At 62.8% G+C, this 55624-nt stretch carries 55 protein-coding genes and 1 other RNA gene (2 of these 56 running past the window's edge); 17 read left to right on the forward strand and 39 right to left on the reverse strand.

The features are described 5' to 3' along the window. The 4 genes from SAZ10_RS02640 to SAZ10_RS02655 all read right to left on the reverse strand — a co-directional run. Positions 1 to 1945: the 5' portion of an ATP-binding protein gene (locus tag SAZ10_RS02640; RefSeq protein WP_318607599.1), read on the reverse strand. Its footprint begins 1526 nt before the window's first position; 1945 of the gene's 3471 nt are visible here — the first part of the coding sequence; it begins with the start codon at positions 1943 to 1945; its stop codon lies beyond the left edge, outside the window. Beyond that, positions 1942 to 3201, reverse strand: a complete 1260-nt coding sequence (locus SAZ10_RS02645; RefSeq protein ID WP_318607600.1) for a DNA repair exonuclease — start codon at positions 3199 to 3201, stop codon at positions 1942 to 1944. The genes SAZ10_RS02640 and SAZ10_RS02645 overlap by 4 nt, the downstream gene beginning before the upstream one ends. Positions 3202 to 3511: 310 nt before the next feature. Beyond that, entirely contained in the window at positions 3512 to 4273 is a 762-nt protein-coding gene (locus SAZ10_RS02650; protein ID WP_318607601.1) for a class I SAM-dependent methyltransferase, read from the reverse strand. A gap of 229 nt (positions 4274 to 4502) precedes the next feature. Then, positions 4503 to 5411: a PhzF family phenazine biosynthesis protein gene (locus SAZ10_RS02655; RefSeq protein WP_318607602.1), complete on the reverse strand. Its 909-nt coding sequence runs from the start codon at positions 5409 to 5411 to the stop codon at positions 4503 to 4505. Positions 5412 to 5551: 140 nt separating this feature from the next. Between SAZ10_RS02655 and SAZ10_RS02660 the strand changes: the two genes are divergently transcribed. Genes SAZ10_RS02660 through SAZ10_RS02670 form a run of 3 tightly spaced genes read left to right on the forward strand, consistent with a single transcriptional unit; the run spans position 5552 to position 8765 of the window. Further along, on the forward strand, positions 5552 to 6847 hold the full coding sequence (locus SAZ10_RS02660) for an efflux RND transporter periplasmic adaptor subunit (RefSeq protein ID WP_318607603.1): 1296 nt from the start codon (positions 5552 to 5554) through the stop codon (positions 6845 to 6847). Positions 6848 to 6849: 2 nt separating this feature from the next. Further along, complete coding sequence (locus tag SAZ10_RS02665; protein WP_318607604.1) at positions 6850 to 7554, forward strand: ABC transporter ATP-binding protein; 705 nt, start codon at positions 6850 to 6852, stop codon at positions 7552 to 7554. Then, positions 7554 to 8765, forward strand: coding sequence for an ABC transporter permease (locus SAZ10_RS02670; protein ID WP_318607605.1), 1212 nt, complete (start codon positions 7554 to 7556; stop codon positions 8763 to 8765). The genes SAZ10_RS02665 and SAZ10_RS02670 overlap by 1 nt, the downstream gene beginning before the upstream one ends. A 217-nt stretch (positions 8766 to 8982) precedes the next feature. Here SAZ10_RS02670 and SAZ10_RS02675 read toward each other — a convergent pair whose 3' ends face one another. The 3 genes from SAZ10_RS02675 to SAZ10_RS02685 all read right to left on the reverse strand — a co-directional run bounded on the left by SAZ10_RS02675 (position 8983) and on the right by SAZ10_RS02685 (position 12176). Beyond that, positions 8983 to 10245 (reverse strand): sodium:proton antiporter, encoded by a 1263-nt coding sequence (locus SAZ10_RS02675; protein WP_318607606.1) that lies wholly within the window; start codon positions 10243 to 10245, stop codon positions 8983 to 8985. A 78-nt stretch (positions 10246 to 10323) separates the two neighbouring features. After that, complete coding sequence (locus SAZ10_RS02680; protein WP_318607607.1) at positions 10324 to 11046, reverse strand: hypothetical protein; 723 nt, start codon at positions 11044 to 11046, stop codon at positions 10324 to 10326. A gap of 17 nt (positions 11047 to 11063) precedes the next feature. Then, positions 11064 to 12176: an endonuclease/exonuclease/phosphatase family protein gene (locus SAZ10_RS02685; RefSeq protein WP_318607608.1), complete on the reverse strand. Its 1113-nt coding sequence runs from the start codon at positions 12174 to 12176 to the stop codon at positions 11064 to 11066. Positions 12177 to 12357: 181 nt separating this feature from the next. Between SAZ10_RS02685 and SAZ10_RS02690 the strand changes: the two genes are divergently transcribed. Continuing rightward, a complete protein-coding gene (locus SAZ10_RS02690) occupies positions 12358 to 12984 on the forward strand; it encodes a BA14K family protein (RefSeq protein ID WP_318607609.1) in 627 nt (208 codons plus the stop codon). Between the two features lie 149 nt (positions 12985 to 13133). Continuing rightward, positions 13134 to 13427 carry a PilZ domain-containing protein gene (locus SAZ10_RS02695; protein ID WP_318607610.1) on the forward strand — a complete coding sequence of 98 codons (294 nt, stop codon included), beginning with the start codon at positions 13134 to 13136 and terminating at the stop codon, positions 13425 to 13427. A gap of 350 nt (positions 13428 to 13777) precedes the next feature. Here SAZ10_RS02695 and SAZ10_RS02700 read toward each other — a convergent pair whose 3' ends face one another. The 5 genes from SAZ10_RS02700 to SAZ10_RS02720 all read right to left on the reverse strand — a co-directional run bounded on the left by SAZ10_RS02700 (position 13778) and on the right by SAZ10_RS02720 (position 19012). Next, the gene (locus SAZ10_RS02700) at positions 13778 to 14074 is read right to left on the reverse strand and encodes a PilZ domain-containing protein (protein ID WP_318607611.1); all 297 of its coding nucleotides are present in this window, start codon (positions 14072 to 14074) and stop codon (positions 13778 to 13780) included. 226 nt (positions 14075 to 14300) lie between these two features. Beyond that, positions 14301 to 15320 carry a ketol-acid reductoisomerase gene (ilvC, locus tag SAZ10_RS02705; RefSeq protein ID WP_318607612.1) on the reverse strand — a complete coding sequence of 340 codons (1020 nt, stop codon included), beginning with the start codon at positions 15318 to 15320 and terminating at the stop codon, positions 14301 to 14303. 16 nt (positions 15321 to 15336) lie between these two features. Further along, the gene (locus SAZ10_RS02710; protein ID WP_318607613.1) at positions 15337 to 16023 is read right to left on the reverse strand and encodes a TetR/AcrR family transcriptional regulator C-terminal domain-containing protein; all 687 of its coding nucleotides are present in this window, start codon (positions 16021 to 16023) and stop codon (positions 15337 to 15339) included. Between the two features lie 197 nt (positions 16024 to 16220). After that, on the reverse strand, positions 16221 to 18161 hold the full coding sequence (locus tag SAZ10_RS02715; RefSeq protein WP_412535141.1) for a potassium transporter Kup: 1941 nt from the start codon (positions 18159 to 18161) through the stop codon (positions 16221 to 16223). Positions 18162 to 18274: 113 nt separating this feature from the next. Further along, positions 18275 to 19012 (reverse strand): pyridoxine 5'-phosphate synthase, encoded by a 738-nt coding sequence (locus SAZ10_RS02720; RefSeq protein WP_318607614.1) that lies wholly within the window; start codon positions 19010 to 19012, stop codon positions 18275 to 18277. Between the two features lie 106 nt (positions 19013 to 19118). Here SAZ10_RS02720 and SAZ10_RS02725 point away from each other — a divergent pair, with 106 nt between their 5' ends. Then, a complete protein-coding gene (locus tag SAZ10_RS02725) occupies positions 19119 to 19529 on the forward strand; it encodes an STAS/SEC14 domain-containing protein (RefSeq protein WP_318607615.1) in 411 nt (136 codons plus the stop codon). Here SAZ10_RS02725 and SAZ10_RS02730 read toward each other — a convergent pair whose 3' ends face one another. From SAZ10_RS02730 to SAZ10_RS02740, 3 genes are read right to left on the reverse strand one after another with little or no spacing between them, the layout of a single operon-like run. Beyond that, positions 19530 to 20408 (reverse strand): HlyD family secretion protein, encoded by an 879-nt coding sequence (locus tag SAZ10_RS02730; RefSeq protein ID WP_318607616.1) that lies wholly within the window; start codon positions 20406 to 20408, stop codon positions 19530 to 19532. Then, on the reverse strand, positions 20405 to 20614 hold the full coding sequence (locus SAZ10_RS02735; protein WP_318607617.1) for a DUF1656 domain-containing protein: 210 nt from the start codon (positions 20612 to 20614) through the stop codon (positions 20405 to 20407). Before SAZ10_RS02735 ends, SAZ10_RS02730 begins: the two co-directional genes overlap by 4 nt. A gap of 7 nt (positions 20615 to 20621) precedes the next feature. Next, positions 20622 to 22673 (reverse strand): FUSC family protein, encoded by a 2052-nt coding sequence (locus tag SAZ10_RS02740; protein WP_318607618.1) that lies wholly within the window; start codon positions 22671 to 22673, stop codon positions 20622 to 20624. 323 nt (positions 22674 to 22996) lie between these two features. Here SAZ10_RS02740 and SAZ10_RS02745 point away from each other — a divergent pair, with 323 nt between their 5' ends. Further along, entirely contained in the window at positions 22997 to 23452 is a 456-nt protein-coding gene (locus SAZ10_RS02745; RefSeq protein WP_318607619.1) for a MarR family winged helix-turn-helix transcriptional regulator, read from the forward strand. A gap of 51 nt (positions 23453 to 23503) precedes the next feature. Here SAZ10_RS02745 and SAZ10_RS02750 read toward each other — a convergent pair whose 3' ends face one another. Together SAZ10_RS02750 and SAZ10_RS02755 are read right to left on the reverse strand one after the other, a co-directional pair. Then, positions 23504 to 24631 (reverse strand): ATP-dependent RecD-like DNA helicase, encoded by a 1128-nt coding sequence (locus SAZ10_RS02750; protein WP_318607782.1) that lies wholly within the window; start codon positions 24629 to 24631, stop codon positions 23504 to 23506. 151 nt (positions 24632 to 24782) lie between these two features. Further along, entirely contained in the window at positions 24783 to 25673 is an 891-nt protein-coding gene (locus SAZ10_RS02755; protein ID WP_318607620.1) for a LysR family transcriptional regulator, read from the reverse strand. Between the two features lie 130 nt (positions 25674 to 25803). Here SAZ10_RS02755 and SAZ10_RS02760 point away from each other — a divergent pair, with 130 nt between their 5' ends. Then, positions 25804 to 26046, forward strand: coding sequence for a DUF1127 domain-containing protein (locus tag SAZ10_RS02760; protein ID WP_318607783.1), 243 nt, complete (start codon positions 25804 to 25806; stop codon positions 26044 to 26046). Here SAZ10_RS02760 and SAZ10_RS02765 read toward each other — a convergent pair. Beyond that, complete coding sequence (locus tag SAZ10_RS02765) at positions 25982 to 27265, reverse strand: MFS transporter (protein ID WP_318607621.1); 1284 nt, start codon at positions 27263 to 27265, stop codon at positions 25982 to 25984. The two genes, SAZ10_RS02760 and SAZ10_RS02765, sit on opposite strands and share 65 nt — an antisense overlap. Positions 27266 to 27355: 90 nt before the next feature. Here SAZ10_RS02765 and SAZ10_RS02770 point away from each other — a divergent pair, with 90 nt between their 5' ends. Beyond that, positions 27356 to 27937, forward strand: a complete 582-nt coding sequence (locus SAZ10_RS02770; protein ID WP_318607622.1) for a TetR/AcrR family transcriptional regulator — start codon at positions 27356 to 27358, stop codon at positions 27935 to 27937. On the opposite strand, the gene SAZ10_RS02775 is transcribed toward SAZ10_RS02770, so the two are convergent. Genes SAZ10_RS02775 through nthA form a run of 3 tightly spaced genes read right to left on the reverse strand, consistent with a single transcriptional unit; the run spans position 27930 to position 29546 of the window. Continuing rightward, positions 27930 to 28316 carry a nitrile hydratase accessory protein gene (locus SAZ10_RS02775; RefSeq protein WP_412535142.1) on the reverse strand — a complete coding sequence of 129 codons (387 nt, stop codon included), beginning with the start codon at positions 28314 to 28316 and terminating at the stop codon, positions 27930 to 27932. The genes SAZ10_RS02770 and SAZ10_RS02775 overlap by 8 nt on opposite strands. After that, positions 28285 to 28944, reverse strand: a complete 660-nt coding sequence (nthB, locus tag SAZ10_RS02780) for a nitrile hydratase subunit beta (RefSeq protein WP_318607624.1) — start codon at positions 28942 to 28944, stop codon at positions 28285 to 28287. Before nthB ends, SAZ10_RS02775 begins: the two co-directional genes overlap by 32 nt. Next, the gene (gene nthA, locus SAZ10_RS02785) at positions 28941 to 29546 is read right to left on the reverse strand and encodes a nitrile hydratase subunit alpha (protein ID WP_318607625.1); all 606 of its coding nucleotides are present in this window, start codon (positions 29544 to 29546) and stop codon (positions 28941 to 28943) included. Before nthA ends, nthB begins: the two co-directional genes overlap by 4 nt. Before the next feature lie 99 nt (positions 29547 to 29645). Between nthA and SAZ10_RS02790 the strand changes: the two genes are divergently transcribed. Both SAZ10_RS02790 and SAZ10_RS02795 read left to right on the forward strand, forming a co-directional pair. Further along, positions 29646 to 30935: an SDR family oxidoreductase gene (locus SAZ10_RS02790; RefSeq protein ID WP_318607626.1), complete on the forward strand. Its 1290-nt coding sequence runs from the start codon at positions 29646 to 29648 to the stop codon at positions 30933 to 30935. Positions 30936 to 30937: 2 nt separating this feature from the next. Next, positions 30938 to 31426, forward strand: coding sequence for a DUF2269 family protein (locus tag SAZ10_RS02795; RefSeq protein ID WP_412535143.1), 489 nt, complete (start codon positions 30938 to 30940; stop codon positions 31424 to 31426). A gap of 15 nt (positions 31427 to 31441) precedes the next feature. Here SAZ10_RS02795 and SAZ10_RS02800 read toward each other — a convergent pair whose 3' ends face one another. From SAZ10_RS02800 to SAZ10_RS02835, 8 genes are all read right to left on the reverse strand, one after another. Then, the gene (locus SAZ10_RS02800) at positions 31442 to 34633 is read right to left on the reverse strand and encodes an efflux RND transporter permease subunit (RefSeq protein ID WP_318607628.1); all 3192 of its coding nucleotides are present in this window, start codon (positions 34631 to 34633) and stop codon (positions 31442 to 31444) included. Next, positions 34630 to 35901 (reverse strand): efflux RND transporter periplasmic adaptor subunit, encoded by a 1272-nt coding sequence (locus SAZ10_RS02805; RefSeq protein WP_318607629.1) that lies wholly within the window; start codon positions 35899 to 35901, stop codon positions 34630 to 34632. Before SAZ10_RS02805 ends, SAZ10_RS02800 begins: the two co-directional genes overlap by 4 nt. Before the next feature lie 154 nt (positions 35902 to 36055). Next, entirely contained in the window at positions 36056 to 36649 is a 594-nt protein-coding gene (locus SAZ10_RS02810; RefSeq protein WP_318607630.1) for a LysE family translocator, read from the reverse strand. Between the two features lie 208 nt (positions 36650 to 36857). After that, positions 36858 to 37430, reverse strand: coding sequence for an acetolactate synthase small subunit (ilvN, locus tag SAZ10_RS02815; protein ID WP_318607631.1), 573 nt, complete (start codon positions 37428 to 37430; stop codon positions 36858 to 36860). Between the two features lie 58 nt (positions 37431 to 37488). Further along, positions 37489 to 39240, reverse strand: a complete 1752-nt coding sequence (locus tag SAZ10_RS02820) for an acetolactate synthase 3 large subunit (RefSeq protein ID WP_412535153.1) — start codon at positions 39238 to 39240, stop codon at positions 37489 to 37491. A gap of 275 nt (positions 39241 to 39515) precedes the next feature. After that, positions 39516 to 40067 (reverse strand): GNAT family N-acetyltransferase, encoded by a 552-nt coding sequence (locus SAZ10_RS02825; RefSeq protein WP_318607633.1) that lies wholly within the window; start codon positions 40065 to 40067, stop codon positions 39516 to 39518. A gap of 35 nt (positions 40068 to 40102) precedes the next feature. Then, positions 40103 to 40408: a hypothetical protein gene (locus SAZ10_RS02830; protein WP_318607634.1), complete on the reverse strand. Its 306-nt coding sequence runs from the start codon at positions 40406 to 40408 to the stop codon at positions 40103 to 40105. A gap of 5 nt (positions 40409 to 40413) precedes the next feature. Further along, complete coding sequence (locus tag SAZ10_RS02835; RefSeq protein WP_318607635.1) at positions 40414 to 40980, reverse strand: XRE family transcriptional regulator; 567 nt, start codon at positions 40978 to 40980, stop codon at positions 40414 to 40416. Positions 40981 to 41333: 353 nt separating this feature from the next. Between SAZ10_RS02835 and SAZ10_RS02840 the strand changes: the two genes are divergently transcribed. Further along, positions 41334 to 43163, forward strand: a complete 1830-nt coding sequence (locus tag SAZ10_RS02840; RefSeq protein ID WP_318607636.1) for an ATP-binding protein — start codon at positions 41334 to 41336, stop codon at positions 43161 to 43163. A gap of 1 nt (position 43164) precedes the next feature. On the opposite strand, the gene SAZ10_RS02845 is transcribed toward SAZ10_RS02840, so the two are convergent. Both SAZ10_RS02845 and miaA read right to left on the reverse strand, forming a co-directional pair. After that, positions 43165 to 43956, reverse strand: a complete 792-nt coding sequence (locus SAZ10_RS02845) for a GGDEF domain-containing protein (protein ID WP_318607637.1) — start codon at positions 43954 to 43956, stop codon at positions 43165 to 43167. 144 nt (positions 43957 to 44100) lie between these two features. Continuing rightward, positions 44101 to 45021 carry a tRNA (adenosine(37)-N6)-dimethylallyltransferase MiaA gene (gene miaA / locus SAZ10_RS02850; protein ID WP_318607784.1) on the reverse strand — a complete coding sequence of 307 codons (921 nt, stop codon included), beginning with the start codon at positions 45019 to 45021 and terminating at the stop codon, positions 44101 to 44103. On the opposite strand from miaA, the gene serB reads away from it, so the two are divergent. Beyond that, positions 45020 to 45907 carry a phosphoserine phosphatase SerB gene (gene serB / locus SAZ10_RS02855; RefSeq protein WP_318607638.1) on the forward strand — a complete coding sequence of 296 codons (888 nt, stop codon included), beginning with the start codon at positions 45020 to 45022 and terminating at the stop codon, positions 45905 to 45907. The two genes, miaA and serB, sit on opposite strands and share 2 nt — an antisense overlap. Then, a complete protein-coding gene (locus SAZ10_RS02860) occupies positions 45904 to 46479 on the forward strand; it encodes a GNAT family N-acetyltransferase (RefSeq protein ID WP_318607639.1) in 576 nt (191 codons plus the stop codon). Before serB ends, SAZ10_RS02860 begins: the two co-directional genes overlap by 4 nt. Before the next feature lie 41 nt (positions 46480 to 46520). On the opposite strand, the gene SAZ10_RS02865 is transcribed toward SAZ10_RS02860, so the two are convergent. The 8 genes from SAZ10_RS02865 to SAZ10_RS02900 form a co-directional block, all read right to left on the reverse strand. Continuing rightward, positions 46521 to 48152, reverse strand: a complete 1632-nt coding sequence (locus tag SAZ10_RS02865; protein ID WP_412535144.1) for a Do family serine endopeptidase — start codon at positions 48150 to 48152, stop codon at positions 46521 to 46523. 116 nt (positions 48153 to 48268) lie between these two features. Continuing rightward, a complete protein-coding gene (locus SAZ10_RS02870; RefSeq protein ID WP_318607640.1) occupies positions 48269 to 48454 on the reverse strand; it encodes a DUF2065 domain-containing protein in 186 nt (61 codons plus the stop codon). Between the two features lie 3 nt (positions 48455 to 48457). Next, positions 48458 to 49444, reverse strand: a complete 987-nt coding sequence (locus SAZ10_RS02875; RefSeq protein ID WP_318607641.1) for a protease modulator HflC — start codon at positions 49442 to 49444, stop codon at positions 48458 to 48460. Further along, a complete protein-coding gene (hflK, locus tag SAZ10_RS02880) occupies positions 49441 to 50532 on the reverse strand; it encodes an FtsH protease activity modulator HflK (RefSeq protein WP_318607642.1) in 1092 nt (363 codons plus the stop codon). Before hflK ends, SAZ10_RS02875 begins: the two co-directional genes overlap by 4 nt. Positions 50533 to 50701: 169 nt before the next feature. After that, positions 50702 to 51232: a dihydrofolate reductase gene (locus SAZ10_RS02885; protein WP_318607643.1), complete on the reverse strand. Its 531-nt coding sequence runs from the start codon at positions 51230 to 51232 to the stop codon at positions 50702 to 50704. Then, on the reverse strand, positions 51232 to 52284 hold the full coding sequence (locus SAZ10_RS02890) for a DUF4424 domain-containing protein (protein WP_318607644.1): 1053 nt from the start codon (positions 52282 to 52284) through the stop codon (positions 51232 to 51234). The genes SAZ10_RS02885 and SAZ10_RS02890 overlap by 1 nt, the downstream gene beginning before the upstream one ends. A gap of 110 nt (positions 52285 to 52394) precedes the next feature. After that, positions 52395 to 53189 (reverse strand): thymidylate synthase, encoded by a 795-nt coding sequence (locus tag SAZ10_RS02895; RefSeq protein WP_318607645.1) that lies wholly within the window; start codon positions 53187 to 53189, stop codon positions 52395 to 52397. Positions 53190 to 53298: 109 nt separating this feature from the next. Next, positions 53299 to 53610 (reverse strand): DUF2853 family protein, encoded by a 312-nt coding sequence (locus SAZ10_RS02900; protein ID WP_318607646.1) that lies wholly within the window; start codon positions 53608 to 53610, stop codon positions 53299 to 53301. Positions 53611 to 53978: 368 nt separating this feature from the next. Between SAZ10_RS02900 and SAZ10_RS02905 the strand changes: the two genes are divergently transcribed. The 3 genes from SAZ10_RS02905 to SAZ10_RS02915 all read left to right on the forward strand — a co-directional run. Next, complete coding sequence (locus SAZ10_RS02905) at positions 53979 to 54863, forward strand: NAD(P)-dependent oxidoreductase (RefSeq protein ID WP_318607647.1); 885 nt, start codon at positions 53979 to 53981, stop codon at positions 54861 to 54863. Between the two features lie 110 nt (positions 54864 to 54973). Continuing rightward, positions 54974 to 55343, forward strand: a transfer-messenger RNA (tmRNA) gene (gene ssrA / locus SAZ10_RS02910). Between the two features lie 122 nt (positions 55344 to 55465). After that, positions 55466 to 55624: the 5' portion of an AAA family ATPase gene (locus tag SAZ10_RS02915; protein WP_318607648.1), read on the forward strand. Its footprint extends 420 nt past the window's final position; 159 of the gene's 579 nt are visible here — the first part of the coding sequence; it begins with the start codon at positions 55466 to 55468; its stop codon lies beyond the right edge, outside the window.

Consider the following 55624-nt stretch of genomic DNA (forward strand, 5'->3'; position numbering starts at 1 on the left):
AAGCACGGATCTCGACAAGTTCGATCAGCCGTTCAGGCGAGGAGTCCTGACATTCTCCGAGCAGACCCGCTGCCGCCGCACGGATTTCCGACAGTTCCGCTTCAACTTCCGCATCAATTTGCGAAAGGTGGCTGCGCGCACGGGAGAGGGCAGCCGCTGTCTCTGCCAGGCTTCGAGTCCTCGTGCGGATATCTGCAAGTTCCCGCGTGTTGGCCAGGCGGATTGCCCCGACGCTGTCGTCCCGCGCCAACGCCACCGCGAAATCATCCGCTGTTTCAGGCTTGAGGTCGTTTCGATGTCTTGCCCAGGCCTCGTCGCGCGCCCGCCGGACCGCAGCGGCGGCTTCATCGTCGGCTACCGCGACCGAAGCGCGAAGCGCCTCCAGTTGCGCCGAAAGTGACGCGTGGGCATCCTCAAATTCGGAGAGACGCTGGGAAAGCACTGCCCTGTTCTTCGCGCGCTCCACGGAGCGTGCTTTCCACGCGCTGATCTGTTGGGCACCCGGGACCTGCATGCTGATCAGCGCTTGGGCATCTCCGAACCACGGATGCAGGCGGCTGATCGCGGCCTCCCATCGAACTCGATTCTCGTCCTCCGCCTCACGCGCGCTTCTGGCTTCCCGGAGGTGGCCGCTTGCGCGCCCTTTCGACAATGCCGAAGTCAGCCTCGCCCTGGCTGGCTCGGGCACAGCCCGCTCTTCGCTAACGCGCTCGCGTGCCGCCTGCAGAGCGTCCAGGGCTGCCGCGGCCTCGTCGCGGGCGACACGCACGCTCGTCGCGATTCCGGACCGCTGTTCCAGCATATTGCGTACAGCACCAACGACGGCCGCGGGCAAAAGCAGTGAGGCAGGCTCCGGCTCAGAGGACCTTCCCAGAGCGGCGAGGCAAGTCGCAACCGCCTTATCAAGTATCTGCAGCTCCGTACTGCGGCTGGGCAGGTCCAATCCCGCCGCAGTATATCGCGCTTTGCGGTCGGCCAGTCCGCGAACCCGCTCCGAGATCGCGATGATCGTCTGGTCCACCTCGACCGCCGCGATTTTCGTCGTCACTCGTTCGATTTCATCAACGCTCGCCGACAGCCGAGTCCTCAGACTGGCATCATCGTCGATCATCCCCGCGACAGAACCCGTCCAGGTCCGCTGCGGTGAAGCGATGTCAGGCAGTTCAGCCAGCCGGGATGCCTTACGTCGGATATCGGCAAGGATCGGCGCCGCGCGGAGGTACTTCGCGATAACATCGAGCCTCGCTGACAGCACCGATCGCTCGGCGATGCTGCGGTCATATCTGTCGGTCGCGTCAAGGCGTTCGGCCTCGAGGGTCTCGAAGGTCGAAGCCAATGTGTCGATCGAATCCCTTCTGGATTTGAGCTCCGCAAGTCGCTTCTTGAGAACCGCCAATTCCGTACCTTGCGCGTGCTTCCGGTGCAGCCTGTCGGCTTCCGCTTCGAGCGCGCTCAATGTGTCGCCAGCTTCCACGAGACCGGCGCTTGCGGCGAACAGTAGTTTGCCCAGGTCGCCGCGCGATTCCAAAATCGACTTTCCGCCTGCTTCCAGCGTCTCGTCGTCCAACGAGAACATCATTCGATACGCATCCCGGGTCAGACCCGCGAGATGGGCCGATATGGCTATTTCGCTGATCGGTTGGCCCGTTGAGTCCAAAAGCGAGTTGTTCCGCTGCTTCGTGCGCGAAAACGCCTGTTCCTCCCCCGCGAGTTCGAGCACGCCGCCGACGCGCATCGCGCTATACTCATGAAGAAAATTGTAGCGGCTGCGTTCTTCGATCCCGAACAGCAAGTCCAGGTAGCCGGAATGCGCAGTCGACTTGCCGGCTTCGTTCAGTCCGAACACGATATGCAGGTCTGGCCCGGAATCCTTTCTTGGCCCGAAGTCGATTGTCCTGTCGGTAAATTTTCCATAGCGAATGAGATCAAGGCGGCGGAGCCTCATTGCGATCCACCTGCCTTGAGGCGGGCCACCACGAGATCAGCGCCGCTGGCAAGAACGCTGTCGAGGAACAGTTCCCGTGCCGCCTCATCGCTTCCCGCAAAGTCGCGCGCGTCGGGCGGAAGATCGGCAATCGTTTTCAGGATCAATGCCCTGGCTTCGGCACGGAAGGCTTCCGATCTGATATCGGTGCGCATGGATTCAGCGAGCTCGAGAATCGGATCCATGACGCCTTCCGGCGTTTCCGTCCTGGGTTGAGAGAGCCCGAGTTCGAGCTTCTCAATCCAGGTTTCGCCCATCTGCTCGGCTGCTTGCTCAGCTTCGGCGAGGAGCAGGTCCCTGTCGCGAATTATTGCCCACGACAAGGGAGAGGCTCCGGTCAAGCCCAGGCGCGCGACGACGTGCCGGGACCTGACGGAAGCGCGTATGTCTTCAAGCGCGCTCCTGATTCGGCCGACGACTTCAGACCATTCCGTCGCCCCGTTCAGGTCGACGACCGCCCGTTCGAATTGCGCGACACTGGTTGGCCTTTCTCCAATCTCGACGGAATGGTCGTCACGTATCGTCACCAGAGTGACGGATTTCTCTCCTGCCTCGTTGATGTCCCGGCCCTGTGGCATTCCCGGCATTACCACCATGCGGGTCCCCGGGTGGACTTTGCGGACATGGATGTGCCCGAGCGCCCAATAATCGAAACCATGGGCGTGCAGTTCGGCGACGTTGCAGGGGGCGTAGACATCGTGACCGGGCGAACCAGCCAGACTGGTATGCATGATACCCACATTGGCTGCTCCTTCCGCAGCCGGCGCATACTTGGGAAGCAGGCTTTCGGGCGCTTTGGGATTGGCGAAGCTCAATCCATGAAACATGACGTCCAGCCCGCCGGACTTGAGCAGCACGGACTGGGGCCGGCCGCCGAAGATCGTCACCGTGTCTGGAAACACGAGCTGCTTCGATATCCGTGACATGGCATCGTGGTTTCCGCGAATCTTGAGAACCCTGATCCCTGCCTGATGGAGTCGCGTCATCTGCGAAGCCAGAAATCGCGCAGTTTTCATCGAAGTCTGTTCGCCATCATAAAGGTCACCGGCGATGACCAGCGCGTCGACACGTTCCGCAAGGCAGAGATCTATGATCGAGACAAATGCCTGCCGACTGGCGTCTCCCACGACTTCCGCAAGACTTTGATTTCGCATGGCGAGAGAGCGGAGCGGCGAGTCGAGGTGGATATCGGCAGTGTGTATGAAGCGAAATGCCATCGACCGTCTCCTGCCACGAAGTATTGGGGTGTTCAACCTAAAGGGCTGGGTCGAAAACTGCGCGAGGAGGAGGCAGTGATCGCGCCAGCTGCGGTCTTTTGCTCACGAGCTCTCAATGTCTTGTCTGGGCGGGAAGCGGACGGGCAGCTTCCGCTGCGGGAGACATTCAATCAAGCGGATCGCCAATTATCCAGGGCGACATCAATGGCGACGGGCCCCTCCCTATTGAATCGAACGCGAAAGATTACCCGTTGCCGATTTGGATGTCGTCGACGACCGGCGCCTGCTCTTCTAACGCTATGCCCTTCGCTCAAGACAGCCGAAACACACGCTGAAGGAACGTCGAATCCAGGGCGCGCAGGACGGCGGTCTCCTCCGCCAATTCTCCTGCCTTGATGATGTGGCGCATCTCGAAATAGCTGCCCCAATTCTTCCGGACGTAGTCCGTCGAATGATAGGTCTCGCCGTACCAGGAAGGGAACACATCTTTCCAGGTGTCGGTTGTCGTGAAGGCGATGCCGTCACGGGCAAGCGCGCTCGCGATGCGCTCGCGCATGGCAGCGTCGGCGATCCGCTCCATGTTGCAGTTGTGGCGGAACGTCAGAAGCAGGTAGCCGTCGGGCTTCAGGATACGCTGCAGTTCGACGAGCCATCGAAACTGATGCTCAGCGTCAAGATGGCTGAACACCGAGCAGGCATAGATGAGGTCCATCGATTTGTCGGTGAAGGGCAGCGGCGGCTCGCCATCGCCCAGGAAGAAGCTCGCGTCCGGAATATTCTCCTTGCACCATTTGATCGCAGCCGGATCGATGTCGGTGCCGTGGATCGTCGCCGACGGCGCGCAGGACGGCCTCAGCGAGCGAATCAGCCGGCCGCAGCCGCAACCGAAATCGAGGATCGACTGGAAGCTCCTGAAGGATTTGCCCTCCCTGCCGAGCGCCTGCTTGTCGAAGACCTCCAGGTCGTTGCGACTGGACTGGAGGAAGTCGTCGGCACTGCGCACGCCTGTCGAGCGCCAGCGAAGCTCTTCCGGCGGCACTGGGTAACGCTCTGCGATGACGGCCTGGTTCATTTCCGTCCCCGGATAGCGCCATTGTGTAACGTGCCTGTGCCGGCCGGATCAAGCAACGCTGGGTGGATCGTTACACCAGTGTCCCGGTTCTGAAATTCGCCCTAATTGGATATAGGGCTCACTGCGAATTTCAGAACCAAAGGGACACTGGCAACTTTTTAATTCCTAGTGTCGTTTTGATTTCGAAGTTCGCTCACAGCCCGATATCAAACTCAGGCGAACTTCGAAATCACGACACTAGCAAATTCCCCTCGCTCACCTTCACCGCATGGCCGCCGATGCGCGCGCCGACAAGCGCGCCGCCCTCGACGTCGAGCTCGAGACGGATGAGCGATGCCCGCCCCATCTCCACGCCCTGCTCGATCGGATAGGGCCAAACGCCGTCGCCCGGCTTCTCGAAGCGCATGATCGCACCGGCAAAGGCCGCTACGGCCGAGCCGGTCGCCGGATCCTCGGGGATGCCGACATGGCCAGCGAACATGCGGGCATGGAAGGCATTGCCGTGGTGGACGGTCTCGCGGCAATAGACGAAGGCGCCGGGCGACAGTGCCTCGGCGGGCCCGGTCAGCTCCATCCAGGCACGCGTGTCGAGGCTGGCCCGGCCCGCTGCACCGAGGCCCGCGACCGGCACTAGGACATAGGGCACGCCGCCGGAATACTGGGTGACGACGTGGTTCTCGAAACCGATCTCCTGCGGACCGAGCCCGAGCGCGGCGGCAATTGCAGCCGGATCAGCGGCGAAGGAAACCGGCTCCGGCAGGCGTGGCAGGTCAAATTCGGCAAACAGGCCTTTGTCGTCCTTCGAAACCGCGCAGCGCACCGGCCCGACCTTCTCCTCCAGCACGAAGATCGACGGCGCGTCGTCGCCCGAGCTTTCGGTGATCGCGATGGCCGATCCCACAGTTGGATGGCCTGCGAAGGGAAGCTCGTGCATCGGAGTGAATATCCGCACATGCGCGCGGTGCCTGGGATCCGTGGGAGGCAGGATGAAGGTGGTCTCCGACAGGTTGAACTCGCGGGCTATCGCCTGCATGCCGGCATCGTTCAGGCCCTCAGAGTCGAACACGACAGCCAGCGGGTTGCCGGCAAGCTTGTCGCTGGAAAACACGTCGTAGACGGCAAATCTGCGCTTGGTCATGAGCTCAGTTCATCCTCGGTTCATTTGGCGGCGGGCAAAATGCCCAAAAGATGGCGTAAATTTAATTTGAAATCCTGTGACCGACACATGATTTCTCCTGAGTAAACGGGACGCCGACGCGAGGAAAGACGCGCGCCGACATGGATCAAATTGTGGAGAGGCCGCTCGCTCAGGCCGATATCGGCGTCGGCGAGGCGTTAGGGCTTGATTCGAAAGGACGTCCCAGGAAGCGCCGACGGCGCCGTTGGTCCTACGCACTCGCCGCTCTCATTGCGATCGGCGGCGGCTATGCCGCCTGGTCGTGGTGGTCCGCGGATGCGGCTGCCATCGTTTACGATACCGTCCCCGCGACCAAGGATAACCTGACAGTCACGGTCTCTGCGACCGGGACCTTGCAGCCGCTCACTCAAGTAGACATTTCCAGCGAGCTGTCGGGCGTCATGCGCAACGTCCTGGTCGACGAAAATCATCTCGTGAAAAAGGGCGATGTGCTCGCCGAACTGGACACCACGCGGACCGTCGCACAGGTCGAAGGCGCAAAGGCCGCCGCGCTTGCGGCCGAAGCCAAGCTCGAGGATGCGCGCACCACGCTGAAGGAAAGCGAGCAGTCGTTCGAGCGCGCCAGGCAGCTTACGAGTCGCGGCATGGTGGCCACGCAGACGCTGGATACGGCGACCGCCACTCGCGACCGCGCGGCGGCGGCCGTCAAGATGTCCGAGGCCAACCTCGCCATGGCTCAGGCCGACCTGAAGCAGCGCGAGACCGATCTCGAGAAGAGCAAGATCTACGCGCCGATCGACGGGATCGTGCTCACCCGGTCCGTGGATCCCGGACAGACTGTCGCCTCGTCACTGCAGGCGCCCGTGCTCTTCGTGATCGCCGCCGACCTGAAGCAGATGGAACTCAAGGCGGCGATCGACGAGGCTGACATCGGCGGCGTCCGGCCGGGCCAGAAGGCGAGCTTCACGGTCGATGCTTTTCCCGACCGCGCCTTCAACGCGGAGATCCGCGACATAGCCTATGCCTCCGTCACGACCGACGGCGTCGTGACTTACAACGCCAGGCTCAATGTCGATAATCAGGATCTGCTGCTGCGGCCGGGCATGACAGCGACCGTGTCCGTGGTCACGCGCGAGGCCAATGACGTCGTCACCGTGCCGGCGGCGGCTTTCCGCTACCGTCCGCCAGTCGTCGAGAAGCGCGGCGGATGGAGCCTGCAAAACCTGTTCATGCCGAGAATGCGGTCAGGGCGCAACGCTGGCAACCAGCGCGCCACCTCGGCCGATGGCTCTCGCACCATCTACGTGCTGAAGGATGGCGCGCCGCTGCCGGTCAAGGTGAAGACGGGCTCGACGGACGGCGAGAAGACGGAAATCCTGTCGGGACTGAAGGAGGGCGATCAGGTCATCGTCGGCTCGACGCAGCGGCAGAATTGACCATGTCGCGCTCGCCACTGCTCTCCTTCGACAGGATATGGAAGATCTATGGCGAGGGCGAAGCTCGCGTCAACGCGCTCGCCGGCGTCAGCCTATCGATCGGTCGCGGCGATTTCGTCGCCATCATGGGCCCGTCGGGGTCCGGGAAATCGACCTCCATGAACATCATCGGCTGCCTCGATACACCGACGACCGGCCGCTACATGTTCGAGGGCATCGATGCCGGACGGCTCGACCGCAACAGCCGTGCGCTCCTGAGGAACCGCTATATCGGCTTCGTCTTCCAGGGCTACAATCTCCTGCCGCGTACCACGGCAGCCGAGAATGTGGAGTTGCCGCTGATCTATCGCGGCGTGCCGCGCGGCGAGCGGCGCGGGTTGGCCCTGGAGGCGCTGGCAGAGGTCGGGCTCGCCGGCCGTGAGCACCACACGCCGGCCGAACTCTCGGGCGGCCAGCAGCAGCGCGTTGCGATAGCCCGCGCCATCGTCACCCGCCCTGCCCTGCTGGTCGCCGACGAGCCAACCGGCAATCTCGACACCGCCCGCAGCCATGAGATCATGCAACTCCTCACGGCGCTCAATCGCGAGTTCGGGCTGACGATCCTCATGGTCACACATGAGCCGGACGTAGCAGCCTACGCCGAGCGCACGATCGGCTTCCTCGACGGACATATCGAGTCCGACACGCTGAAGGCGGAGGCCGCTTGATGCTCGTGGAGACGGTACGGCTCGCCCTGCTTTCCGTGCGCCGCAACGTGCTGCGTTCGTTCCTGACGCTGCTCGGCATCGTGATCGGGGTCGCTGCTGTCATCGCCATGATCACGATCGGCAACGGCACCACCGAGAAGGTGAAGAGCGACATCTCCAAGCTCGGCTCCAACCTGCTCGTCGTGCGTTCCGGCCGGCCGCCCGTGCCGGGCAGCGAGCCGAGCAGCGTGACGCGCCAGCTCAAGGACGAAGACGTAGCGGCGCTGGTGAAGCATCTTTCCGGGGCGCGCGCCATCGCCGCCGCCTCGCAGAAGCAGGTGCGCGTCGTGTTCGGTACGGAGAACATCACCGCAGGGATTACCGGCACCGACACCGGTTACTTCGTGGCGCGCGACTGGAAGGTCGTGTCGGGCCGCGAGTTCTCCGATTCCGAGGTGCGCAACGGCGCGGGCGTGTGCCTGCTTGGAGAGACGGTGCGCCAGCAATTCTTCGGCGCCGGCGATCCGGAAGGCGCTGCCGTGCGCGTCGGGAAGATGAGTTGCCGCGTCATCGGCGTGCTGGAGGGCAAGGGCTTCTCCGGCTTCGGCCAGGACCAGGACAACATCGTGCTGATGCCGCTCAAGGCCTACCAGCGGCGCATTGCCGGCAATCGCGACGTCGACAATATCTACGTCTCTGCCGAGGAGCGGACGCCGACCTCCGTGCTGCAGACGCGCATCGAAGATATCCTGCGCGACGCGCGCCATATCGCACCCGACCGCGAGAACGATTTCTCCGTGCGCGACATGACCCAGATAGCCGACGCCATGGCGAGCACGACGACAGTCATGACGGGCATGCTCGGCGCGCTCGCAAGCGTGAGCCTCCTCGTCGGCGGCATCGGCATCATGAACATCATGCTGGTCTCCGTGACCGAGCGCACGCGCGAGATCGGGATCAGGCTGGCGATCGGCGCACAGGAAAAGCACATCCTCACCCAGTTCCTCGTCGAAGCGACGGTGCTGTCGCTGTTCGGAGGACTTATCGGCATCGTGCTCGGGCTTGCGCTCGCAGGCGCCGCCACCTCGGCGCTTTCGATCCCCTTCAGCCCGAGCCTCACCGTCATCCTGCTCGCTGCCGGCTTCTCCGCCGCAATCGGCCTCGCCTTCGGCTTCTTCCCCGCCCTGCGCGGCGCGCGGCTCGATCCGATCGATGCACTACGGCATGAATAGGTGGGTGTCGCGTAGGCTCTCCAGGGCGAGCGCATGCGAGGTCGACCCCCGACTCCGGTTCGCTTCGCGAACCACCTCTCGCCCAGTCGACGGGGGAGAGGAAGCGCCGGCCGCAATGCCAGGCGCCCTTCCTCTCCCTTTTTGAGGGGGAGAGGTGCCGAGCGAAGCGAGGCGGAGTTGGGGTCCGCGCCGCCCTATGAGATTTGCCCTGGGAGCCCTACACCGCCGTTCGCTTGATCACGCGCTCCACCGTGAGGCCCTGAACCACGATCGAGAAGATCACCACGGCGAAGGTGGCCGTGAGGATGATCGACTTGTAATCGGTCGCCGGCAGCGACAACGCAAGCGCCACCGAGACTCCGCCGCGCAGCCCGCCCCATGTCAGGATCGGGATCGCTCCGGGCGAGATGGACTGTTTCAGCGACAGCACAAGGATGGGAACCGACACCGAGACCCACCGCGCAAAAAGCACGATCGGAATTGCAACCAGGATCATCCAGGAGTTCCGCGGATGCACGCCGAATACGAAGACTTCCAGCCCGATCAAAAGGAAGAGTATCGAGTTGAGGACTTCGTCGACCACCGCCCAGAAGGGGAAGAGATGGTCGCCCGCCCCGTCGCTCGTGGCGCGTTCGGCGCGATGGTTGCCGATCAGCAACCCGGTCATGACGACGGCGATAGGTCCGGAGATGTGCAATCGTAGCGCAAGGGCATAGGTCATCGCGCATATGCCGAGCGAGATCAGAATCTCGACCGTCGGGTCGTCGATTGAATCCATGGCGCGATAGGCAATCCAGCCGGTGAACAGGCCGAAGACAATGGCGCCCACCGCCTCAAACAGGAAAAGCGCGGCGATGCTGCCGGGCTGCCAGTGCGATTCGATGGGCTCTCCGGCCGGCACGCCGAGCGCGATGGTCAAGAGCGCGATGAAGATTACGACCGCCGCTCCGTCATTGAAGAGCGATTCGCCCGCGATCTGCGCCTTGATCGCTTCCGGCACCTTTATGACCTTGAGCAGCCCGAGCACTGCGACCGGGTCGGTAGGCGAGATCAGCGCGCCGAATACCAATGCCCAGATGAGCGGCATCTCGAAACCGACCAGCCTGCAAACGCCGAAGACACCGAGCCCGACGATGGCGGTCGAAATGACGACACCGAAGGTTGCCATCAAGCCGATGGCCCATTTCTGGCCTTTCAGGAGATGGATGTCGACGTGCAGCGCGCCGGCGAACAGAAGGAAGGCCAGCATGCCGTTGACGATGGCAGTGTAGAGATCGATCTGCTCGAGCGCGCGCTTGAGTTCCTCCGTGACTCCGAGCCCGGGAACAAGCTTTTCGAGGGCGATCAGGCCGATCGATGATCCAAACGCCATGACCAGCAGACCGATCATGTGCGGCATTTTCACGAAACGGACGTTGAGCCAGCCGAACATCGCCGACAGGCCGAGCAGCAAGGCGACAATCTCGAAAATCGAAAGCATCAATGCCGTCTACACGATGAATCGGTCTAGGTTGCGAACACGCTTAGAGAGCCCTCTGATGATACGGCAATGCCGGTTTCATGGGGAAGCGCCTCCGTCGAAATGCCAAGCGATCAGCGGCCGCATATGCGGCGAGATGCCCTCAGGAAGGTCGGCGGCAGAGCGGATGATGACCGGCTCTTCGATTTCCGGGTCTGTCTCGGCGGCTAGGAAGCCTCGGATCGCCCGGTCCGCTTCGTCGGCCGCCATCGGTACGCGATAGCGGCGGAATATTACGGTGCCGCTATCACTCGACCAGGCATGATAGTGCGGATCGCGGTCGAGGCGGGCGAGATCGAGCCCGATCTCCTCTGCGACTTCCCGCATCATGTTTCTCTCCACGTCGACCCTGCCATCGGTGAAATCCGCCATTTCGAACGAGCCGGCTGCGAAATAGACACGCCCGGGATTGGCGGTTTTCCGTCCCATTCGCGCGGCGATCAATGCGCCATCGCAGGTCACCGGCATTGCGTGCGCAAAGACATGCCGGACATCCGGCCGAGGTCGGACCCTGCGCCAGTAGAGAAATGTCGAATAACCAATCGCGTGGCAGGTGCCGGCGAGCCGTCCGTTCCGATAGGCGAGCCGCGACAGCAGCGCCATCCGGCCGTCAAACAGCGCCGGATTGGCGGCGACCTCCGACTGCCAGTTCGCTTCGATCTCAGGCCGATGCCGTGTCTCGAAAGGATGTGGGGCAGGATCGAGAGCGACATCGACATGCTCGACCGGAAAGACGACTTCGCGGGGAATATCTAAATCCATGGGACTCCATTCGGCTGCTAGAGAATGTCCAAAGTGACAGCTACCGGGCAATGATCCGAAGCCTTTGGCCGGTCCCAACCGGTGCGCGGGTAGCGCTCGACCTCTTGTCCCGGCGGGAAGACGGTCCGCCAGGGCTGTCCGCGCCGGACGATGTCTGGAACGGCAGTGCTGTTCTCGCTGGCAAGCGCTGGCGACAGCAGGATGTAGTCGAGCTGGCACAGATGCCGCTCTTTCGGCCCGCGCGTGTGGTAGAGCGTCCAGCGGTCGATCTCGGGCCGCCGCTCGACGATGTTGATCGCGAAGCCATCGGCGAGCAGCGCGTCAAGGCAGGAGACGGCCTCTTCGGCCGGCGTGAAGCTGTAGCCTGAAAGCGCGTCGCCGTCGATCAGGACGCGCTGCCGATAGTCGTTGCAGTCGCCGCAAATCAGCCACCGCTTGCTCGACGCGAAATCCTTGCCGAAGCGATTCTCGATGATGCGACGCGTCGCCCTCGCCTCGGCCATCCTGATGGGCATGGTCGAGTTGCGACCCGGACCATTGTCGCGCGCGCCCCCCATGGACTTGAAATGCACGGCATAGAGGGTGAGCGGCCTGCCGTCGACCGTGACGTCGATCTCCAGGCAGTCGCGCCGGAAGATGCGCTCGAATGGCTTAATACCAAGCGCTGCAAGTTCGGGCGTGTGGAGGCCGAATTCTTCGAAGGTCACGCTCGCGTGGCTGGTCATGCGCACGAATTCTATTGCCTGGCCGTGATGCGTCTCCTCGCGCATCATGACCGCGACGTCGATGCCGCGGCTGTCATTGCCTGTTGAGGTGTATTTCTGACGGTATCCCTCGCCCACCATCTTGAACAGATAGCCGTATTCGAACGCTTTCAGCGCCTCGATATTGTCGACCTCCTGCAGGCAGATGATGTCTGCACGGGTCTCCGCTATTGCCAGCGCCGTAAGCTGGCGCGTGTCGTCGGTATGAGCCACCGCCCGCGCCTGCTCGAGCAGCCTGTATTCGGCCTCGTCCTTGATACGATAGAGTGACAGTACCCGGTCCTGGTTGAGCTGGTTTCGGAAGCCGGAGAGATCGAACCTGTTCATCAGGTTCTCGACATTGAAGGTGGCGATTCTGAGCGACATGGCGGCGAGCTTTGCCGGTGCCGCCCTTGAAAGACAAGGTCGACGAATACAACTTTCTGTTGTTCCCTAGGAATGAAGGAACGGTGTCGTTCATTGGGCGTTCATATGCCGGAGGCCACTATTGCGCCACTGAGGAATAACTCGGGGCGCGCGGGGCCGGAAACTCGTCAGGAGAGCTGAAATGTTTTGCCATCTATCGTCTCTGGCGCGGTCAGGGGTGATTGCACTTGCTGGCCTTGCTTGTGTGCCGGCAGGTGTTTCCGCAGCGCCGATAGGCCCGACCGTCACGCCGGCCGTCGCCGACAGCACGGGCGCACCGATCATCCTCGCCCAGGGCGAAGGACGAGACCACTCCAACCCGGCCTATGATTGGCGACGCAATTCCGGGAATTGGGGTGGAGGTCGTAATTGGGGGGGCGGCCCCCGCTGGAATGGAGGCGGCCCGCGCTGGAATGGAGGCGGCCCGCACTGGAACAACGGCGGCTGGAACGGTCGCCACTGGCGTGGCGGCAATTGGGCGCACAACAACTACTACAGGCACAATCACGGCTGGTATGGCGGCTGGGGCGGATGGGGCCCGGGAGTTGCCCTGGGCATCGGGATCCCGCTCGGCTATGGCCTCTATAGCAACGGCTATTACGGCGAGCCCATCTACCGGCCGCGCTACTACCCGCGGGTCTATCGGAGCCAAGGCGGATCGGCGCATGTCGAGTGGTGCTATGCCCGTTACCGTTCATATCGAGCCTGGGACAACACCTTCCAGCCCTATAACGGGCCACGTCGGCAGTGCATATCGCCTTACGGTTGAGTGCGTCCGGCATTGACGAAACGGCGCCGCACAGAGCGGCGCCGTTTTCATTTGGGAACGCCGGATCAATGGCAAAATTGCGCCGCGCGTTAACGCAAAAATATGGTGCTCGCCCCCATACATCGACCTCAAAGCAGAGGTATTTCGAAATGACCGAACCGATCCGGTCAGAGCAGCAGCGCGAACATCGCCAGCGGGTGCTGAAAGGCGCGGCCATCCTAATCGACGTCAACACGTCCGAGATCAGGTGCACGGTTCGCAACATGCACAGCCACGGTGCGGAACTGCGCGTGCCGCTCGGGGTCCATATCCCTGCGGAATTCCTGCTCTACGTTCCGGTCGACGGCATCGGCTACAAGTCAGTCGTGCGCTGGCGCGAGCAGGATCGTGTGGGCGTCCTGTTCGTCGGAACTGCTCCGAAGCCATCCTGGCATTACGGCTGAGCCGTTCGAGGCGATCAGTTCAACGCGTTTTGCTCGCGAGAAACAGAGCGGCGAAGGCGATTTTGCGGTCTCGCCTTCGCCGATCCAGAACTGACAGCGGCGTGCGCCACCCCAGACCCTGTGCACACGCCGCTGCACCCCCTGCCCACCGTCAGCCTGTTTCAGGCTTACCCCGATCCAGTCCGGCCTGCGGTCAGCCCCATGGCCATGCACGCCCCGCTCCCCCCGAAGCCGAGCCCGCACTCCGCATTGTGCCAAGATGGGCGTCATCGCCCACCTCCTCCGGACTACGCGGGATGCGATGCGAGTTCCGTGCCAAGGAATTTTTGTCCCGAAATGGGACGAAATACTCAGGATTGATCCTGGAAGCGCACGCCTAGCTCATTGGGGCTGCGCCAGACCACCTGCGCGATGCGCATGCCTTCCGACCCCGCAATGGACAGCCCGAATGACATGGGCAGGGCGAATGTCTGGTCCATGCAAAGCTTGGCGCCGGCATCGGTCTGATTGCGGACAATGCATTCGAAGACGCTGTGGCCCCTGTTGAAGCTTACGACAGCGCCCTTGAAGACACGGTTGCGGCGGGTGGAGCGGCGCTCCTCGGCGATGTATGCCTGCCTGGCAGCCTGGTCGATGACGACACGCATGGCGATCCCTTCGTTTTCACTTCTGTTAACGAAGCGAAAACCATGCCAGCCGGGATTGTATTGTCACGAAACAGATCAAGCGACTTTTCGGATGAGATCATGCTGCAAGAAAAGAGTTGGGGCAGGATGAATGCTCAACTTCATCCTACCCCAACTTCGGTGATAGTCGATCTCAACAATACCGCCGCGTCCACAGGACACCCCGGTGAGGAGCGTCTACAAGTTCTTAGTTCTTGCTCTTGTCCACCAGTTTGTTCTTGGAAATCCACGGCATCATGCCGCGCAGCTTCTCGCCGACCTGCTCGATCTGGTGATTGTCGTTGAGGCGGCGTGTCGCCTTGAAGCGTGCGAGGCCCGAGCGGTACTCCTGCATCCATTCAGACGTGAACTTGCCGGTCTGGATGTCGTTGAGGACGCGCTTCATTTCGGCCTTGGTCTCGGCGGTGATGATGCGCGGGCCCGAGACATATTCGCCCCATTCGGCCGTATTGGAGATCGAATAGTTCATATTGGCGATGCCGCCCTCGTAGATCAGGTCGACGATCAGCTTCACCTCGTGCAGGCACTCGAAATAGGCCATCTCGGGCGCGTAGCCGGCCTCAACCAGCGTCTCGAAGCCGGCACGGATAAGTTCGACAAGGCCGCCGCACAGCACCACCTGCTCGCCGAACAGGTCGGTCTCGCACTCTTCCTTGAAATTGGTCTCGATGATCCCCGAGCGCCCGCCGCCGATTGCGCAGGCATAGGACAGGCCGAGGTCGAGCGCATTGCCGGAGGCATCGTGATGGACGGCAACCAGGCACGGCACGCCGCCGCCCTTCTGGTACTCGCCGCGCACGGTATGGCCGGGCCCCTTCGGGGCGACCATCAGCACGTCCACCGAGGCTTTTGGCTCGATCAGCCCGAAATGCACGTTGAGGCCGTGCGCGAAGGCGATCGCTGCGCCATCCCTGATGTGGGGAGCAATCTCATTGCGATAGATGTCGGCCTGCAGCTCGTCGGGGGTCGCCATCATCATGAGGTCGGCCCATTTGGCGACGTCGGCGACCGACATCACCTTCAACCCGTCGGCCTCAACCTTCTTGGCGGTCGCCGAGCCGGGCTTCAGCCCGATCGCGATCTCCTTGACGCCGGAGTCCTTGAGGTTGAGCGCATGCGCCCTGCCCTGGCTGCCATAGCCGATGATGGCGACCTTCTTGCCCTTAATCAGGTTCAGGTCGGCATCGCGATCGTAATAGACGCGCATTTTTCGTTTCCTTCCGTCAGTGTTGAGCGCCGCTTGTCGCCGGCGGGTTGGTTGAAGCATAGAGGGTGAGGAACTGAATGGCAGCTGTGGCCGCATCGCGGGCTATGTCTGCCTTGGTGAGGGCGAAGCGGTCGCCGAGCAGCAACCTGATCTGGACGTCTCGCGCAACGAGCCCGAAGAAGGTGCGAAATGCGGCCTCAGCATCCTCGAAGCGGATGAGCCCGGCATCGCGCCCCGCTTCGAGCACCGGCTTCAGCCGCCGCTCGATGGCAAAGCGACCATTTTCCAGAACGATGGCGCCCAGATCCCGGTCAGGATCGCGTTTGCCCTTGTTGGCCTTCAGCGAACCGGCATGGGCCATGGCGAGCCGGTTGAGGGCGATCGAGGTCTTGGTCGAGATGACGGCGAGCCAGTTCGCCGCGAATTCCTCCAGCCGAGCCCTAAGCGACTCGATATCGAGCTTTTCCCGATCGACCGCGCCGACGGTCACCTTTGCGGCCTGCCACTGCACGGTGGCGGTGAGCAGTCCGTCGCGATCTCCGAACCATTTGTAGAGCGTTTCCTTGGAGCAGCTTGCACGACGCGCCACCGCCATCATCGTGAGCTGGTCGCCCTGCTCGACGAGCAAGCCGAGTGCTGCGTCGAGCACCGCCTGCTGACGGGCGGTAAAGCCTTCCTCGCCGTGTCGGCCGGCTGACGGCACATTCTTCTCCGTGGTGGCTGCAGGTGGCCCGATCAGCGGGCCCGTCCAGCATCAGTACCGTACGGTACGGTTCTGTCAAGCGCCGAGTTCGATTGCCGGGCACACCCGGCGACGTATTGAGATTCGACGGTCGCCATTGCAATTTGTCTCCACCTCGGCCGCTCGGGGTATCATGCCTTCCTCGCGGCGAACGAGGCTCAGATGGCCACTTGCGTGCCGATCTCCACGACCCGACCGGTCGGGATCTGGAAATATTCAGTTGCGTCGGCTGCGGTGCGGGCAAGCCCGATGAACAGCTTGTCCTGCCAGATCGGCATTCCGGAATTGGCGGACGCCTTGAGCGAACGGCGCGACAGGAAGAACGAGGTTGTCATGATATCGAACTTCCAACCCTGCTTCCGGCAAATCGCCAGGGCTTTCGGGATGTTCGGCTGCTCCATATAGCCGAAGTTCAGGATAACGCGCATGAAGCGATCGTTGAGCCGCTCCATGTTCACCCGCTCGCTGTCGGGCACCACCGGCTGCTGCGCAGTGGCGACCGAAAGGATGACGTTCTGCTCGTGCAGCACCTTGTAGTGCTTGAGGCTGTGCATCAGCGCCGTCGGCGCGCTTAGCGGGTCGCTGGTAAGGAAAACCGCCGTGCCGGGAACCAGTTGCGGCGGCTTCTTGATCATCTGTTCGGCAAGAAAGTCGAGAGGAATCTCGTTCTTGCGAGTCTTGTCGAAAAGATAGCGGGTTCCGCGCACCCAGGTGACCATTATTAGCCCGATAACGCATGCAACGCCGACGGAGACCCAGCCGCCTTCCAGGATCTTCACGGCATTCGCCGAGAAGAAGCCGAGGTCGACGATACCGAACAGCACGGTGAGCGTGATCGCCAGCGCCAGATGCCATTTCCAACGGCGCACCATCACTATGAAGAGCAGGACGGTCGTCATCAGCATCTCGCCGGTGACGGATATGCCGTAGGCCGAGGCAAGTGAGCTTGATGCCTCGAAGCCGACCACGAGCAGCATGACGCCGAGCGCAAGCAGCAAGTTTATACGAGGCAGGTAAATCTGGCCGGACAGCGTTTCGGACGTATGCTGGATCTCGAAGCGTGGCAGCAGACTGAGCTGCACCGCCTGCCGCGCCAGTGAATAGGCGCCAGAGATCACCGCCTGACTGGCGATCACCGTGGCGGCGGTAGCCAGACAGACCGTGGGGATGAGCGCCCAGCCCGGCAGCATCTGGAAGAACGGGTTTTCTGGCGCCCCGCCATGCGAGAGCGTGTAGGCGCCCTGCCCGAAATAGTTGAGCAGCAAGCTCGGAAATACGATGCTTAGCCAGGCGGTGACGATCGGCTTGCGGCCGAAATGGCCGAGATCGACATAAAGCGCTTCAGCGCCAGTGACCGCCAGGAACACCGCGCCGACGGTGATAAACGCCACGTCCGACTCGTGAAAGAAATACGCGGCCGCGTAGTACGGATTGAGCGCCTCGAGCACGGATACGTCGTCGACGATGTGCCACAGGCCGGCAATACCGATGACTAGGAACCAGCAAGCCGTGACCGGCCCGAATACCGATGCCACTCGGCCCGTTCCGAAACGCTGCACGGAAAACAGCACTGCCAGGATGACGAGCGTAATCGGCACGACATAGGCATCGAAAGCAGGTGTAGCGATCTTGAGACCTTCGACCGCCGAAAGCACAGAGATGGCCGGCGTGATGATGGCATCGCCGAAAAACAGCGCAGCGCCGCAAATGCCAATGCCGAGAATGAGCCCTCCCCTTTGCGGATAACTTGCCCTGGCGAGCGCCATCAGAGACAGGGTCCCGCCCTCGCCTCGATTGTCCGCCCTGAGCACGAAAACGACGTACTTGACCGTGACGATCAGCGTCAGCGCCCATACGATCAGGGACAGCACGCCCAGAACGTCGCCACGATCAACGATCCCGTCGGCGGCCGAGGAACGAAGCGCTTCCCGGAAGGCGTAAATCGGGCTGGTGCCGATATCTCCGAACACCACGCCGAGCGCACCGATCATCAGCAGCGGCAGATTCTTGTCGCCGGCGTGATCCGTTGTGCTCGTGGTCTCGCCCGCGGCCGACTCAACGCTCGCGAGGACGCGCCCGTCATTTACGGCAAGGGCCATTCAGTCCTCTCCTACAGAAAGGGGTCGGGTCCGATAATCCCGTTGCAACGCGAAAGCAATCGGATTCGTTGCCGACGCTACGTCAACCAAAGCTGCACCTTCCTTGTCGGACACTAGCCACAGGCTTTGATGAATCGCCGCACCGTTTCAGCCATGCCATGCTCGAGCGCGTCCGCGGTCAAGCCGTGTCCGATAGATACTTCTGCCAAGTCGGGAATGCGCCTGGCGAGCGCCGGCAAGTTGGCGACCGTAAGGTCGTGGCCGGCATTGACCGCAAGACCTGCGCTGCGTGCTGCATCTGCCGCCTTGCCGAGTTTTTCCAGCTCCCTGGCAGCCCTTGCCGGATCATCGTGCGCACCGCCATACGGCCCGGTGTAGAGCTCGATACGATCGGCGCCCAGCGCCTTCGCCACGTCCATGCCGGCAGGATCCGGGTTGGCGAACAGCGAGACGCGGATGCCTGCCTTCTTCAAGCGCTGCACCACAGGCGCGAGGAACTCTCTCTGGCCGAGGAAATCCCAGCCATGATCGGAGGTCGCCTGCGCGGGGTCGTCCGGCACCAGCGTCACCTGGTCCGGTTCGGTCTTCTCCACGAGCGAGAGGAACTCTTCGGACGGATAGCCTTCGATATTGAACTCGGCCTGCGGGAACTCGTCATCGAGCAAGGCCCTCAGTACCGGCAGGTCGGAGCGGCGTACATGCCGCTCGTCCGGCCTGGGATGGACGGTGAGCCCGTGCGCGCCGGCCCGCAGTGCGATTCGCCCCAGCCCTTCCACGCTCGGCCATGGCAGATCGCGCCGGTTCCGCAGCATGGCGATGGCGTTGACATTGACGGAGAGCTTTGCAGGCATATGACACCAGACACATTGAGGCAAAAGAGATATATAGGGTTTGCCCGGAACTGACACGCCGGGCTGTGGATTTTCACCGGCGCGTGAGTCCGAAAGGACCGACCCGATGCATTTGACCGCAACCGTGCCGTTGCCGCCGATCCGGCGGATCGAGACGAGCCGAGACGACCTATGCGCGCTCGAGATTGCCGGGCGCATCACCGCGCCCGACGTCGAGAACGCCTACGGGCTGATCGAAGGCGAGTTTGCGCAGCACGACGAGATCGATCTCCTCGTCCGCATCGCCGACTACGGCGGCGTGGATTGGTCGACAGGCGCCAATCTCGATATTTTGCGCCGCAAGCTGCGCGCTATCGGCCACATCCGACATTACGCGCTGGTTGGCGGCCCGTTCTGGCTGCGTGGCATTACGGCCTTATCGGCGCCGTTCATGTCGATGGAGATCCGCCGGTTTGCGCTAGAGGACGAGGACGCTGCCTGGAAGTGGTTGAAGGCGCGTCCGCTCGAAATGACTTAGCTAACTGCCCGACCCGTGATCGACCACGACAGTGGCGGTGAGGCCAGCCACCAGCCTCGCTTCTGCAGGAACGTTCTCGAGGGCAATGCGCACCGGAACGCGTTGCGCCAGCCGGACCCAGGTGAAGGTTGGGTTGACATTGGCCAGCAGCGAACCCGCGGCGCGCTCCCGGTCCTCGATGCCCGCCGCGATGCTTTCAACCCGCCCCGTCAGGGTGCCGGGCTGTCCCATCAGCTTGATGACAGCCTTGGCACCGACCTCGATACGGCCGAGCTTGGTCTCCTCGAAATAGCCTTCGACCCGCATCGAATCGCTGTCGACCAGAGCCATGATCGGCTGACCGACGCCTACATAGTCGCCGGGGCGCAGGCTGAGATTGGAGATGGTGCCGTTCACCGACGCCTTCACGTCGGATCGGTCCAGATTGAGCTGCGCCAGATCACGGGCCGCAACGGCCTGCCGATAATCGGATTCGGCCTCCATTACGGTCGACCGTGCCTGTTCACGTTTTTGGACCGTCACCACCGCATCATCGAGATGCTCGAGGCGATCGAGATCCCTTCTGGCCTGCTCGAGCGTCGCCTGCCGGCCCTGTGCCACGGCTTCGGCCTGCTCCAGGGCGATAGCGAAACGCCGACGATCGATACGGAAGAGAATGTCGCCCTTCCTGACCGTCTGGTTGTCGTGGACGAGGACCTCGGTGACCAGTCCCGACACGTCGGGCGTGACCCCGATCACGTCGGCGCGCAGATGCGCATCGCGCGTCCAGGGGTCATTCATGTTGTTATCCCACAATCTCCAGCCGACGCCAGCGGCCGCGGCGACGACAATGAGGGTGACGAGGACGCGCCCAGCTCGGCGCAGAAAGCGGTTTTTCATGGAAGCAGCCATTGGGATAGCGAAGACATTGCGCCAAGGATCAGGACGTAGAGCGCGAGATTGAACAGGGACCGGTGCCAGACGAGACTGTAGATGCCGGTCCACGACAATGCCTGCCAGACCAGGCGCGCCGCCGCGAAGGCAGCGAGCATCAGGACCAGGAGGCCGGGCAGGTAGACGCCGAGGATGTTCACTTCGGTCTGCATGGCGAAGCTACTCGGCTGCCGCCGCCACTTGGACGGCCCGCAGGTCGCGGTTCCAGCATGGCGGTACGGAATTCGGGAAAAGCGCGCGGCGCATGCCGACGAGCGCGTCGACGGCGCGCCGCGCCGGCACGGTGCTCCGCCGCGAGGCAAGGGCAAGCGCGGCATCGATCCCATGAAGCAGTTGCGGCGGCGGCTCGACGGCCGAGTGACGCTCGATGCGTTCGCCAAAAAGGTCGGCCACGCCGGCCAGGGCCGCCCCAACCGCGGCGACTTCATCCGGCGTGAGCAGGCGCTTCAGCCTCTGAAGCTCGACGATGTTCAGACCGAGCCGTATCTCGGCATAGCCGTCGAGTTTTCCTAGTTCCTTGTCGTCCATCCCCACCAGGCGGGGAACCAGTTGGCCGAGCCGGTCCAGCATTCGCCCCGCCAGGCGCTCATGGTCCTGAACGCGGCGGCCGGCAGCCAATTCGGCCAGATCCGACCATCCCGCGTGGACCAGGCGCCAGGCAGCGATCTCGCCGCCGAACGGGCGAGTGATGAGGTTCCACAGCAGGGCGAAGCCGACCCCTGCCAGCGCAGCGATGCCGCCGCCGACGAAGGACTGGAAATCGGCCGAGAAGCGGTTACCCAGGGCGATGAAGGAGGCCGTGTTGACGGTGAGCAGCATGGCCAGAATGCTCAATTGCGGTCTCGGAATGAGTGTGCCCAGCAGCAGGAAGGGGGGCGCCAGCACAAGGACCAGCATGGTAAAGCCGTGCACGATCGGCAGGATGGCGAAGAGATAGATGCCGGTGACCACCAGGCTGACGGTGCACCAAATGAACATCGACAGCAAAAGCGGGGCCGGCCGATCCTGCGCGGCGAAGAAGGAGCAGGCCACCGCGACCATCATCACGAAGCCGGCCCCTTCGGGCCAGCCCGAATAGATCCAGAATGCGCTCGCCACGAGCGTCGCGGCGACGGCCGACGCAGCGTAAAAAGCCATCATGCCATAGTCGTAGTGTCGAGTTCGGACGACCGTGCGACGGCGGCGGAATGCAAACTTCGGGCGCCGCGGGTCTCCGGCGGCGATCCGATCCCTCAACTCCAGGCAATCGTGCCAGAGATCGACGATCTCGCGCAGCCGGTACAGCGCGCTGTCGAGGATGAGCCCGGTCCAATCCGTGGACCGGGCGGGCGGAGCCAGTTCGGCAAGTTCGGCCCGGAACCGTTTAGCCCGCTCCGGGTCCGTCACGCCGACCATCCAATCAGCGATTTCGCCGATCAGTCCCCCCAGCCTTGAAGGCAGCCCATTGTCCAACGCCTTGAGCGCATGCAGCCGATCGGCCAGCGACGAGAACAGCGGCAATAGCATCATCAGCCGGCCGCGCAGCTCGCGAGCCTGGCGGGTCACGCCGCGGGTATGGGCATCGTAACTGAGTTGGCTGATGAGCAGGTCCAGACCGGAAATGTCGGCCGCGAGCTTCTGTCGCCCTAGTGGCGTTGCGGGAGCGGCGCCCTCGCCGCGCAGGATTTCATCCGCCCACCCCGCCGCGTCGCCCAGCCAGCCCGAGATGCGCTGGGAGAGAACCGAGGCCAAACCCATTGGGAATACGACCTGCGCCACGACGCTGGCGCAGACGATGCCGAGGATGATCTCCTGGCTGCGGGCCGTGGCGATGTCGAAAATCGTCGCGGGGGCGTCGACCGCGGGAAGCGCGATGAGCGGCAGGGTGTACCCCGCCAGCATGAAGACATAGCTGCGAGGCGTGCGGTCCAGCATGGAGATGAAGAGCAGCCCGCCCGTCCAGAACGCGACGACAAGGCTCATCAGCAGCGGAGAATTCACGAATATCGGCAGCAGAAGGACCGATGCGGTGGCGCCGACCAGCGTTCCAAGCGCCCGATAGAGGCCCTTCGAGCTGGTCGCTCCCGCAAGCGGATTGGCCACTACATAAACGGCCGCCATCGCCCAGTAGGGACGCGGCAGGTCGAATGCCAGCGCGATGTAGAGGGCCAGCATGGACGACAGGAACGCCTTGAACGAAAATAGCCAGTCCTGCCAGGAAGGAAGGGTCATCGGTTCCCCTCCCTCCCGCAGGACGGGCCGCCCCTGCTCGAATCTTCCGGCCTATCTGTCGATGTCGACATCCTTGCTCTCCTGCCCGCTTGTCGGCACGATCAGGTCCTGCCGATCAGGCTGGCAGTGATGGCGCGCGAACATGTAATGGCAGGAACGGCTCCGCTGGGTGCCGCTTCGGTTATGGATGACATTCAAGATTACCCCGAGGAAGCGCTCGTGGATCGCTGGCTCTTTTTTCTGGTATCGATGTGGGTTTCCCGGCCGTCTTAGCGCGCCGGGATTAGATTGCATCTAAATAGTTTGCATGCAAAGATTTTTCAATGGATGACGATCAATTCAGAAACCGGGAAACGCTCGGCCAGCTTGTCGCAAACGTTGCGCGCCTGTGGCGCCGGAGCGCCAACGACAGGCTCGACCGCTGCGGCATTTCGCATGCGGTAGCGATGCCCTTGCTGGCGCTGTGGCAATTGGGCGGCGAAGCGCGCCAGGGAGCGGTGGCAGATCAGGCGGGCCTCGAAGGGCCCTCGGTGGTCAGGCTCATCGACCTTCTGATCGCGGAAGGGCTGGTCACCCGGCGTGAAGACCCGAGTGACCGCCGGGCGAAGATCCTGTCCCTTACGAAGGAAGGAGCGGCCAGGATGAAGTCAATCAACGCTGTCCTGGCCGAGTTGCGGCACGAGCTGGTGACAGGAATCAGCGATGCGGAGCTGGAAACTGCCGCCTCGGTGCTAGAGCAGGTTCAATCCAAGCTCTGGAACGACGTCAGCGTAAGATAGGGTTTCGCCTTGATGTATGACGATCGGTTCAGGCTCACGCTCACGCTGTAGCTACCGCACGACGGTCAGGCGCTCGGCAGCGCGCGTGATCGCCGTATAGAGCCAACGCTGCCGAGTTTCCCTGAAGGCGAAACTTTCGTCGAACAGAACGACGTTGCTCCACTGCGAGCCCTGCGCCTTGTGGACGGTAAGCGCGTAGCCGTAGTCGAACTCATCGTACCGCTTGCGGCTTGTCCAAGGGATATCGGCCTCCGGATCCTCGAACACGGATTTCAGAAGCTTGATCTTCGCGACGCCACGGTCGGGATCGTCCTCTTCCGGCGAGACGAGCAGATTGATGCCGGGTTTCACCGTCTCGCGGGAGGAGGTCATTACCTTCCACAACGAACCGTTGAGCAGGCCCTTGTTGGGATCGTTCCTAAGGCAGACCAGCTTGTCGCCGGCTTGCGGAAAGGCGGCGGTGAAGCCCTTTAGCTCGCGCAGGCGAACGTTGTAGCGCCGCCGCGTGCGGTTGGTGCCGACCAGCACCTGGTCTGCAGCGAGCACCAGTTCCTGCGTCACGTCTTCGCGGCCGATCACCTGCGCCGTGCCGTAGTCGCCACGCATGAACTGCCGGCCTTCGCGGACGTCGAGCGCCAGCCGGATGATCGGGTTGTCACGTGCCTGGCGATGGATTTCGGTGAGAAGGAAATCGGGCTCGTGTTCCGTAAAGAAGCCGCCGCCCGAGATCGGTGGCAGCTGGCCGGGGTCGCCGAGCACCAGGATTGGGGTCCCGAAGCTCAACAAGTCGCGCCCCAGTTCCTCGTCCACCATCGAGCACTCGTCGATGATGACGAGCTCGGCGCGCGCCACCGGGCTCTGGCGATTGAGCGCGAAAGTCGGCGACATCGAGGTCTTGCCGGTCGCCTCGTCGGATACCGCTTCCTCCCCGCGTGGGCGGTAGATGAGCGAATGGATGGTGCGCGCGTTCGTGGCACCCTTCGAGCGCAGCACTTGTGCGGCCTTGCCGGTAAAGGCGGCAAACTGAACCTGCCCGTCGACATTCTCCGCGAAATAGCGCGCCAGCGTCGTCTTGCCGGTTCCCGCATAGCCGAACAGGCGGAAGATCTGCGGCTTGCCGGTCTTGAGCCAGCGCCCGACCGCCTTCAGCGCATCGTCTTGCTGCGGTGAGAGTTGCATGTGCCCGTGAGACAGGATTCGCGACTGCTCCGCAAGATCGGACCGCATCGGCCCAGCCAAGACAGCCCTGAGTTAAAGCTGAAGACTAGCTTCGAGCCAAAGAGAACACAAGAGGAACAGAACTCAGCCCAAATGGCAGGCGGCACGCGCCCTACGACTTTGCCGCCAATCCCTTCAGCGCCCGCAAGGTTTCGCGCAACCCTCGGTGAAGCTGCTTGTCGGGGCGCACGACGAGCGCCAGCGTGCGGTGGAGTCTCGGCGACAGAGACCTGATCACAAGGTCGCGATTTTCTCTCTGCCGGCTGAGCGCCAGCCGCGGCAGTACCGCGCAGCCCAGGCCCGCGCTGACCAGTTCCTTGATCGCTTCGACGCTGCCGAGCGACATGACTGGCCTTACAGGGATGTCTGCCTCGCCCAGCCATGTGTCCACGAGACGCCTTGTGTTGCCGCCTGGCTCGAAGAGCAGCAGGGGGAGTCGAGAAAGAATTGCGGGCGTAACCTTGTCGGGCAGCTTCGTGTGAGCGGCAGCGACTGCAACGAACTCATCTTCGATTAACGGTGTGAACTCCAGCATCCGGCCGGAAGCAGGCAGCGTGATCAGGCCCACATCCAGCAGGTTGTCCTGCACCGCTTTCACGATATCCGGCGTGTTGCCGGTTTCGACCGTGATGTCGATCTCCGGAAATCGCCGGCGGAGTTCGCGTAGCGCCGGTGGCAGCAGAAAGATACAAGCTGTTGCGCCCGTGCCGATGCGCACGCGCCCCGCTGCGCCGGCCACATGGCGCGCCATTCCGTCGAGCGCGGCCGCGACCTCGGAATCGATCCGGCGTGCGTGGTCGAGGAGATCTGCTCCTGCAGCGGTCGGCCGCGCCTTGCGGCCGACCCGTTCGATCAAGCGGACATTCAGTCGCTTCTCGAGCTGGCGAATCTGCAGGCTGATTGCCGGCTGGCTGAGCTTCTGCCGGTTCGCGGCAGCCGAAAAGCTGCCGAGTTCCACGACGTCCAGGAATGTGCGGAGTTGGTCCAGATTGAGGCTGCGCAACCGAAGAAATCCTTATACTCGGCATTGCCAGCAGAAGTATTTCTTTACCGCGCGTCGCGCGTCAACATCGAAAGCCGTTCCAGCACGGTGTCCGATGCGCTTCAGGCTGATTTTAATTCCGCAGATTCTAATGGAAGCCGGGCGCTATCTGGCTCTCTCGCCGCGATCACGCATCCGCCAGTTGGCTGCCCTGCGAGAGCTCGACAGTCGGCTGCTGGCCGACATCGGCGTCACCAGGGCCGAGGCGACCCAAGGCCGCCCTTTGCAAACACATTTCGTCGACCCGGCGAAGGCAGTGAAACACCCCTCTAGGCGGCCTGCGGCTCGGGAACTTCCTGCACAGGACGTTCGGGGTCAATCAGCAGCGAGATGACGGCGGCCATGATGCCGGTCATGCCGGCGATCAGGAAGGCGAGCTGGTAATCCCCCTGCAGCTCGCGCATGGCGCCGCCGAAGAAGGCAGCCGCGGCTGCGCCAACCTGGTGCCCTGCAACGACCCAGCCGAACACCAGCGGTCCGCTGCGGTCGCCAAAAGCCTCGTTGGAGAGCCTGAGCGTCGGCGGCACGGTGGCAATCCAGTCGAGCCCGTACACGATCGCGAAAATCGTCAGGCTGGCCGCCGAGAAGCCCGAATAGGGCAAATAGAACAGCGAGAGCCCGCGAAGCCCGTAATACATCGCAAGCAGCTTGCGCGGATCGAAGCGGTCGGTGAGCCAGCCCGACAGCGTCGTCCCGATCAGGTCGAACACCCCCATCAGGGCGAGCAGGCCTGCCGCCTGTACCTGCGGGATGCCCATGTCGCCGCAAAAGGCGATCAGATGTGTGCCAACCAGGCCGTTGGTGGTGAAGCCGCAAATGAAGAAGGTGGCGAACAGGTACCAGAACACGCGCCGGCCGGCGGCGTTGCGCAGCGTCGTGAGTGTCAGCGTCAGGAAGTTTCCCGACGCCACGACAGTCTCGGGTTCAGGTCCCTCGGCACCGTAGCGCGTAAGTCCGATTGAGGACGGCCTCTCCGGGACCAGAAAATACACGAGCGGAACAAGCGCGGCCGTCGCGACCGAAATCGCGATCGCCACAGGCTTCCAGCCGCCATACTCCGAAAGGGCGGCGAGGACCGGCAGAAAGATCAGAAGTCCGGTCGCCGCGCTTGCCGACATCAGCCCCATCATCAGGCCGCGATTGGTCTTGAACCAACGATTGACGATGGTTGCCCCGAGCACGGTCTGGACCGCACCCGAAGCAACGCCCGTCATGACGCCCCAGGTGGCGACGAGATGCCAGGATTGCGTCATCAAGAGGCTGAGCGCCGTCGAGCCGGACATGATGAGGAGCGCGCAAAGCAGCGTGCGCCTGAGCCCCGCCCGCTCCATCAGCGCCGCAGCGAACGGGCCGGCAAGCCCGTACAGGAAGATGCCGACGGCCGCGGCAAAGGAGATCACGTCACGCCGCCAGCCGAAGGCGTCCTCCAACGGCAGCATCATGACCGACATCGAGGAGCGAAGGCCGGCCGAGATGAGCAGGGAAAGGAAGATCACGGCCACCACCACGAAGGCATAGCGCTGGCCGAACGGACGAATCTGGGCTATTGTCATGTAACCGACCGGTACGTATCTAGAAGGACGGACAGTACGTACCGGTCAGTAACATTGTCAACAGGTCGATCCATGGAAAAATCTGATACGATGGATCAGATTTCCGAAATCAAGCCGCGGGCCGCCGAGCGCATTCTCGGCGTTGCGCGCAAGCTTTTCTATCTGGAAGGCATCCGTGCAGTTGGCGTCGACGAGATCGTGCGGCAAGCCGGCGTCACCAAGCCAAGCCTCTACCGCAGCTTTCCGTCAAAGGACGAGCTCGCAGCCTCCTACCTCAGGGAATACGAAGCAGCGTTCTGGGAGCGCTTCGACGCCGCGGTGGAAGCTCATCCAGGCGACCCGCGCCAGCAGGTCATCGCTTTTCTCTCGCGCGTAGGCGAGCGGGCCGTCATGGTCGGATATCGGGGCTGCGGCATGACCAATGCGGCGGTCGAATATCCCGAACCCGGGCATCCCGCGCGCCTCGTCGGCGAGAACAACAAGCGCGAGTTGCGGCGGCGCCTGCGCGCCATGGCAGCGGAAATGGGCGCGGCCGACCCGGACACGCTGGGCGATGGGCTGCTGCTCCTGATCGAGGGTGCCTATATCAGCGGCCAGCTCTTCGGCCCCGGCGGTCCGGCGGCGGCAGTGGCCAGAAATGCCGACCTTCTGATCGAGGCGAGCCTCAAGTAGCGCCCTCTCCACCACGCTGCGGATCATTGTCGAGCAGGATCGGCTTGCCGTGCGGAGTGGCATGCGCGGCCCGCTGCCAGGCTTCGGAGAGCGCGTCGATCTCAGGCACGCCCGCCACGCCCTTTGCCGAAAGCAGCTTCTCCAGCGCCTTCAGCCAATGCTCGTAATAGTCGCTTCCGTCGGGCGCTGCGCCGGGCGTCTTGAGTTCTGACGACAGGGCCTCTGCCCACTCGCTCCAGGTGAACAGGCCGCGCTCGTGAAGAGCGACAACCAACGCAAAGGCTTGAGCCTGCCACGGCTCGGAGAAGACGGGATCGTCGATCCCGGATACGCTCCACTTGGCAGCATCATGCCGGCTCAAGATAGCTCTCCCAGGCATCGATGCTGATCGAAAGGGTGGGATCGGCTCCCTCGCCCCAGATTTCGCCGGCGTCGAAGACCACCGTGTAGACCCATTGCGGGTTCTCGCCACGGCCATGCGCGTTGGTGTCGGGAAAGACGAAGCCGCCGCGGACCGCGTCGATCACGCCAAGTTTGCCGCGCGCATAGCGCGGCAGGCGCGTGTGTCCCGTCGGGTTGGAGTTCTTCGTTCGTACCCGGTCGCCAACTTTGAACATCGCCGGCCTGTCGAGCGGCCGGTCACATGGCCCACCGCGCGCAAGCATTGCCGGGACATCCGTTCCCCTCAGCACGCGTTTCGGCGTCGTTGGAGTGGCGGATGCTTGGCCCGCCGCAAGCTCATCGGCGGTGACGAAGCCGTGACGCTCGAGCAGAACTTCGAGCGCCTTGATCCAGATCTCGTAATAGCTCGAGGAATAGTAATCGGCAGGGTGCAGCGATTCCCGCGCATGCCGGCTCTCGTCGATGTTCCAGTGACCCATTGCTCCGGCGCAAAGGGTCACGCCCAATGCCCGCTTCTCCCAGTCGGCATGGAAGTAAGGCTCGTCCTTCTCCGGCGCGACCGGCCCGAAACCCATCTGGCCGCCGAGATCCTGCGGCCCGTTCATGCCGGTTTCCTCGCCAGCGCCGTGCCAATCATGGAATCGCGTGTGACAAGCTCGGCCAGCGCCTCTTCACTCATGCCTTCCGAGCCCTCGGGCCGCATCGGCACCACCAGATAACGCAGTTCCGCGGTCGAGTCCCAGACGCGGATCATCGTTTCATTCGGGAGAGTTAGTCCGAATTCTTCAAGCACGCTGCGCGGATCGATGACGGCGCGGCTGCGATAGGGTGGCGCCTTGTACCAGACCGGCGGCAGGCCGAGCACCGGCCACGGATAGCAGGAGCATAGCGTGCAGACGACGAGATTGTGCGTATCCGTCGTGTTGAACACCGCCTGCATGTGCTCGCCCTGCCGGCCTGTGAAGCCGAGCGATGCGATTGCCGCCGTCGCGTCGCGCTTCAGCCACTCCGCATAGGCCGGATCGGTCCAGGCTCGCGCCACCACCTTCGCACCGTTCCGGGGACCTACCTTGGTTTCGTAAGTCTCGACGATCGCGTCTATCGCTGCAGGATCGATCAGACCCTTGCCGACGAGAATGGTCTCGAGCGCGCGCACCCGCGCCGCCATGGGGTCGAGCTCGTTATCGTGCTGATGGTCGTCGGACATGCCAATCTGATAGACTCCGCCCGGGGCAGAGGCAAGGAATCATCTGGCAGCAGCCTGCGCATTGTTCCATCGACCGGCCGGCCCGGCTATCGTCCGCGCATGCGGGTCTTGATTCTGGGCGGCAACGGCTTCATCGGCTCCGAGATCTGTCGTGTGTTGTCCGGACGGGGCCATGCGGTCACGGCGCTCGCTCGCGCTCCCGAAAAGGCGCAGCGCCGCTTGCCGAACATCGCCTATTTGTGCTGCGACCTGAGAGGTATGCAGGCCGCCTCCGATTGGGCATTCCTGTCGAATTTCGACGCTGTTGTGAATGCAGCCGGCGCGCTACAGGACAGTTCGCGGGACGATGTCGCCGCCGTCCAGAAAGGTGCCATGCTCGCGCTCTATGCGGCTGCATCGACTGCCCGCATCCGCCTCATCATCCAGATCTCGGCGCGCACCGACGGCCCGGGATCGGGCCGCGAATTCCTCGCCACGAAGCATCAAGCCGACCAGGCGTTGAAGCAATCCGGCGTGGCCTTCATCATCCTGCGGCCCGCGGTCGTTATCGGCCGCAACGCCCACGGCGGCTCGGCCTTGCTCAGAGCGCTCGCGGCAATCCCGTGCAGGACTCCGCTGATCCATGCCGAGGCTCAGATGCAGTTCGCCGCGCTGAGTGATGTCGCGCAAGCCGCAGGCGACGCGATCGAAGGGCATATCCCTACCGGCAGCGATCTGATTGTTGCAGCGCCGGAGACGCTGTCGGTGCGCCACGCGGTGGCGGAACACCGGGCTTGGCTCGGCCTGCCGCCGGCGAAAACAGTCGAAATTCCAGCAGGATGGGCGCAGCCGGTCGTGTGGCTAGCCGACCTGCTCGGACGTCTCGGCTGGCGCTCTCCGCTACGCTCGACAGCTATTGAGATCGCCGGCGGAGGCGCCGCTGTCACACCGTCCTTGGCTCGAACGGCGGAACGAGCGGCCGCGCCTCTGGCCGCGACCTTAGCGGCAAATCCCGCCGGAGTGCAGGATCTCTGGTTCGCCCGCCTCTATCTCATCAAGCCGCTCATCCTCGGCATTCTGTCGCTGTTCTGGTTTGCCTCGGGTGCCATCGCCCTTTTGCACTTCGATCAGACCGCCGGCCTGCTCGCTGGTGCGATCGGTTCGCGGCCAGCCGCATCAGCCTTGACGGTGGCGACCAGCCTGGCCGACCTGCTGCTCGGAATGGCTGTCGTCTTTCGCCGCTTCGCGCGCCCGGCACTGATCGGCATGGTGCTGCTTTCGCTCGCCTATCTCCTGTCCGCGACCATCGTTGCGCCTGAGCTCTGGGCCGATCCATTGGGGCCACTCGTCAAGGTCCTGCCGGCCACCATGCTTGCCCTTGTTGCGCTCGCCATTCTCGACGAGCGGTGACGATGGAAGACATCCTCCGCTTCGTCCATGTCATTGGCGCCACCGTCCTGTTCGGCACTGGCCTCGGCATCGCCTTTTTCATGGTTATGGCGCATCGCACGGGAGATGCTGCGAAGATCGCCCATGTCGCCGAAACAGTGGTCATAGCCGATGCCGCTTTCACGGCGACGGCAGTCATCCTGCAGCCGATCACGGGCGTGCTCCTTGCTCATCAGGTCGGCTGGCCGCTTACGGAAGGATGGGTCGTGTTATCGGTCGCCCTCTACGGCGTCGCCGGGCTTTTCTGGCTGCCGGTCGTCGCCATCCAGATCAGGCTGCGCAACATTGCCCGCGAGGCTGCGTCTTCGGGAACCCCTTTGCCCAAGCAGTACCATCGCCTCTACCGTGTCTGGTTCGCGTTCGGCTTCCCGGCCTTCTTCGCCGTGCTTGCCATCTTCTGGCTGATGCTGACAAGATCGCCGATTCCAATCCCGTTCATGGCGTCACCGTAAGCGCCTTCGAGCCGGTTATTCCGCCGCCTCCCGCTTTTGCGGCTCTTCCTCCTCGAACAGCGAAGGCTGCTCGCTCACGAGTTCCAGCTCACGTGGCTCGCTTGCCGGCATCCGCGCCGCCCGCTTCGGGGCAAGGCTGAGCAGCCAGTCGGAGAAGCGCTCCATGTAGACGTAGATGACCGGCGTGATGAACAGGGTCAGCGCTTGCGAGGCGAGCAGGCCTCCGACGACAGCGACGCCGAGAGGCTGACGTAGCTCCGCGCTGGCGCCGGTGCCGAGTGCGATCGGGAAAGTGCCCATCAGCGCCGCGAGCGTCGTCATCATGATCGGCCGGAAGCGCATCAGGCAGGCGCGATGGATCGCTTCCAGCGGCGCCATTCCTTCGCGCCTGAGCACCAGAGCCACATCCACCATCATGATGCCGTTCTTCTTGACGATGCCGATCAGCATCAGGATGCCGATCACCGCGATCAGCGAAACATCCATTCCCGCAATCAGCAGTGCGATCAGCGCTCCCACCACCGCCGACGGCAGGCCGGTCAGGATCGTGAACGGGTGCACGAAGCTTTCGTAGAGCATGCCCAGCACGATGTAGATCGTAAGGATGGCGCCGCCGATCAGCAGGCCCTGGTTGGCGAGCGAATCCTGGAAGGTCTTGGCGGTGCCGGCATATGTCGTCGAGACGGTCTTCGGCAGCTCGAGCTGGTCCTTGAGGGCATTGATGCGCGCTACGCTTTCGCCGAGGGCCACACCCTGCGGCAGATTATAGGAGATCGTCACCGCCGGAAGCTGGCCAAGCTGGTTCACCGTGAGCGGCCCTCCGGTTCGTTCGACCCGCGCGAAGGTGCCGAGCGGCACGAGGCTGCCGCTCGCAGTCCTCACCCTCAGCGCCAGCATCCGCTCCGGTGACCATTGGATCGTCGGATCGAGCTCGAGGATGACCTGATAGCTATCGGCGGAGCCATAGATCGTCGAGATCTGCTCCGTGCCAAAGCCGGAATAGAGCGTCGAACGCAGCGTGTCGGCATCGATGCCGAGCGTGGCGGCCTTGTCGCGGTCAACCACCACCGTCGCCTGGAGTGCGTTGTCGCTGAGATCGGTGGTGACGTCGGCGAAGGTGCTATCCTTGTTCATGGCGTCGGCGAGCTTCGTCGCCCACACATTGGTCTCGGCCGTGTCCAGGCTCTGCACCACGAGTTGGTACTGGCTCTTCGACGAGCGCGCGCCAATGCTCAAATTCTGCACAGGCACCATGTAGGTGTTGATGCCGGGAATCGCGGCGAGCTGCTTTCTCAGGTCTGCCAGCACCCTTTCCAGGTTGGGACGCTGGTCCTTGGGCTTCAGCTCGACATAGAGACGGCCGTTGTTGAGCGCGTTCGATCCTCCACTACCTCCGACGGACTGGCCCAGATGCGCGACATAGGGCGATTTGGCGAAGACTGCAGCGACCTGCGCCTGCAACTTGACCATCGCGTCGAAGGAAATGTCCTGGCGGGCCTCGGTCGTGACCTGAAGCTGGCCAATGTCCTCCTGCGGGAAGAATCCCTTGGGCGATATCTGCAGGAGCCAGACCGACAGCGCCGACGTCGCAAGGAAGACAAATACCACCAGCAGGCGATGCTTGAGGCAGAAGCTCAGTGAACGGTCATAGCCGCGCAGGAAAAATCCGTGCTTGGGCTCCCCGGTCCCGGCCGCCGCCGTTCCGGCGCGGCCCGTTTCGGCGGGCTTGGGCGCGCTGAGCAGTCGCGAGCAGAGCATCGGGGTCAGCGTCAACGAGACGAACATCGAGGCGAGGATCGCGACCGTGACTGCCACCGCAAACTCGTTGAAGATGCGGCCGACCACGCCGCCCATCAAAAGCACGGGAATGAAAACGGCGACCAGCGAGATCGAGATCGAGATGATGGTGAAGCCGATCTCGCGCGAACCCTTCAGCGCCGCCTCATAGGCGGTGAGCCCGTCCTCCTCCATGTGGCGGAAGATGTTTTCGAGCATCACGATCGCGTCGTCGACGACGAGGCCGACAGCGAGCGTAAGCCCCATCAGAGAGACATTGTCGATCGAGAAGTTGAAGAGATACATCACGCCAAGCGTGGCGATCAGCGAGATCGGGACGGCAACAGCCGGGATCACGGTGGCGGTCACCCGCCGAAGGAACATGAAGATCACCAGCACCACGAGCACGATGGTGAGGCCGAGCGTGAACTGCACGTCGTCGACCGCGGCGCGGATCGAGGTCGAGCGATCGTTGAGAAGCTTGATGCTGGCCGAAGCGGGAAGCTGATCGTCGAAGGAAGGCAGCATCGCTTTCACCCGGTCCACGACTTCGACCGTGTTGGCGTCGGGCTGCCGTTGGACGGCCATCAATATGGCGCGCGAACCGTCGTACCAGCTCCCCGTGTTGGTGACCTCGACCGAATCGATCACCCGCGTTACGTCGCCGAGCCGCACCGGGCGGCCGTCGCGCGTGGCGATCACCAGGTTCGAGAAGGCGGCCGCATTGTTGAGCTGCGTGGTGGCTGTGATGGTGAGCTGCTGCTGGCTGTTCTGCAGCGTCCCGACCGGCGTGTTGCTGTTGGCTGCTGCAACGGCGCTCTTGAGCTGGTCGATCGAAATGCCGCGTGCGGCGAGCGCGGTCGGGTCGATCTGGATGCGAACCGCGTATTTCTGGCTGCCGAAGATCGCCACCTGGGCGACACCGTCGAGCGTGGAGAGCGCCGGTGAAATCACGTTTTGGGCGAAAGCGTCGAGTTCGGTGAGCGGCACCACGTCGCTCGTAAGTGCCATGATCAGGATCGGCGCATCGGCCGGATTGACTTTGCGGTAGCTCGGCGGGCTGGTCATCTGCGGCGGCAATGTCCGCAAAGTGCGCGCGATCGCGGCCTGCACATCGGCCGCAGCCGCGTCGATGTTGCGGTCGAGAACGAACTGGATGGCGATCGAGGTAGCGCCGAGCGAGTTCGTGGTCGAAATGGAATCGATGCCGGCGATCGTCGAGAATTGCTTGATGAGCGGCGTGGCGACCGAAGTCGCCATTGTTTGCGGCGAGGCGCCGGGCAATTGCGCCGAGACGTTGACCACCGGGAACTCTGCGCTTGGAAGCGCTGCGACCGGCAGGAACCTGTAGGCGAACAGTCCCCCGAGCACGAGGGCGAATGACATCAGCAGCGTAGCGACGGGGCGCCGAATGCAGAATTCGGAGATCATCTCGGCGCTCCGCCGGCCGGGCCCTCTTGTGCGACCGTCGTCCCGGCAGCATTGTCTGCAGCGTCCACCCGAACCGGTGTGCCGTCGGTAAGCCGTGTCTGTCCTTCAACGACCACACGCTCACCGCTCTTCAACCCCCCGCTCACCGCGACGTTGTCGCCGACGGTCAACGCGACCTTGATCTGGCGCAACTCCACCTTGTTGTCCGGCTTCACGACATAGACGAACGGGCCCTTCTGGCCGGACTGGACCGCCACGGTCGGAACGGAGGTCAGCTGGGACGCCACCCCCGCGTCGAGCACGACATCGACATATTGGCCCGGCCAGAGCATCAGATCCGGATTCGGAACCGTGGCTCTCGCCGAAATGGTGCCCGAGGCCGTATCGACGCTGGAATCCAGGAAATCGAGCGTTCCCTTGCCGATCGGTTTCGGGTCGCCGTCGGCATGGAGAGTGACTGCGTCCGGCTGCGGCGAGGCGAGCGCCTTCTGCAAGAGAGCGAAGTCGCTCTCCGGCAAGTTGAAGGTAACCCGCAGAGGATCGATTTGTGTGAGGGTGACCAGGGGCGTCGAGGTGCTGGCGTTGTTGTTCGTGGTGAGATCGCCGACGGCGACACTGATCGCGCCGAGCCGACCGGAGATCGGGGCGGTGATCGTGGCGTAGCCGAGCTGCACCGTGTCGACGTCGAGCTGAGCTTGATCGGCAGCAACGTTGGCCTCACCGGCTTTCTCGTTTGCCAACGCCTGGTCGTAGGCTTGTTGCGTGCCGGCCTGTCTGTCCATCAGGTTCTTGGCTCGCTTCAAATCCGCCTGCGCGCTTATCAGCATGGCCTGGTCCTTGGCGAGCGCGGCCTTGTCGCGCTCCACCTGGGCCTTGAGCGCGCGGTCGTCGAGCTGGAACAGGAGATCGCCGGCCTTCACCATCTGTCCGTCTTTCGCGGCAATCGAGACGATCTGGCTCGAAATGCGGGAGCTGATGCCGACCACCGCAGGCGAAGAGATCGAGCCGATGGCATAGCGACGGATCGGAAAATCAGCCGTAGAGGCAGTGGCCGTGACGACAGTGACCGTCCGCGCCCCACTGGCATGCTGCTTCTTTTGCCCGGCATCCGGCTGCTTTGGTCCGGAATCCGACTGCCTTTGCCCGGCACCGGGCTGCGCGAATGACAGGGCAGGCTCCAACTTTCCCGCTATTTCCGGCCAGAAATACAGTCCCGCACTCGCGACGCACGCGGCCACGAGGACCGAAAACACGATCTTCCTGCGCATCGTCTGGACCCCTTCCACACACGCCAAACGCCGGGGCTCCGCAGCGCGGAGTCACAAAGGTCCTCCCATACATAATGCGGGAGCGCGGCAGAAAACCGGCTCCGGCTTCACATTAAAAAGATTTAATGAGCGAAATGCCTGGAGTGGCTGCCGACTACTTGAGCATCGGCCAGAGTGTGACGGCGAGCAGCAGGCCCATCGCGATGTTGAACCATTTGAGCCGCGCCGCGTCGGACAGGAAGCCGCGCAGCGCCATGCCAAAACCGGCCCAGGAGGAAACACTCGGAAGGTTGACCGCGGCAAAGGCAACCACGACGATTGCCGCAGAAAGGAAGGGCTGGTCGGGGTCGGTGTAGACAGCCATCGCAGTCAGCGCCATCACCCATGCCTTGGGATTTACCCACTGGAAAGCCGCCGCTTCGATGAAGCGCATTGGTCGCGCCCCCGCTGCAGCCTCCCCGAGCGAGCGTGACATCGCCACCCGGTAAGCGAGATAGAGCAGATAGGCACCGCCTGCGATCTTCAGTGCGGTGTGCATGGCCGGGAACGCAATGAGCACAGCACCAAGCCCGGCGCCGACCCCGATCAGCAGCGAGGCGAAGCCGGCTGCTATCCCGAACATATGCGGGATCGTCCTGCTGAACCCAAAATTCACGCCCGAAGCGAGCAGCATGAAATTATTCGGCCCCGGGGTGATCGAAGTGACAAAGGCATAGACGAGAAGCGCAGCAAAGGTATCGGCGGACATGAGTCTTTCCGGAGCATTTTATGTCAGTATTACTGACCTAAGGTGTCGATCTCGCCAACCCGAATTGTTGTCCCCATGGCAATTGCTTGATCAGCTGCCGCCGATGCCCGGCAGTGCCGCAAGAACGGCGCGGGCGATCCGCAATGACGTCGTGCGGAGCGCCTTCGATGAAGTGGAAGCTTCGTCCGTCGCGATGGAGGATGCGAATCTACATCCCTTGCGGGCCGCGGTTCATCGCCGCTATGCCGGTTCGGCATACCTCGGTCAGACCGAGCGGTTTCATGATCGCGATGAACTGCTCGATCTTCGATACACGGCCGGTGATCTCGAAGATGAAATGCTCGGTATTGGCGTCGATCACGCTGGCCCGGAATGCATCCGCCAGCCGCAGCGCCTCGACCCGATTGTCACCGGTACCGGTCACCTTCACGAGGGCGAGTTCGCGCTCGAGCGGCCGCTCCTGGCCGAGTTCCAGCGCCCTCACCGACAGGTCGACGACTCGATGCACCGGCACGATACGCTCGAGCTGGTGCTTGATCTGCTCGAGCACATGCGGGGTGCCGCGCGTCACGATGGTGATGCGCGACAGGTGCTTTTCGTGCTCCGTCTCTGAGACGGTCAGACTCTCGATGTTATAGCCTCGGCCTGAGAACAGCCCGATGACGCGAGCAAGCACGCCCGGCTCGTTGTCGACGAGCACCGAGAGCGTATGCGTTTCAGGCTTTTCCGTTTCCATCGCGATGAAATAGGCGGAGCCGGTAGGTTGAAGCTGGGCGTTCATTGTTGACTCTCGATTGCAAACTGCACGGCCAAGTTCTGATTGAGTTCCCCGCCCGTCACTACACCAGCTCCCTGCCCTTGGCGTCGATGGCGTTCGCCACCGCCTCGTCCGTCGCCTCGTCGGGCAACAGCATCTCATTGTGCGCCTTGCCCGATGGGATCATCGGGAAGCAATTGGCGAGGTTGACCACGCGGCAATCGAAGATCACAGGCTTCCTGACCGCAATCATTTCGTTGATCGCGTCGTCGAGATCGCCAGGCTTTTCGCAGCGTATGCCGTGGCCGCCATAGGCTTCCGCAAGCTTGACGAAGTCCGGCAGCGCCTCCGTATAGGAATGCGACAGCCGGTTTCCATGAAGCAGTTGCTGCCACTGCCGCACCATGCCCATGTACTGATTATTGAGGATGAAGATCTTGATCGGCGCATCGTGCTGCACTGCGGCCGACATTTCCTGCATCGTCATCAGTACCGAAGCATCGCCGGCAATGTCGACGACCAGCGCATCCGGATGGGCGATCTGCACGCCGAGCGCAGCCGGCAGGCCGTAGCCCATGGTGCCCAGGCCGCCCGAGGTCATCCAGCGGTTCGGCTTCTCGAAGTGGTAGTGCTGCGCAGCCCACATCTGATGCTGGCCGACCTCGGTGGTGATGTAGGTGTCCTTGTCCTTGGTGAGTTCGTAGAGCCGCTCGATCGCATATTGCGGCATGATCACCTGGTCGTTCTGCTTGTATGCGAGCGAATCCCGCGCCCGCCAGCGCGCGATCTGCTCCCACCACGGATAGAGCGCCTTCTTGTCGAGCTTGACGCTTGCCCGCCACAACCGGACCATGTCTTCCAGCACGCGACCGACGTCACCCAGGATCGGCACGTCGACCCTGACGTTCTTGTTGATCGAGGACGGATCGATGTCGATGTGGATCTTCACCGAATTGGGGGAGAATGCGTTGACTCTGCCTGTGATGCGGTCGTCGAAGCGCGCGCCGATGCAAAGCATCACATCGCAATCGTGCATGGCCATATTGGCTTCGTAGGTGCCGTGCATGCCGAGCATGCCGAGCCAGCTCTTGCCGCTCGCCGGATAGGCGCCGAGGCCCATCAGTGTCGAGGTGATCGGGAACCCGGTGATCTCCACCAGCTCGCGCAGCAGATGGCTTGCCTGCGGCCCGGAATTGATGACACCGCCACCGGTATAGATGATCGGCCTCTTCGCGGACGCCATCAGCGCGACCGCAGCGCGGATCTTCTCGAGGTCGCCTTCGGTCTTCGGGTGGTAGCTCATGCGCGGTGCGGTCTGCGGCGGCGTATAAATGCCCTTTGCAAACTGGACGTCCTTCGGGATGTCGACGACCACAGGCCCGGGCCGCCCCGTGGTGGCGACGTGGAAAGCCTCGTGTAGAGTCGCGGCGAGCTCGTTCACGTCCTTCACCAGCCAGTTGTGCTTCGTGCATGGCCGCGTGATGCCCACCGTATCGCATTCCTGGAAAGCGTCCGAGCCGATCAGCGCGGTCGGCACCTGGCCGGTGATGCAGACGAGCGGGATCGAATCCATGAGCGCGTCCTGCAAGGGCGTCACGGCATTGGTCGCGCCGGGGCCGGAGGTGACGAGCATGACGCCCGCCTTGCCGGTCGAGCGCGCATAGCCTTCCGCCGCATGGCCGGCTCCCTGCTCATGCCTCACGAGAATGTGCTGGACAGTCTCCTGCTGGAAAAGCTCGTCATAAATCGGAAGTACGGCGCCGCCGGGATAGCCGAAAATGTGCTTGACGTCGTTGTCACGCAGCGCCTGTACCACCATCTCGGCGCCCGTCATCTCGCGTCGTCCGCTCTCTTCGCCTGGCTTTTCCATGGGTCTTGTCCGTCTTTCCGCGCCTCTCTGGCGCCTGCAATTTCCAGTCCTGAACTCGGGTAACAAAAAAGGCCCCCGAGGGAGCCTTTGCGTCGCGCATGGGAGGTTTTCGCCCGGCGGTTACACCGCCTTGCCCATGCGCCTTCCTACTACGAGAATGATTGCCGATTTCATGGGCGCGGACTTTAAGGGCCAAACGAGCTCCGCGTCAATGGCGAATTCGTTTTTCCTGCACTCGCTCAAGCCGTTCGTTGCGGGCGCGGCTGGGCAGCCAGTCCGATCCGTTTCCAGTAGACCAGTGTTCCGGTCAGGCCGCCATGCGGCTTCAACGCATAATCCGGTATTTCGCCGGCCAGAATGAATCCCAGCCTTTCATAAAGCCCGGCAGCTCCCTCTTCGGCGGCCGTATCCAGAACAAGCAGGGTCTTGCCTCTCTCGACGGCAAGTTCCTCGGCAGCGTGCATCAGCCGCGTGGCGATGCCCCTGCCCCGGTGGCTGAGGCTTGTCATCATCTTGGCGATCTCGGCCCGGTGCGGTTGATTGGGAGGAAAATCGAGCAGCAAGGTCACGGTGGCGACCAGGGCCTCGCCATCGAAGGCGCCCAGCACGACCCTTTCGCCCCGCTCCGCCAACGCCAGCGAGTTGCACCAGAAGCCCGCCGCGACTTCCGGCGCCAGCGGATGCATGAAGCTGACCGATCCGCCTGCTGCAACCGTCTCGATCAGCATTTCGGTCAGCTGCTTCACCGTCTCAGGCAACGCCGTGAGCGGCCTGATGTCGATCGAGTGCATGCGCTGATTTCCCCTTCCTTAACTACGCGGGCAGATCAGTCGAAATGACTGGACCGCCTGCGCTTTCTGGCGCGCTTGATCTCCTCGACCCGCGCATCTCCGGCCTGCAGGTGGCGCCCGCGCTCCAGGAGCTCGAGCGTGTATTCCTCATAGGTCAGCCCGGCTGCTTCCGCCCTCTCGAGCCGGAACAACGCAATGTCGCGCGATTTCGGCTTCCAGGCCGCTGCATGAGCACGCTTCCAATGGAGGAACCGGTGGGGATCGCCCTTGCCCCAAGGCGGGCCTTCATAATTATCGAGCGGCGGGCCGAGATTGTGCCCCTGTCCCGGTCGGCGTGGCATCACGGCTAAACCCTGATCAGCGCAACGAGATAGACGGCCGCGCCCGGCCCAGGCGCGTGGAACACGCAGTCGGACGGCGGGCCGAGCGAAAGGCAGTCGCCGGGCTGCATGTCATGAACGACGTTGCCCTCGGTGAAGTCGAGCCGCCCCTCGATCAACCAGATCTGTTGCCGGATGAAAGCGTAGGACGCAGCGGGCAAGCGAACCGTTGCGCCGGCGGGCAGCTCGACGCGGATCAGTTCGAGCGGCATGTCCGATTCCGGTGAAAGGTGCCGGCGCACATAGCCGGTCTCCGGGTCGGTCCAGCGCGGCTGGTCCTCTTCCCTGAGCAGCCGTCCCCCACGCAACTCCGCGCGTGCGATCATCGCAGACAGCGTCATGCCGAACGCTGCCGCGATCCGCACGAGCAAGGCCGCCGTCGGGCTTGCCTCACCGCGCTCGATGGCGCTGAGCATCGCCTTCGAGACACCGGCTCGTTCGGAAAGTTCGGCCAAACTCCAGTTCCGGACGGTGCGCTCAAGCCGCACCCGCTCGGCAATGCCGCTCTCCAAATTGTCTTCTATATCGATCATCTGGCCAATATAGAAGACAACGCTCTACGTGAAAAGCCCCGATTGCGCCGCTTCGCTGCCGCCGGCGTCCTCCTCCAATTTTCTCCGCCGGATGCCGCAGGCGTCGACAAACAAACGAGGAACACTGCTATCAGCCGATATCGGATGTTGAGCTTATGCTGCAGCGATATGGGCCGCGATGGTGGCCACGATCCGGCGACCCATCTGTGAGCGGCAGCTTACGAAGCTGAATGCCTTGGGATCGCTAAAAAGCGGCGAATTCCCTTAACATCTGTTACACCATCCCCTCTCACGCGCCCTTAACGTGCCGCGATTATGTTCCGCGAACAGGGGGGCCAGAGGGCGAGTGGTTCATGTTTGCAGACCGGGGCAGCACCGCCGGCGAGACGACTTCGCAGGAGCGTCGCGAAAGAGCGCAGCCCGACCACCGCGTGCTCGGCCACGTGGTGCAATGCGACGGCGCGCGCGCTGTCATAGCCGCACAGGCGGACTATGAGGACGGGTCCGTCACTGGACTGTGGACCGTCGGCAAGATGGTCTCGATCAACCTCGATACGACGCGCACGGTCGGCCTGGTCTACGCAATCAGCAAATCGGACCGGCAATGGGCTACTGAGAGCCGCAACTCGATCGAAGTGAGCATCGAGCTGATCGGCGAAGTTCGCGACGACACGGCAGAGGGCAAGCCGGTCTTCGACCGCGGCATCACCAACTATCCCTATATCGGCGCCATCGCCCATCGCATCCGCGCGCGCGATCTCGCCGCCGTCTACGACCTTGCCGGCCGCCGCGCAGTGACTATCGGTCAGCTCTCGCAGGACGAGTCCATCGCGGCTTGCATCGCGATCGACGATACGCTCAATCGGCACTTCGCGGTGCTCGGCACCACCGGCGTCGGCAAGTCGACAGCGGTGGCGCTTCTCCTGCGCAAGGCGATCGAAGCCAGACCCGATCTGCGCGTGCTCATTCTCGACCCGCACAATGAATTCGCGCCATCCCTGCCCGAATTCGCGATGCGTATCGACACGGGCTCGCTGGACCTGCCCTTCTGGCTATTCCGGCTGGAGGAGTTCACCGAGGTGCTGTTCCGCGGCCGCGAGACGGTGCCGGAAGAGATCGACCTGCTGCGCGACCTCATCCCGCAAGCCAAGCATGGCTTCCGCAATCTTGGAGGCTCACCGTATCTGCGTCGCGGCGGTGGGGATGCGATCACTGCGGACACGCCCGTCCCCTATCGCATGGCCGACCTGCTCAGGCTGATCGACGAGCGCATGGGGATGCTCGAAACGAAGAATGATCGGCCGATCTATCGCGCCCTGAAGAACCGCATCGAGGCGGCCATAAGCGACCCGCGCTACCGCTTCATGTTCCATTCGCGGCTCATTGAGGACACGATCCACGAGACGATCGGCAAGATCTTCCGTGTGCCGCACCAGGGCCGGCCGATCACTTGCTTCGAGATGGCCGGATTGCCGTCAGAGGTCGTGAATTCAGTTTGCTCCGTGCTTGCCCGGCTGGCCTTCGACCTGGCTCTGTGGAGCGAGGGGAGGCTGCGGCTTCTGGTGCTTTGCGAGGAAGCGCACCGCTACATGCCTGCCGACCCGCGGCTCGGTTTTGCGCCGACCAGGCATGCCATGTCGCGGATCGCCAAGGAAGGCCGCAAGTATGGCTGCTATCTGGGCGTCGTCAGCCAGCGGCCCGGCGAACTCGACCCGACCATCCTTTCGCAATGCTCGACCGTCTTCGCGATGCGCCTTGCCAACGAGCAGGACCAGGCGATCATCCGGTCCGCGATCGCCGATTCCTCGGCCTCCACCCTCTCCTTCCTTTCATCCATGGGCCAGCGCGAGGCGATCGCGTTCGGCGAGGGTGTGGCCACCACGATGCGGCTGAAATTCGAGAAGATGCAGGGTCATCTTCTTCCGGGTGCAGCCAAGAAGCTTGTCGGCAGCGACGAGGCGGGCGAGACCGGCGACATCGACCTGGCAGCGGTGGTCGAGCGTCTCCGCAACGTTCCGAGAGCGCCTGTCCTGCCGACTGTCGGGGAGCCGGTGAATCCTATCCGTCAGGCAGGTGATTCCGAATACCGCAGGCCCGCTCCGCCGCCGCGCCCTGACGACGATCTCGACTTCGGATATGGGCTGAGACCGTCGACGTTCGGCCTCAGGCCCCAGCGGGACTAGACTACGCACACACCCTGTTCCGGCCGAGGCTCTTTGCCTGATAGAGCCTGGCGTCCGCGCGCCGGAAGAACTGGTCGGCGCTCTCCTTCCCGTCCCAGATGGCCAGCCCCACACTGGTCGTGATCTTCAGCCGGACATTGCCCGAGACGACCGCCGTCGCTGCGATTGCCTTGCGGATGCGTTCGGCAAGCTTCAGCAGGAGGTCGGTGTCCATGTTCGGCGCGACCACCGCGAACTCCTCGCCGCCGAGTCGCGCCACCACATCGTGGTAGCGCGTCATGTCCTTGAGGCAATTCGCCACCGCACGCAGCACCGTGTCGCCGACGTCGTGGCCGTGCGTGTCGTTGACGGTTTTGAAGTGGTCGAGGTCGAGCAGCATCAACCCGACCGGCCTGTCTATCCTGCGGAACTCTTCGAGATATTCGCGCAGCGCATCGTCGAAGTAGCGGCGGTTCTGCATCCCCGTCAGGCTGTCTGTGAGCGCTGCCTGCTCGAGCGTCTCGGATCGTGCGCTGAGAGAGGCGGTCATCGCCCTCAGCTTGTCTTCCTCGCGCACCTGCGTCCTGATCAGCGGGTAAATGAAAAAGGCGCCGAAGAACAGTGCCGTGGCAAGCAGCACGCCGGTGCCAAACAGGAGCTTCCTGAGGTGCTCGACGGCCTCCACAGCTTCGGCCTCGACGACCCGACCCGCAATATCATGCAGGTTCTGGTAGGCAAAATAAGTCGTCACGCCGGCTGCAAGGATTACCGCGATGAAGACAAAAAATGCCGATTCCGACTGATGGAAGCGCATTGATCCGCCAATGGACAGCCCGTCCCTTCGATCATGGCATCGGAGGGCTTACGGCGGGTTAATTTGCATCGCTGCAATGAGCGGAAACGACCCTGCCGACCGCCGATTTCTTTCTTGAGCCCGGCATCGTATGCATCTGGAATGTCAGGAGAATAGCGTCCCCAGCCGGAGCCATTCAGGACCGAGTTGGTTGCGAAACCATGTCGATTGCCGCTTCGCGTATTGCCTGGTCGCGATCGCCGCCAGACGCTGCGCTTCTTCGATCGAAACGCGGCCCTCGATCACCATGCCGAGCTCGCGCACGCCAATCGCCTTCATGGCGGGCATGCCGGGGTCGAGACGAAGTGCCAGCAGCGCTCTCACCTCCTCCATCGCACCCGCCTCGACCATCCGCGCAAAACGTTTGCCGATGCGCTCCGCAAGCACGGCGCGAGGCGGTTCGATGACGATGCGCTGCGCCGTCGCGCCATCGACGACGGGCCGGGCCCGTGCAGCCTGCCATGTCCGGATGGAGCGGCCGGAGCTTTCGAGCACCTCCAGCGCTCGCACGATGCGCTGACCGTCGCTCGGCCTGATCGCTTTTGCGGCCTCCATATCCTCGCGGGCCAGCAGCTCGTGGAGCCGCACCGGACCTTCCTCGTCAAGTCGCCTGCGCCAGCGGGCGCGGACATCGTCCGGAACGTTAGGTATCTCCGCAAGGCCCTCGGTGAGCGCCCGGAAATACAGCCCGGTGCCACCGACGAAGATCGGGCGCCTTTTTGAAAATCGCCCCTCGCCGGCGAGACGGGTTACATCGCGCAGCCAGGCGCCGGTCGAATAAGAGATGGAGGGATGCACATGGCCGTAAAGCTCGTGCGGTGCGCGCTTGAGATCATCGGAACCGGGTCGTGCGGTCAGCACGTCCAGCACCGAATAGACCTGCATGGAATCGGCGTTGACGATGATGCCGTTCTCGCGCTCGGCGGTGTCCAGCGCCAGCGCCGACTTGCCGCTCGCAGTCGGTCCCGCTATCAGGATCGCACCCTTGACGATACCGTCGTTCGAAAGCGTTTCGCTCCCCTTCATGACACTCGTTGCCACGCTCGTTTCCAACCCGAAGGTCCGTGCCCTCTCGCCCGACCTAGCGCATAAGGCCGCCAAAGTCGCCGGCGCAAGCAAAACCATGTGGCTGGCCGATCGGATCGCCTGCGATCTCGAACTGCCCGCCGGAGCTTCGATACCGGAGAAAGAGGCAGCGCTACGGGAAGTGCTGGCACTCGAGCCTGTGGACATCGTGATCCAGCAGGCTGCCGAGCGGCGCAAGAAAATCCTGATCGCCGACATGGATTCCACCATGATCGATCAGGAATGCATCGACGAGCTCGCCGACGAAATCGGCATCAAGGCCGAAGTCGCAACGATTACCGCGCGCTCGATGAATGGCGAGATCGCCTTTGAGCCGGCATTGCGCGAACGTGTGGCGCTGCTCGCCGGCCTCGAGGCCGCAGTGATCGACCGCATCATCGAGCACCGCATCACGCTTGCCGCCGGAGCCCTCGAGCTTGTACGCACCATGCGTTCGCGTGGTGCCTACACCGCGCTTGTCTCAGGTGGATTCATTTCCTTCACCCAGCCGATTGGACGGAAGATCGGTTTCCATGAAGACCGCGCCAACCGGCTCCTCGAAGCCGACGGCAAGCTGACCGGCTTCGTCGCCGAACCGATCCTCGGCCGCACGGCCAAGGCCGATGCGCTGAAGGAGATCTCGGCTCGGCTCGGTTTCTCGCCAGCCGACGTGATCGCCGTCGGCGACGGCGCCAACGACCTCGACATGCTGCGGCTTGCGGGAACCGGCGTGGCGCTGCATGCCAAGCCGGTGGTCGCGGCCGAGGCAAAAGTGCGAATCGACCACGGCGACCTCACCGCCCTGCTTTACATGCAGGGCTTTCGGCGTGAGGAGTTCGTCACGTGAAGCCGATCCGCACCGAACGGCTTGTCCTTCGCAACTGGCAGATACGCGACCGCGATCTCTTCTTCCGCATCAATTCCGACGATCGCGTGATGGAGTTCTTCCCCTTCCGCCGCGACCGCGTCCAGTCCGATGCGTTTCTCGACACTCTGCGCGACATCATCGACCAGCGCGGCTACGGCTTCACGGCTGCGGAGGTCGCGGACACCGGCGTGTGCATAGGCTTCGTCGGCCTCAGCCCCACAAGTGATCTCGAACCTTTCATTCCGGGAGGGGCCGTTGAAATCGGCTGGCGGCTCGCGCCGGAATTCTGGGGCCATGGCTACGTGACCGAGGCAGCCGACGCATGGCTCGACTTTGGCTTTGAAAGCCTCGACCTGGACGAGATCGTATCATTCGCGGTCTGGAACAACCGCCGCTCAACGGCCGTCATGGAGCGGATTGGGATGCGCCGAGACGAAGACGCCGACTTCGATCATCCGCACGTGCCCGATACCCATCCGCAATTGAAGCGGCACGTCGTCTATCGGCTTTCACGCTCCGATTGGCAAAAACGCAGAAAGGCGGCCGAGTAGCCGCCTTTCCGAAACTCGAGACCTTTGACGGTCCTTCTGAATCAATCCATCCGGATCGTCACGAAACGAAGTTCACCGCTCTTCGAAGCAAGCATCAGCAGCGCGTTCTTGCGGCCTTGCTCCTTCAGCGCCGAGATGCGGTCGAGCACCTGCTGCGGTGTCGATACCGACTCCTGCGCGATCTCGGTGATCACCTCGCCGGCGACGATGCCCCGCTCGGCGGCGGCCGAGTCCTTGGCGACTTCATTGACGACGACGCCGGAGACTTCCTTCGCGATATCGAACTTCTGGCGCGCCGTGTCGTCGAGTTCGGCGATCGTCATGCCGAGCACCTTGGCCGTCGAAAGGGCGCCGCCCTGACCCTTGTTGGCATCCGGGACGGCGGGCTCGGTTGTCGCGAGCTTCTCGCCGTCCTCCAGGCGACCAAGGGTCACCTTGACGGTCTGCTGCACGCCCTTGCGGATGAGGACGACATCGACGGCCTTGCCGACCGGGCTCTCGGCCACGACGCGCGGCAGGTCGCGCATTTCGTTCACGTCCTTGCCGTCGAACTTGATGATCACATCGCCCGGCTGGATCGTGCCATTGTCGACAGGTCCGCCTTTGATTACCCCGGCGACGAGCGAACCCTTGGCCTTGTCCATGCCCAGGCTCTCGGCGATCTCGTCGGTGACCGGTTGGATGCGCACGCCGAGCCAACCGCGGCGGGTCTCGCCGTATTTGGAAAGCTGATCGACGACGCCCACAGCAAGCTGTGAGGGGATCGAGAAGCCGATGCCGATCGAGCCGCCGGACGGCGAGATGATCGCCGTGTTGATGCCGACGACCTCGCCCTCCATGTTGAACAGGGGGCCGCCACTATTGCCGCGGTTGATCGCCGCGTCTGTCTGGATGAAGTCGTCATACGGCCCGGAATTGATGTCGCGGTTGCGTGCCGAGACGATGCCTATGGTTACCGTGCCGCCAAGGCCGAAGGGATTGCCGATCGCCATCACCCAATCGCCGATCCGCATCTTGTCGGAATCGCCGAACTTGACCGCCTTCAGCTTGCGCGCCTTGGGATCGACCTTCAGCACGGAAATGTCGGTCTTGGTATCGGTTCCGACGAGCGTTGCCTTCAGCTTGGCGCCATCGTTGAAATTCACCTCGATCTCGTCGGCGTCAGCAATCACATGGTTGTTGGTGACAATGAATCCCTGCTCGGCGTCGACCACGAAGCCGGAGCCAAGCGATTGCACCTTGCGGTCGCCACCGTCCTCACCCTGCCGGTTCTTGAAGAAGTCGTCGAAGAAGTCCTGGAAAGGCGAGCCTTCGGGGAGCTGCGGGACCGGGACGGTCCCCTGCCCTTCGCTTCCCTTGACCGTTTGTGAGGTGGAAATGTTGACGACGGACTCGAGCAGCCCTTGCGCAAGGTCGGCCACAGAGGCCGGTCCCTGCATAGGTTGCATTACCCGCGCCTGGGGTGGCAGCGGTTGCGCAGGCTGGGCTTGGGATGGCGGCGTCTGGCTCGGCGGAGCCGGCTGGACTTGCGTCGGCTGGTTCGGCACCGGCTCGGCTGGCATTGATTGTATCTGTGCCGACAACGGCGAAGCGGAGAGCCCGGCGACAAAAAATGCAGTGGTCGCGGCGATCAGCGCTTTCTGCGCTGCGGGCCGAGCGATCTCGAATCTCATGTGAATGCCTCCCGGCTTGCGGTGTGCGAACCCCAGTCCAAGGGCGTCGCCAATTCCATTCTGAAGAAATACGGCGCGTTTACGACGTTGCCCACCTGGTTTCGATAAATCCTCTGTTACCCGCGCACAAGCCACACGACGAAGACGCCGAGTGCGATCGACGCCAATCCGCCAATTCGTAACAGGTTTTCCGGCATGGCCTGCACTTCCGTACCGAGCCGCTTGGCCAGTTGCGGAAAACCGCCGTAGACAAGGCCCTCGATCACCAGGACGAGGCCGATCGCCGCCAGAAAATCGCCCACGGTCTACTGGTTCGCCGTATCCGTACGCGGGCTCGTCGAACCGGTCGCGCTGCCGTCGGCTGCCGGAGGCGCTGCTGGCGCAGGAGCAGGCGCCGGCCCTGCTCCCGGCTTGCTGCCGTTGGCGTCGCGGAAGAACTTGAAGAATTCAGAGGTCGGCGAAAGCACCATCGTCGTGCCCTGCCCTTCGAGCCCCGTCACGTAAGCGTTCATGGAGCGGTAGAACTCGAAGAATCCCGGATCCTTCTGGAACGCGGCGGCAAACGTTGCGTTGCGTTGCGCTTCGCCCTGGCCACGCAGGATCTCAGATTCCTTCTGCGCTGCCGCGATCGTCTCGACCACCTCGCGGTCGGCCTTGGCACGAATGCCCTGCGCCGCTTCGCGACCCCGCGCGCGCAGCCTCTCGGCCTCGGCGAGGCGCTCAGCCTTCATGCGGTCATAAGTCTGCTGCGACACCTCTGCGGTGAGATCTGTGCGCCGGATACGCACGTCGGCGATCTCTATACCGAGCGAGGCCGCTGCCGGGCGCAAGTCGTCGCGGACTTCGCGCATCATCTCGGCGCGGTCTTCCGACAGTGCCGATTCGAATCCACGCAGGCCGTAAACGCGGCGCAAGGCAGCGTCCAGTCGAGTTCTGAGCCGCTGCTCGGCGAGTGATATCTGCCCCGAAACCGTCGCGCGGAACTTACGCGCATCATTGATCCTGTAGGCGAGGAATGCATCGACCTCATAGAACTTGCCGCCTGAAACCTGCACGCGGATATCGTCGAGGTCGAAGCGCAGCAGCCGGTTTTCGACGATTTGCACCGTGTCGGCGTCGAAGAAAGAGAATGGCAGCTTGAAGTAGATGCCCGGCTCGGACTTCACGTCGACAATCTCACCGAAGCGCAGCACGATCGCCTGCTCCCGCTGGTTGACGACGAAAATCGACGAATAGAGGAGAAACAGGGCGACGGCGACGATGACGCCGATGATCGGAAGACGATTGCTCACGGGTTGCCCCCCTCGGCCGGCGGCCTGCGTTTCTCGAGTTCAGGCAACGGCAGATAAGGCGTGACGCTTTGCCCGTCTTCGACGATCACCTTGTTCGTGTTCTGGAACACCTTTTCCAGCGTCTCGAGGAAGAGCCGCTTGCGGGTTACCTCAGGCGCTTTCGCGTATTCGTTGTAGACGGAGATGAAGCGCTGCGCCTCGCCTTCCGCCTCCTGCACCACGCGGTTCTTGTAGGCGGCGGCGTCCTCCCGGATCTGCGCTGCCTGGCCTCGCGCCTGCCCGAGCTTCTGGTTGGAGTACTGGTTCGCCTCCTCCACGAAACGATCCTCGTCCTGCTCGGCGCGCTGCACCTCGTCGAACGCATCGGCCACCTCACGCGGCGGCGCCGCATCCTCGATGGACAGCGCATTGACGGCCAGGCCGGCCTGATAGTTGTCGAGCGTGTTCTGGATGATGCCTTTCACGGCATCGGCGATGCCTTGCCGGTTGTCGCGGAAGATGTCCTGCGCCGGGCTGCGGCCGACGACCTCGCGCATCGCGCTTTCGGCGACCTGCCGCACCATATCGTCCGGGTCGGAAACGTCGAACAGATAGGCCCTCGGGTCGCTCACCTGGTAAGCCACGGAAAACTGCACGTTGACGATGTTCTGGTCGCCCGAGAGCATCAGCCCCGATTTGCCGGGGTCGCGCGAGCCGCCGCCGATATTGATGAGCTTTTCGGCCGTGTTGGCGATCTCGACCGTCTGGACCGGCCACCACATGAAGTGCAATCCGGGCTCGGAAAGCTGGTCACCCGGTTTGCCGAAGGTCAGTTCCACCCCAACCTCGTCCGGCTGCACGGTATAGATAGATTCGAATGCCCAAAGAGCGACAAGCGCCAGCGCGGCAAGGCCGATAATGGTCGAGCTGTTGCGGCCCCCGCCAGGCAGCACGCGCCTCAGCCGGTCCTGACCGCGGCGGATGATGTCTTCGAGATCGGGAGGCGAGCCCTGTGGTCCGCTCGGACCGCGAGGTCCTTGGCCCCACGGGCCGCCATTATTGCCGCCGCCCCAGGGACCGCCGCCGCCGCTCTGATTGTTCCAGGGCATATATTTCCTCTCTTTGCGACGAAAGCGGCTGCCTGAGCGACGACCATCGTCGGATTTCAGCCTTTATAGGTATGCGCAGATACGCTTTCAACGCGGCCTTCTTGCCGCGGCCCGGATTCATTGTGCAGAGTGAGCTTTTCCTATCGATGGCCGGCGAATGCAAATGCTTTCAGGTCGCAGGCTGAGATTGCTCTCTCCTCGAATAGATCGCAAATCGCGTCGCGTGGCTGTCCTTTTCGCCCGCCGGATGGTCTTCGGCGCTCACCTGTTCCCAGATTGCAGGATCGATCGGCGGGAAGCGCGTATCGCCCTCCGGGCTTGCCAGCACATGCGTGACATAGAGCCGGTCGGTGATGTCGATCGCCTGCCGGTAGATCTGGCCCCCGCCGATGACGCATATCTCGTCCGCTCCGCTCATGCAGCGGGCTTTCGCCCGGGCAAGCCTCAACGCATCCGCAAGCGAGGTGACCGTCTCTGCTCCTTCCGCACGATAGGCGGGATCTCGGCTGATCACGATGTTGAGCCGCCCGGGCAGCGGCCGCCGCGGAAAGCTCTCCCAGGTCTTTCGACCCATGATGATGGGCTTGCCCATCGTCAACGCCTTAAAGCGCCTCATGTCCGTTGACAGCCGCCACGGCAGCCCGTTCTCGCGACCGATGACGCCATTCTCAGCGATCGCAACGACGATGGCGACGTCCATCAGCCTTTGCCGCCTTGACCGGCCGGCGCAGGTTCGACACCGGATTCACCATCCTCCCAGTCGGCGGGGCGCAGGATCAGGATCTTGAGATCCTTCTCCGGGTAATAATCCTTGGCGGTCATCTCGAAGGTCGTCGGCCCGGTCTTCTTCACGTTCTCGCCGCAGAAGCTGAGGAGGTTTTTCGCGTCGCCCTTGTCGATCGTGAGCTTGAAGTCGTGGATCGTGCCGAGAGCCCAGTTGCCGCCGGTGGTGAGCACGTAGTCGAGCCGCTGCTCCATAAGGAGCGGATAGCCTTCCTTGCTTTCCTTGGCGGCCTTCAACACAGCCTTCTCGAATGCATCGTCGATACAGTATGTGCTCTTATAGTCGTTGGATGTGTAGTCGATCTTGCCGTCCAGGAAGAAATTCAACCCCGAGGTACCGCCAACACTCGGCTTGTAGCGATGCGAAACTTCTATCTCCTTGTTTGCCGGAAACGACGACTTCCACCAATATGTCGATTTCAGCGTCCATAGCGGCGTTCGCACCTTCTTCCATCCGGCGCCGTCGTCATATTCGTCAATGAAGATCACGCCGCGGTCGATCCAGTCCTGAGCGGTATCCTCCGACAGACCTTCGAGCGCTTTGAATACCGGCTCCACGAACGGATTTACGGGAACGTGGTTGTCGCTCAGCAGCTGCGTGACATCGAGGCCCATCGCGATGGCCTTCTGCTCGAGCTCCGGCTTTACATCCTTGCCGTCGACACTGACCTCGAAGCCGAGGAAATTGTCGGATTGGTCATCAGGAATATGGGGACGGTCATAGATCGTTCCCTCGATATCGGGCATCGGAAACGCGACGACTGCGTCGACGTCCTTGTCCGTCTCGTTCTTGAACACGTAGTCGACGACAACCTTTTCTGGCGAGATCGACAGGTTTTCGGAGAGCATCGACACCGCGCCGGTCTGAGACAGGATGATGCCCCCAGTGCCCAGCTCGGCAATCGAATCGTTGGCGAGGGCCGTGCTCGACGCGAGCACCCCACATGCCGCTACTACCCCTCCAAGCATTTTCTTCGCCCTCCACCCACTGGCCGATGCTAGATCTAGCCTGCCCAAACCCCTGGTGCAAAGCCGTTCGATGGGTGGATTTTCAGGACTACAGGGTTTCTATCAGGCGCTCACACCGCGATCGGGGCCTTGATCGAGCCATCGGCCACGTAATTGTCCAACCGGAAGTGCTCGTAGCGGAAATCGAAGAGGTCCGTGACCGCGGGATCGATCCACATTTTCGGAAGCGGCTTTGGCGCCCTGAGAAGCTGCTCCCGCGCCTGCTCGAAGTGGTTGGAGTAAAGATGCGCGTCGCCGAGCGCATGGATGAACTCGCCCGGCTTCAGCCCGCTCACCTGCGCCACCATCATCGTGAACAGCGCATAGGAAGCGATATTGAACGGCACGCCGAGAAAAATGTCGGCAGAGCGTTGGTAGAGCTGACAGGAAAGCTTGCCGTCGGCGACATAGAACTGAAACAGGCAATGGCAGGGCGGCAGCGCCATCTGGTCGACCTCGGCCGGGTTCCAGGCCGTCACGATCAGCCGTCGCGAATGAGGATTTTTCTTTATCTGGGCAAGAAGGCTGCTGATCTGATCGATCGTCCGACCATCCTCGCCCGGCCATGACCGCCACTGCTTGCCATAGACCGGTCCGAGGTCGCCGTTCTCGTCGGCCCATTCGTCCCAGATCGAGACGCCGTTATCGTTGAGATACTTGATATTGGTGTCGCCTTTCAGGAACCAGAGCAGCTCGTGAATGATCGACTTCAGATGCAGCCTCTTGGTTGTCGTCACCGGGAAGCCGCGCTGAAGGTCGAAGCGCATCTGGTAGCCGAAAACGGAGCGCGTCCCGGTGCCGGTACGATCGCTGCGATCACCGCCGTTTTCGAGGACGTGCCTCAAGAGATCGAGATACTGTCGCATGGCTCCAGCCGATTCGGGCTAACCTTCAATAGATAGTCGGTGGGCGGCGGCAGTGAAACTGCCGCCACAGGTTTCTCCCAAGCTGAATATCGCGCGACGGTCGGTGCCTTCACAGGCTGGCAAGTTTACCGAGTTCCCTTGCGACCAGATAGTAGAAGGTCACGCGGTGCTTCGAGTGATCGGCTGCCATCGCCCGGCAGACCTTCTCCAGCACTGAATCGGCCACCTTGTCGTCGGTGACGCCGAGCTTCTTGGCGATCCAGTTTGCCTTGACGCGCTCGAGCTCCTTCGGGTCGCCGCAGGAGACCAGCGAGGAATCGCGGTTGCGCAGCGCGATTCCGAGATGCTTCACGATCTTTTCGACCGCATCGGCATCTGCCGCGGCATCGTATTTCTTCACATCCGTAAGATAGTCGGCCATGGGTTCCTCGATCGGTCCGCCGGCACGGACGCCTTGTTCAACGCCGGACCTGTACCCCGCCCACAGAAAACTTCCGGTTGCGGTCGCGCAAAGTCAACCCGCATTCCCCAAGGGAATGCAGGGTTGGCGTCAAAATCGAGTGTGTCAGGCCGTCGGAAGGCCCGAGCGGGCCAGTCGCATCAATGCACACGAAGCCTTTCTGCAGCCCGGCCACTGTCTTGTCGATGACGGTCGCCGCGGGGCCAGACGCGCTTTCAGCCAAGCTCACGGTCGATCGCAATCGATAGCTCGGTCTACAGACATTGCGCCCAGCTCCTAGATGGTCGGTGAGGACGTCAAAAGTTCCGATTCGCAAAAGAGGCAAGAAAATGAAGGTCGGATTCATCGGACTAGGACATATGGGTTCCGGCATGGCCGCAAGCCTGCTCAAGGCCGGTCATGAACTGACAGTCTACAATCGGACGCGCACCAAGATGGACCCGCTCGTCGCGCAGGGCGCCCATCCCAGCGCCAGCGTGTCGGACGCCTGTCGCGGCGACGTCGTCATGACCATGCTGGCCGACGACAGTGCAGTCGAGAGCGTGGTGTTCGACACCGGTGGTATAATTGACAGCTTGGGCGCCGGCGGCATCCATATCTCCTCGAGCACCGTCAGCGTAGCTCTGTCCGAAAGGCTCGCTGAGGCCCACGCGGAGGCAGGACAGCGATTTGTTGCGGCGCCGGTGTTCGGCCGTCCCGATGCCGCGGCAGCCGCTCAGATCTTCGTGGTCGCTGCAGGTCCGCCCGATGCTATCGAAGCCGCGAGGCCGCTTCTCTCCGCAATTGGCAAGAGCACCTTTATTGCTTCCGAAATTCCCAAGATTGCCAATCTCGTGAAGCTCAGCGGCAACTTCCTGCTCGCCTCGCTCATCGAATCGCTCGGAGAGGCTATCGCTTTGGTTGGCAAGGCCGGGGTCGATCGCCGGCAGTACCTCGATTTCCTGACTTCGACGCTATTCGACGTTCCTGTCTACAAGGCCTATGGAGAGCTGATCGTCGAGGCAAAATTCGAGCCGGCCGCCTTCGCAGCCCCACTTGGCTACAAGGATATCCGGCTCGCCATCGCGGCCGCGGAAGGGCTGCGCGTGCCCATGCCGCTCGCAAATCTGCTGCACCAGCGCTTCCTGACGCTGCTCGCTCACGGCGGCGACAAGCTCGACTGGTCCGCGATCGGTCAGCTTGCGGCCAGGGACTCCGGCGAGGTCAAAGTCTGACCTTGCGAGGCCGGGCTTGAATTCTGGGCAACCGGCGTCGAGTTCGCGTGAAAGCTGAGCCTGCCAAATCCTGCACCCCTGACCAAAGGGAACCGTGGATTGGCAATGCGAGCCTTTCATTTTGTCGCGACCGCCCCTATATTCCGCGTGTCAGCTTGCCTGACTATGGCGATAAACGGCCGATGTAATAAGCCATTCGGACCCGGGGGCGGTACCCGGCGCCTCCACCAACAACCGCCGAACCTGCGAGACAGGCGCTGGCGGCTGCTGATGGGGGCGAACTAGGATCGACGAGGGTGTAAAGATCGGACTTTTGCCCGGCATTGTACCACCGTTATCGGGCTAACCTTATAGTTGCCAACGACAACTATGCGGAAGCTCGTCTCGCTGCTTAATGCAGCGCGATCGCTTCAAATCAAGCCTTAGGCCGTCGCAGGTCTAAGCGGGGCTCGGAGGCGCCTGGCAACAGAAGCCTCCACTTCTCTCCCCCTTTTCATCTCCCAAGCGTTCCACTCGGCACCGGCGTCAATCGTCGCGCGTTTCGGCGCGTCTTGACGGCGCATTCGCTCGTCGGCGGCCTCAATTCAAGGAGCAAGCTGTCCATGCCGAACAACTCGGATCGATTCTTCGTGCTGACCGGTGGGCCGGGTGCCGGCAAGACGACACTCATCGAGGCGCTGCGAAGCGCCGGTTTCACGGCAATGCCCGAAGCCGGCCGCGCCATCATCCGAGATCAGCTGCAGATCGGAGGTCAGGCAACG

The sequence above is a fragment of the Mesorhizobium sp. BAC0120 genome, assembly GCF_033542235.1.
In the GTDB taxonomy this organism is placed as follows: Bacteria; Pseudomonadota; Alphaproteobacteria; order Rhizobiales; family Rhizobiaceae; genus JAWRCU01.

Excerpts from the sequence above, each read along its gene's own strand:
- SAZ10_RS02645 (WP_318607600.1), bottom strand. The coding sequence starts at position 3,201 with ATGGCATTTCGCTTCATACACACTGCCGATATCCACCTCGACTCGCCG.
- SAZ10_RS02650 (WP_318607601.1), bottom strand. The coding sequence starts at position 4,273 with ATGAACCAGGCCGTCATCGCAGAGCGTTACCCAGTGCCGCCGGAAGAG.
- SAZ10_RS02655 (WP_318607602.1), bottom strand. The coding sequence starts at position 5,411 with ATGACCAAGCGCAGATTTGCCGTCTACGACGTGTTTTCCAGCGACAAG.
- SAZ10_RS02660 (WP_318607603.1), top strand. The coding sequence starts at position 5,552 with ATGGATCAAATTGTGGAGAGGCCGCTCGCTCAGGCCGATATCGGCGTC.
- SAZ10_RS02665 (WP_318607604.1), top strand. The coding sequence starts at position 6,850 with ATGTCGCGCTCGCCACTGCTCTCCTTCGACAGGATATGGAAGATCTAT.
- SAZ10_RS02670 (WP_318607605.1), top strand. The coding sequence starts at position 7,554 with ATGCTCGTGGAGACGGTACGGCTCGCCCTGCTTTCCGTGCGCCGCAAC.
- SAZ10_RS02675 (WP_318607606.1), bottom strand. The coding sequence starts at position 10,245 with ATGCTTTCGATTTTCGAGATTGTCGCCTTGCTGCTCGGCCTGTCGGCG.
- SAZ10_RS02680 (WP_318607607.1), bottom strand. The coding sequence starts at position 11,046 with ATGGATTTAGATATTCCCCGCGAAGTCGTCTTTCCGGTCGAGCATGTC.
- SAZ10_RS02685 (WP_318607608.1), bottom strand. The coding sequence starts at position 12,176 with ATGTCGCTCAGAATCGCCACCTTCAATGTCGAGAACCTGATGAACAGG.
- SAZ10_RS02690 (WP_318607609.1), top strand. The coding sequence starts at position 12,358 with ATGTTTTGCCATCTATCGTCTCTGGCGCGGTCAGGGGTGATTGCACTT.
- SAZ10_RS02695 (WP_318607610.1), top strand. The coding sequence starts at position 13,134 with ATGACCGAACCGATCCGGTCAGAGCAGCAGCGCGAACATCGCCAGCGG.
- SAZ10_RS02700 (WP_318607611.1), bottom strand. The coding sequence starts at position 14,074 with ATGCGTGTCGTCATCGACCAGGCTGCCAGGCAGGCATACATCGCCGAG.
- ilvC (WP_318607612.1), bottom strand. The coding sequence starts at position 15,320 with ATGCGCGTCTATTACGATCGCGATGCCGACCTGAACCTGATTAAGGGC.
- SAZ10_RS02715 (WP_412535141.1), bottom strand. The coding sequence starts at position 18,161 with ATGGCCCTTGCCGTAAATGACGGGCGCGTCCTCGCGAGCGTTGAGTCG.
- SAZ10_RS02720 (WP_318607614.1), bottom strand. The coding sequence starts at position 19,012 with ATGCCTGCAAAGCTCTCCGTCAATGTCAACGCCATCGCCATGCTGCGG.
- SAZ10_RS02725 (WP_318607615.1), top strand. The coding sequence starts at position 19,119 with ATGCATTTGACCGCAACCGTGCCGTTGCCGCCGATCCGGCGGATCGAG.
- SAZ10_RS02730 (WP_318607616.1), bottom strand. The coding sequence starts at position 20,408 with ATGAAAAACCGCTTTCTGCGCCGAGCTGGGCGCGTCCTCGTCACCCTC.
- SAZ10_RS02735 (WP_318607617.1), bottom strand. The coding sequence starts at position 20,614 with ATGCAGACCGAAGTGAACATCCTCGGCGTCTACCTGCCCGGCCTCCTG.
- SAZ10_RS02740 (WP_318607618.1), bottom strand. The coding sequence starts at position 22,673 with ATGACCCTTCCTTCCTGGCAGGACTGGCTATTTTCGTTCAAGGCGTTC.
- SAZ10_RS02745 (WP_318607619.1), top strand. The coding sequence starts at position 22,997 with ATGGATGACGATCAATTCAGAAACCGGGAAACGCTCGGCCAGCTTGTC.
- SAZ10_RS02750 (WP_318607782.1), bottom strand. The coding sequence starts at position 24,631 with ATGCAACTCTCACCGCAGCAAGACGATGCGCTGAAGGCGGTCGGGCGC.
- SAZ10_RS02760 (WP_318607783.1), top strand. The coding sequence starts at position 25,804 with ATGGAAGCCGGGCGCTATCTGGCTCTCTCGCCGCGATCACGCATCCGC.
- SAZ10_RS02765 (WP_318607621.1), bottom strand. The coding sequence starts at position 27,265 with ATGACAATAGCCCAGATTCGTCCGTTCGGCCAGCGCTATGCCTTCGTG.
- SAZ10_RS02770 (WP_318607622.1), top strand. The coding sequence starts at position 27,356 with ATGGATCAGATTTCCGAAATCAAGCCGCGGGCCGCCGAGCGCATTCTC.
- SAZ10_RS02775 (WP_412535142.1), bottom strand. The coding sequence starts at position 28,316 with ATGCCTGGGAGAGCTATCTTGAGCCGGCATGATGCTGCCAAGTGGAGC.
- nthB (WP_318607624.1), bottom strand. The coding sequence starts at position 28,944 with ATGAACGGGCCGCAGGATCTCGGCGGCCAGATGGGTTTCGGGCCGGTC.
- nthA (WP_318607625.1), bottom strand. The coding sequence starts at position 29,546 with ATGTCCGACGACCATCAGCACGATAACGAGCTCGACCCCATGGCGGCG.
- SAZ10_RS02790 (WP_318607626.1), top strand. The coding sequence starts at position 29,646 with ATGCGGGTCTTGATTCTGGGCGGCAACGGCTTCATCGGCTCCGAGATC.
- SAZ10_RS02795 (WP_412535143.1), top strand. The coding sequence starts at position 30,938 with ATGGAAGACATCCTCCGCTTCGTCCATGTCATTGGCGCCACCGTCCTG.
- SAZ10_RS02800 (WP_318607628.1), bottom strand. The coding sequence starts at position 34,633 with ATGATCTCCGAATTCTGCATTCGGCGCCCCGTCGCTACGCTGCTGATG.
- SAZ10_RS02805 (WP_318607629.1), bottom strand. The coding sequence starts at position 35,901 with ATGCGCAGGAAGATCGTGTTTTCGGTCCTCGTGGCCGCGTGCGTCGCG.
- SAZ10_RS02810 (WP_318607630.1), bottom strand. The coding sequence starts at position 36,649 with ATGTCCGCCGATACCTTTGCTGCGCTTCTCGTCTATGCCTTTGTCACT.
- ilvN (WP_318607631.1), bottom strand. The coding sequence starts at position 37,430 with ATGAACGCCCAGCTTCAACCTACCGGCTCCGCCTATTTCATCGCGATG.
- SAZ10_RS02820 (WP_412535153.1), bottom strand. The coding sequence starts at position 39,240 with ATGACGGGCGCCGAGATGGTGGTACAGGCGCTGCGTGACAACGACGTC.
- SAZ10_RS02825 (WP_318607633.1), bottom strand. The coding sequence starts at position 40,067 with ATGCACTCGATCGACATCAGGCCGCTCACGGCGTTGCCTGAGACGGTG.
- SAZ10_RS02830 (WP_318607634.1), bottom strand. The coding sequence starts at position 40,408 with ATGCCACGCCGACCGGGACAGGGGCACAATCTCGGCCCGCCGCTCGAT.
- SAZ10_RS02835 (WP_318607635.1), bottom strand. The coding sequence starts at position 40,980 with ATGATCGATATAGAAGACAATTTGGAGAGCGGCATTGCCGAGCGGGTG.
- SAZ10_RS02840 (WP_318607636.1), top strand. The coding sequence starts at position 41,334 with ATGTTTGCAGACCGGGGCAGCACCGCCGGCGAGACGACTTCGCAGGAG.
- SAZ10_RS02845 (WP_318607637.1), bottom strand. The coding sequence starts at position 43,956 with ATGCGCTTCCATCAGTCGGAATCGGCATTTTTTGTCTTCATCGCGGTA.
- serB (WP_318607638.1), top strand. The coding sequence starts at position 45,020 with ATGACACTCGTTGCCACGCTCGTTTCCAACCCGAAGGTCCGTGCCCTC.
- miaA (WP_318607784.1), bottom strand. The coding sequence starts at position 45,021 with ATGAAGGGGAGCGAAACGCTTTCGAACGACGGTATCGTCAAGGGTGCG.
- SAZ10_RS02865 (WP_412535144.1), bottom strand. The coding sequence starts at position 48,152 with ATGAGATTCGAGATCGCTCGGCCCGCAGCGCAGAAAGCGCTGATCGCC.
- hflK (WP_318607642.1), bottom strand. The coding sequence starts at position 50,532 with ATGCCCTGGAACAATCAGAGCGGCGGCGGCGGTCCCTGGGGCGGCGGC.
- SAZ10_RS02885 (WP_318607643.1), bottom strand. The coding sequence starts at position 51,232 with ATGGACGTCGCCATCGTCGTTGCGATCGCTGAGAATGGCGTCATCGGT.
- SAZ10_RS02890 (WP_318607644.1), bottom strand. The coding sequence starts at position 52,284 with ATGCTTGGAGGGGTAGTAGCGGCATGTGGGGTGCTCGCGTCGAGCACG.
- SAZ10_RS02895 (WP_318607645.1), bottom strand. The coding sequence starts at position 53,189 with ATGCGACAGTATCTCGATCTCTTGAGGCACGTCCTCGAAAACGGCGGT.
- SAZ10_RS02900 (WP_318607646.1), bottom strand. The coding sequence starts at position 53,610 with ATGGCCGACTATCTTACGGATGTGAAGAAATACGATGCCGCGGCAGAT.
- SAZ10_RS02905 (WP_318607647.1), top strand. The coding sequence starts at position 53,979 with ATGAAGGTCGGATTCATCGGACTAGGACATATGGGTTCCGGCATGGCC.